A 57,671-nucleotide genomic window follows, 5' to 3' on the forward strand; every position below is an offset into this window, starting at 1 on the left:
TACGTGGAGCAACTAAAATCATACGGAATGGAATCAAGCATGAGCCGCCGAGGAAACTGTTATGATAACGCCTGTATTGAGTCATGGCACAGTATTTTAAAGAAGGAACTCATTTACTGCAACCCTCGTTTTAAGACGCCGGAAGAGGCGTATACTGCCATCTACCAGTACATTGAGTTCTATTACAACCGCAAGCGAATGCATGGCGCGCTAGGGTATCTTTCCCCTGCTCGTTTTGCGATGAAATTTACGGACAAATCCGCAGCGTAGTGTCTACTTTTTTGACATAGGTCCAGGAGGCGTCTTATTCAAGGATTTGAAGCGTCTACAGAAATCTGAGGAACCTGAGACACGCTATATTAGAATAAACAGCTGTTTTCGGCGGTTTTGTCAGGGCATTTAGGAAATAACGTGTCTGATGTTCCTTATCATTTAAAAAGAGGACCTGAATGCCAAATAAGACGTCCTGTGTTCTTTAGAAAATCATCTATCCATTCGCCGGAATTAGCGGGCTGGAACTTCAAGCTTTTTGGACACGGGCACCCATCATTCTAAAATCCATCATCGTATAGCTTGTTTGAATTGAAATGCACACATTAGTTTTATCCAGATTAAAACCGACAATTGTCCGCCCCGGACACGACTACATTCAGGCGTAATTCATCCCGTTTACCATCAGCGCGAGTGGGGAAAGGCGGTAAAATGGTATTATCGGATCAGCAGCAAGGAAGACACACCGACAGCTCATACGCTAACGTACAGCCGGCCAGGGGGCCGGTTTTTTAATTCGGTGATTGCATCCTTGCCCTGATCGGGTATTAAAGACTAAACAGATAACAGGAGGCTACGTGATATGAAAACAGTATTGTATGTTCCACTCGATGATCGTCCAGCGAATCTGGATGATGTGATTGTGCAAGGGAAAGCAGCCGGTATCCATATCGTTACACCGAACCTGAGTGATATTAAGAATCGTCTGGACTCGGAGAAAACCGTAGATGGCACAACGCTGCTCGGCACCTCCACGCCGGTTTATGGCAAACCGTCCAAGATTCACGACTTTATTCTGAAACATGCTGCCAAGGTCGACGGATTCATTATTTCATCCGATATGCTCGCTTATGGCGGTCTGATTGGCGGTCGTCAGCTCCGTGAAGATGGAGGAGGCGCATATCCAGAATACGATGATGAAACGACGCATTTGCTGGATGTGATTCGTGTGATCAAGCAGAAATACCCACGCAAACCCGTATTTGTAATGGACACCATCATGCGTTTGGCTACAACCTCGTTTGCAGATGGCTTGGCGCTTGATGCATATAATGAGTCCCGGGCATTGATGCAGCAACCACGTCAGACATCCACTGAGTTTGAGGATATTATCGAAGGTTATAACCTGTCCCCGGATGGAGTGGAATATGGGACAACAACCTATTTTGATAAAGAACAGTATTACAATACAAGACAGCATAAATTCAAAACAAATCTGTACATTTTGGATCAACTGGCTCGCACAGGTTATATCGATTTCCTTGCAGTTGGAGTCGACGATGCTAACACGCAGGGTGTTCAGATCAATGAAATCAAATATGTAGAAGCGCGGATCAATGAATGGCTGGGTGGAACCAATGGGCAAAATCCGGATCGAGCTATCGTCTTGCCGGATGCGGATGGTCTGGGGCACGCTTTGGTTGCTCGCATGGCTAACCAGTTGTTCCGAGGCGGGGCGAGGACACGTTACGCAGTGAAATATTTTGGTCCTCACGGCAATACCATCATTAACACGTATGAATACATGGATGTACACGAGAATGTGGTTCGTCATGTGGATATTGTAGGTGGTGTGCTTGTAGCGGATTCGGCATATCCTGAACCGGAGGTGGTGACGGATGTGGGTGCTGGCTTGGAAAATGAACAGCTAGTGGCTGTAGCAGCCGATCAAGTTGTCCCGTTTGACATGACCTCCGAACTGGATCGTATGACGAAGGGTCACCCAGGTAATCCCGGGGAGAACACGGGCATCGACATTGAGATTATCGCCATTACGGCTCTGGATCAGGTGCAGGCTGCGTTGGAGCAATTGACGCTGAATAGTGAGCAAGGTCTGCCTTCGGTGTTGATTGATTTTGTGGGTAAAGGACCAGCCAATGTTGATGTTGCCGAAGCATTGCTCAACAGTCCATATACCGGACGGGTTCTGGGTTATAGTGCATGGAATACACCAGGTAACAAGATCGGTATTGCTGTAGGTATGGGGCAGTCGAGGTACGCGTTGATCACAACAGAGAAGCATGAGCATAAGTTGCGAGATGCTATGAATGCGCATGGCTCACTGCTGTTTAAGCGTTTCCTGAAGGATTATTACTACAAAGCGGTGGCGATTGCGGACATCCGCACATATTCCCGAGCACATGCACTGTATACCAACGTGGCTACCCTTTCGGATCAAAATATGTTGCTGTTCAACTCAGAGGAAGACTATGCCCATTTGCAAACATTGCTCCGTGATTTGATGCAGACTTATACCACGGCGCTTGCGAATAAAACAGCCTTCCAGACAGGCAATGTGGCGATTAAGCAGATCTGTAATGACGAATTGTCCTATGCGACGTATAGCAATGCGCTGCTGGAATATACGAATCCTGATTTCATCTGGGGCCGTGCATTTGAGATTACGTTGAACCCCCAGGTAACGCTGAACTAAACTGTTATCTCACCATGGGCTCCTCATGTTTGGGATCATCACTGGTATGACTGTACTGCTTAATTTCGCCATTGTTAAAAATGATATATTGATACTTCGCTTCGAGTTCATCCGCGAATGTTACTGAGGCACCGTAAGGTGCTTCAGAGCTTTTTGAAGAGTAGGTACCTTGTACTTCGATAAGCTGTTCGGGGGAGTAACCTTTCTGTTCCAAATAAAAGAAAGCGAGCTGCCAGGTCAATGGTAGCTCGCTTTCTATCGTTTAATTTAAAATGATGGTAATTATTAAAAAAATTAATATAACAAAGGATACTAATAGAAATGATTTAGGATTTAAGCGCTTTTGCGCCACCCATATTCCATATGATGAAACAAGAGCTGCAATTAAAAAGAATAAATAAAATAAAAATCCTTCTTGAGTAAAAGGGAAACTGATATTAGCGAAATTAAAAAAACCAGAAAGGAATGGAATAATATAAACCGGAATAATTGCTACAATTGCAAATAAAATGGTTTGTGTCCAAAAAAAATACTTATTAATCAATTTCAAAAAGAAAATGGACAAAATAAATAATAACAAGTTTACTGTGAAAAAAGTCGGTGCAGTCCAATTAATTAGTTGTCCCCAATCACTAACTTCTTCATTATACAGAAGAAACATGCTTAAAGTGTAGGTAACTATTCCTGCACAGTAGCTAGAGATCAACACCCATATATAAATTAAATCCGATTTTTTCATTACTTCGCCTCCAATCATGATATAACGCTATCACTTTATTAAATAGTATATTTTTACATTTAATTTGTCTAGATAAATGAGAAAAAAATCACAATCTAGAATCGTCTTTTTTCCACCCGAACGGCTCCCTTAATCGCACCGAAGTCGTACGGAACACCATCCGCGCTAGGGATGAAAGGGTGTAAGATTATATTATCGGATCAATAACAAGGGACGCACCGAAAGCACATACGCTAATGTACAGACCGGCCAGGTGGCCGGTCTTTTTGATGCGGTGAATGTAGTCCCGTTACTGGTTCGGTCGGAATACGACTCTGAGTTAAAAGGGGGAGTCTACTGCTGCTGCATTGCCGCTGCACGGTGTGGGCAGGTCTCAAACTTGTAGCCAAAGGGGGCGAAATGAATGTGTCTATGAGAAATGAAATTAGCACTGTAATGAGCACCGGTAAAATGAGTAAGTTCATTAAAAAAACGCTGAAACAGAAGCTCGCAGTACTTGTTCCAGATTGGGACGGTCGTGTGCTAGATGTACCTGCGTCAGGAGAAGTGTTGGTTTGGCCTTGTGCCGTGGTTGCGTTTGCCGAAGAGGTGCCGAAGTCTACTTGGGCGGGATATCGAAGGATTATTAAAATCTCACCATACGCTCGTCCAGAAGATGGTGGCGCTGAAAAGGTAGAAGCTTGGTCAGCTGATCTAATCGAAGGGTTGCACCAGGTAAGGCTGGTGGATGAAGCAGGTGGGGCATTCACATGTATCTATCTGGGTTCTTCAGATAGTGATCGGGTGGATGCAGGGTCTGGCATGCTTACGCGCAGTCTGCGGTTCGGAGTGTATGTTCCCGAAGGCTCGGGAGCTGCTCTCGCTTTAACAGGAGACGTGTGGCTAGCTGCGCTTCAAGACTGGACACAGCAAGAGCTTGGCTCGAACTGGTCGGTATATGGGGATGTCTGGCCCGGTGGATACGATATGCCGTCTGTGTTATGGCGATTGGCTGGATGCAGCACTTCTGTGGCCGGCACTTCGGCATTGGAGGTTCGACAACAGTGGATTGGGCATGTGCTAACCGATCATCCAGTACTAACACGTCAGACCGTTACTCGGTTGGCCCGGCAACTTGCAGTGCAATCTCGTCTTGCCGTCACTGAAACGGATGGCGAAGAGCACGAAGGTAACACGCGATATATCACAGTGGATGAAGTCACGGCAGATTTACAGACGGATGCGTATTTGAATGGTCAGATTCGCCTGACGTTGCAACAGCGGATTCGTCGTCCGGGTACGAATGTACCTTTCATTCGTGAGATTCACCATAGCAAAGGGATGGAGTAAACGTTAGTCGAGAGGAACCTTCTATTAGAGGTTGTTCAAAAAGCCCGCTTTTGATTACAAAGGATGCCTAACGGCATCATCAGCATCGAATATGGAATTCAGCCGAATAAGCATAAGCTTACGAAGTATGTTTCCTTTGGAAACATTGTAGTTGCTCACGTAGTTTTCCCTACGCTCTGCTACTCCATTTCTAACTTCATCCCATCTTCTCGGTACTGAAAACCGATCTTTTTGAACATGCACTTTTAAGAGTGGTTCCAGATTATAGCTTTGAAATGATAGATGTAGCTTTAACATTATAGCTTCATATTCATAGGATCAAAAATTCATAGATCAAGCTTAAAGATCATCGTTTCACGAAATTAGTAGTCCAACAAATGAGGTGAGATGGCAATGGCAAGCTCGGTGAAAAAAAGCAAACAGACAGCCCCGCGGTATACACGGGCAGAACTGATGAATCATGCAGAAGCCCTCTTTGCCGTTAAGGCAGAGGTGCTGTACGGTGCGCTGTACGAAGCGGTGCAAGAAACGTTTTCCATTGAAGAAACGCAGGAACGAATTAACCAATTTATGAAAGCGAAGGTGAAGGGATAATGGCAGGTGGAACTTGGGAGCAAACAAATCGTCCGGTCCTTCCGGGCTTATATATGAATTTTCAGGCGGCAGCATCTTCGGCCATTCAAGCGGGTACGCGGGGAACCGTCGTTGTGCCGATCAAGGCCAACTGGGGTCCGGTGGGGACTTTTGTTGAAGTAGGGAGCGAAGCGGCGATTGAACGTATTTATGCGGCGAATGTGCTGGATAACGGTACGGCTTATACTTCCTTGAAGCTCGCCCTGTTGGGTGGGCCGAAGAAGTTGCTCGCTTATCGGGTAGCAAGTGCTGCGGCCAAAGTAGCCACGCTTACCTTGAAGGACAGCAGTGATGCCAATGTGCTGCAACTGGACGCGAAGTATCCGGGGGATCGTGCAAATGGATTCTACGTCACCATCCAGCCAGGTGTGATTGATAATACGAAACATGAAGTGCGTCTCTTCGAAGGTAACCGGATGTTGTATGCGCTCCTGACAGCGGATATTACAGCAGCTTCTCTGGCAAAAGAGATTAACGCGGATGAACAAAATGTCTGGGTAACGGCGCAGGCGATTGGCGATGGTGCAGGTGTAGTTGCAACAATTGCGGGTGCGGCATTCAAAGGTGGCGTAAGTGGCAACGATGACCTGACCAATGCAGAATACATTGCTGTACAGGGTGCGCTGGAAGGGGAGCAATTCGACGTCTTGGCTTTGGATCAGGCGGCTGATGCACCCCTGCTTGCGAGTTTTGCGGCATGGGTGAAACGTGTACGTAGTGAAGGTAAACCGGTGGTGGCTGTATTTGGCGGTTCCGCAGTGGATGACACTTCTGCTACAGCAGCACAAAAAGCAGCAGCACGTTCGCTTGCGCTCAACCATGAAGGTGTGATTAATGTTGGTACAGGCGTTCGCCTTGGAGATACATTTTACAGCTCGGCGGAAACGTCCGCCTATGTTGCAGGTCTGATCGCCGGACAACGTCTGAACCAATCCACTACCTATGCAGCTACTCCGTTCGATGATGTGACACGTCGCTGGACGCGTGCAGAACAGGAGCAGGCGGTACAGAATGGCGTATTTATTTTCTTCCATGATGGACGTCAGGTGAAAGCACTTCGCGGTGTAAACACCCTGGTAACTCCGGCCGCTGGACAGAATAATGCGTGGAAAAAAATCCGTTCCATTCGTGTTTTGGATGCGATCAACACGGATTTGCAACGCTCCGCGGAAGATACGTATATCGGTAAAGTGAACAATACCGAAGAGGGTCGTCAAGCACTGATTAGTGCCATGAAGGCCTATTTGGCGCTGCTTGCACAGAGTAATGTGATTGAAGCTGACGGTTATGATGTCATTCTTGACCCGGCATATTATGGTGCTGCACCAGTTCTCAAACCGGAAGCAGATCAGGTATTCCTGCAATGGAATGTGAAGCTGACGGATGTGATGGAGCAGTTGTTTGGTACATTTTACGTGCAATAAGGTTTCTAGAATAATTACTATATGTTGAACTGATGGTTTACACGATAACGGAGAGGGCAGAAAAAATCTGAAGAAGCGAAGCGCTCGCCTTTATCACCGGATTTTCCCTTTTTGAAAAGGAATCAAAAAAATCTGGGGATAACAGCGATTGGAAGATTGTTCTGACTGCGGAGTTATACCGTGTAATATTTATTAGTTCAACCAACCCAAGGAGGAAAATATATGTTGGATGCGTCAAGAGTAATTCTCGGTACCCATGGTCAGTTGCATATCGATGGTGTGTGGCAGACGAACATTAACAAGTTGGAAGCGAGTGTGGAGATTGAAAAGCGTGAGCTGAATCTGGTCGGTAACGACTGGAAAGTGCACAAAAACGGCGCAAAAAAAGGAACAGGCACGATGACCGGCTACAAAGTCACTTCGGATATGATCCAGCGCGGCTTCACCAAATTCGAGATTATTTCCAAGCTGAACGACCCTGAATCGTATGGACATGAGAGCGTTTTGCTTAAAGGTTGTATGGTGGATAAAATTCAGCTTGCCAACTGGACAGCTGGCGAAGAAGTACCGGAAGAAACAGGCTTTACGTTTGAAGGATTTGAATTGCTGAATCCGATTGTGGCGAACTAAAGATTGGAATAGGCACGTGTGATTGGGCTAGTTTGCTCCAGCGTGGTTGCATAGTTACTTCATATTAATATGGACACCAATGCGGGCCGAGATGATCTCGGTCTCTTTGTTGTCTCTACAGGCTTGGAAGCTGGCATAGATAAACCCATTTTTGAAATAAGAAGGAGATAACGCCCGATGAGTATGAATGAAAATATGTCCGAAGAACAGATTTTGGATCAGTTGTTTGAAGCAGCAGAACGTTTGCCAGAGGAGAATGTGCGCATTCAGCGTCTGGATCTGCTGTTGACCTTGCGTGGGCTGACTTCCTCCAAAGTGGATCACATTCGCGAACGCTGTACCATTCGAAAAACGACCAAAGGCCGCACCGAGGAAAAGGTGGACACCGAAACGTTTAACGCGCTGCTCATTTCTGAAGCAACGGTGAAATTAAAAGTCCGCAGCCTGGAGTTGTCCGGCTGGGGAGACACCCGCATTACAGGCCGCATGAAGTTGTCCGGTGGCGAACAGGCGGTACGTCGTATGTTGCTCGCTGGTGAATTGGATGCCGTAGGTGATAAAGTGCTGGAGCTGTCCGGCTTCGGTGTGGAGATTGAAGACCTAAAAAACTGATTCACTCCGGCGGGATGACCACGTTCCTGTATCACATGTGGGTGCGTCATCATCTCCGGCCCGGAGAGTTCTGGTCTTTGCCACGTGGGGAGCGCTCGCTGTTAATTGCGTTCTCGGAAGAGGAAATGTCAGCGATAACTTCGCAAATGAATCGATAACGAAATAGGGCAGGAGGTGAAAAAATGGCAGAAATGATTGTAGGTTTATCCAAATCGAATGCGGAAATGCGGACAACCCTTCGATACCTGGATCAGATCCAACGCTCGACGGAACGTCTGGGCAGAGTTCGTTATCAGAGTCTGATTAAGGTGAACAATGAACTGAGAACGACCGGACGCAGGTTGGAGCATATTTATAGTATGGCTGTGCGAATCAGCAGGCTGCGAATCACACCGACGATTGGGTTGATTGATAAGCTGAGTCCGGCACTGGATCGCGCATGGGTTAAACTGAATAGATTCAGGGACCAGATGGTTACGGCTTCGGGCACAGTATCGCTTGAGGTTCGGCAGAAGATCGAAGTGGCGATGGGTAAAGGAGGGGCTTCGGGTCCAACTATGGCTGTCGTGATTCAAAATAACAAAAATATCACTAATGCTACGAAGGAAGAAGATCCTAAGAGTTGGTGGGATAAATGGATTTTTGACCCTGCCGACAAGATTAATAGTTTGTTTGATGTATTTAATAACGTTAAGGGAATATTTGATAAATTCAAAAAGAAAAAAGAAGAAAGTCCTGCACCAGATCCAACCAGAAGTCCAGCATCCAAATGCTGCTGTTGCACAGGTGGAAAGATGGGCAAAAACCGCAGAGTGCGTTCACCGAATGCAGATGGCGGTGGCTCAGATCGTGGCAGACGAAATTATCGAAGTGGTAGAAGGTCAAGTAACCGTTCGAATCGAGGCCCATCTCCAGTACCCAATCCTGTACCTGATACTCCAACTCCTCCGCCCGATCGCAACCGTAATAGGGGAGGAGGAAGAAGAATACGAGGAAGCGGTCGTTTAGGATTTGCGGATGGTGGATTGGGATCTTTAACCGACATGCTGGCTGGTAATGGATTGATGGATAATTTAAGTAGTGGCTTTGCCAAAGGAGCAAAAAGGTTGCTCGGACCCATCAGCATGCTTGCTGATGTGGCAAATGTAGCGACAGCACCCCCGGAAGAGCGTGGCCGAGCGGTGGGTTCGATGATTGGCGGCACAGCAGGTACTGCGATTGGTAGCGCCATCGGTAGCGTTCTTTTGCCTGGCATCGGGACATGGGTTGGTGGTGCAGTAGGTGGTTGGGCCGGAAGTACAGCAGGCGGTTGGATTGGAGACAAAGCGAAGGATATTGGAAACTTTATGTCTAGTGCTACCGAAGGTGTAGGTGATGCATTGTCGGGTGCAGCCGATTACGTCTCTGAGAAAACAAAAAAAATCACCGATGGCATATCCAACTTCTTTGGATTTGGTTCCAAAAAAGAAGAGAAGACGGTCTCGGCAGCCACGGTGGCTGCACCGTCTCCAGTTGCAACAGGCCCCCAGATGGCACCTGCCTATATGCCACCGGCACTGACCATGACAGGCCCAGCCGCATATATGAACAGCAAGGTCGGTCAGCCTACCTCTGCTGGATTCATGGGAACAAGCATGATGCAAAACCAAGCAATGGCGCTTGGTAACGGTGCGCAGACGAATGGAAAATCGTCCACGATGACGGTACAGATATCCGAAGACCAGATGAGCAGTCTGTCCGGATACTTGAAGGATTTCAAAACCGAAACTACCAATCAGATTGCAATAAATATTCCACCAGGTGCGGTGCAGGTGACTGTGCGCGAAAATGCGATTGATTACGATGCTGTCACCAAGCAGGTCGGACAACGGATTACGGGCGAGTTCCGCCGCGCGATGGAAAACCGAAAAACGATTATGGCCTAAGCAGAAAGGAGGCCGTGTATGTCTGTACTTAAAGATGAAGTAGGTCCTAACAAAATGGCATTTACGCTGAAGGATGGCGGCACATCATTTCAATTCCCGGTGAACCCGGAAGAGGTGAGTATTTCCAGGTCCAAAGGGTATGAAACGATTAATATGCTGGAGCATGGCGAGTTTGATTTTGCGCAGGGGGAGAAGGTGAAGGAGATCACCTTCTCTTCTTTTTTTCCCAAAGAGTATGATGCCTTCTATTGCATGTACGAAGATTTGCCTGATCCGCGTGTAGCGATGAATGTCCTGAACACATTTCTGATCTCCAAAAAGCCGCTGCGCCTCATCATTTCAGAGACGGGCGTGAACGTGCCTGTTTTTATTGTTTCGCTTAATTCGAGCTTTCGTGGGGGGGAGACAGGAGATATTTACTTCGACCTGACCCTGCGCACATGGCGTGATTCCAAGGTGGAGAAGGTCGGTTCTGCGGCATCCGGGGGCAAGTCAGGTTCTCGTACCGATTTGAAAAAGAGTAGCAAGACCTACACCGTCAAATCTGGCGACTCCCTGTCCAAAATAGCAAAGCTTGAGCTGGGTAGCAGTTCCAAATGGAACGAGATCTACAAGCTCAACGCAAAGATCATCGGGAGTGATCCAAACCGGATCAAGCCCGGGCAAAAGCTGGTGATGCCATGACCTACAAGGTTATTGTCGACGACAAATATGACATCACCAAGCTGGTGGAGACAATTACGCTGAAGGACTCGCTCGACCAGATTGCCTATCAGGCTAACATCCGGCTGGCGGTGTCAGCATCTTCCGGTTTGCCTTCGATCTCACCGGGCATGGCGGTGCGGATTAGCGGGGTTCCTTTTGGCGAAAAATCCATGGTTCATCTGCTGCATCCTGCGGTCATCTGGGAGGTGGAAAGCTCGAACAGCGGCACTAAGCGGCTATCTCTCACGGTGTACGACCGAATGATATATCTGGAAAAATCAGAGGATGAGTTCCTGTTGCCTAAGGATCAGACCGCTACGCAACGACTCAAAACCTACGCCAAAGAGTGGAAGATTCCATACGCTACATTGCCAGAAACCAAGACAAAGCTGGGAAAAGCCGTGTATCGGTCACAGACGATCTTCTCGATGATGTTTGCCGATCTGAAAGAAACGGCGAAGTCCGGCGGGGAAATGTACCATCCACGGATGACGCCCGGTGGGTTGCAGCTCTTCCAGGTTGGAAGTAATGCAAAGGTGTATGAACTTGATCGACTAATTGATCTGACCCAGATGCGTACGCTCGAAGGGGCGGTTACCAAAGTTAAAGTCATGGCGGCGTCGGAGTCACCGAGTGGCAAAGAAGTTCCTTCCAAAGTGCTTGCGATTGAGCAGGATCGTGTGGAAGAATTGGGCACATTGCAAAAGCTGGTAGAGGACGATCAGGTGAAATCGACAACCGCCGCGAAAAAACTGGCGAAAAGTCATCTGACGGGTATTCAGGAGACCTTTACGATATCCGCACCGGATGTGAATACGATCCGCGCTGGGGACGCAGTGTTGTTAAAAGGACTGAAGCTAATCGTCATGTCGGTTAGCCGTGATCTGTCTGCCGGACATGGAATGATGACGTTGGAACTGGGGACAGCCGAGCTGGTGAAAAGGAGGTATTACCTTGAATAAAGATGATCCGTATGGGCATTTTGCCGACGTCATGCGGGGTGCGATGAGTACACATTCTCGTCAGGCCGTGAGCGGGCTGGGCGCGGTACTGGGTACGATGACCTCATCCGGCGTGAAGCTGGATGATTTCAAGCACGAAGTGCAGGATTATCTCGTGGCCGAGTTGCCGGGCACGCTTGGACTGCCGGAGCGCGAGGCTACTGGCGCGATCTCCGGTATACCTGACGTGGCAAACGGCGGAACGACGGGCACGGGACGGTTTCTTTTGCAAGAAGAGGAAGTGGAAGAAACGGTGTTGTCTCTTAGTAAGGGATTGAAAGCCGGAGATCGGGTACTGGCGATGCGGGTCAATGGCGGTAACGATATTGTGGTGCTGTGTAAGGTGGTGAGTGCGCATGCCTAGTTTGTTCCCGGAAACGGGCGTGGTCTGGGGAGATGAGGAGGATCTGTCGGGGGCGGATTCGGAAGAGGTACGCTTTGGGCGGAGCTGGCGATTTGATTACGATGTAGGGGATTTTGTATTGACCCCAAGTGGTAAAGTAGCCGCGGCGGGTGCACACGAAGCCTGGGTGCAGTGGTGCATTAAGGCCGTGAAAACGCCACGTTACAGACATGTGATCTATTCTAGAAACTATGGTTCGGAGCTGGAGGATCTGGTGGGGCAGGGTGACAGCCGGGGAGTGATGGAAAGTGAGATTAGCCGGATGGTGACGGAGACGTTGCTGGCTGATCCACGCACGGATTCAGTAGACCAGTTTACGTTTGATTGGAATCGGGAGCAGTGCATGTTCTCGTGTCGGGTGGCGAGTGTGCAGGAAGAGATGTTTATTCTGGAAAGTGAGGTGATCTGACGGGATGGCTGAGATTCCGCGTTATTTGGAGGACCAGACGGAGGAACAGATTATGCAGCGTATGCTGGATCGTCTGCCCGCGGATCTGGATAAGTCTGAAGGATCGTTCCTGTGGGATGCGGAGGCTCCGGTTGCGTTTATGCTGTCTGAGGCGGCGTTGTGGGCGCAGGAATTACTGCGGCGCGGGTTTGCGAGTACGGTTGCGAGTAGTGATCCGAATTTTCGTTCGGAAGAGCTGGATCTGCGGGCAGGAGAGCACGGCATTACTCGGCGGGCTGCGGTAGTTGCACAAGGTTCGGTTAGATTCGTGGGTACGCCGGGCAAGGTGATTCCTGCGGGTACGGTTGTGGCTACGCTCGCGGATGAAGTATCTGCTGAAGCTTCGCTCGAATATGAGACGGTGGGACGTGTGGAACTGGATGCAGAGGGCTCCGGGGTGGTAGGCGTGCGAGCGCTTGTTGCCGGAAAAGAAAGCAATGTGCCTGCGGGCACGGTAACTGTGCTGTCTACACCTGTAAGTGGCGTGACTTCTGTCACGAACGTTGAGGTGATAAAAGGCGGTGCGGATATTGAGGCCGATACGGCATTGTTGGAACGCTTTTATGCCAAAGTCCGCAACCAAGGGACAAGCGGCAACAAAGCACAATATGTGCAATGGGCCAGTGAAGTGCCAGGTGTTGGTGCAACGCGTGTTATTTCTTTATGGCAAGGGCCAGGCACGGTGGGATTGTATCTGTTAGACACGGAAAAGCGCGCTGCGGGCACCGATCTGGTGACGGCGGTACAGAAGTATGTTGACCCCACGCAGGATGGACAGGGTGAAGGCGTTGCACCGGCGGGGCCAGTGGTGTCCGTGATGCCAGCCGAGGAAGTGCCGATGAACATTCAGGTGAAACTGACGCTGGCAAGTGATGCGACACTCGCCGATGTACGAGCATTGATCGAACGCGGGGTGACCGCGTATTTGAAACAGTTGGCTTTTGCCGATCCACTCGTTCGTTACACTCGCATTGCCGCGATTCTGTTGGATATTCCGCCCATTATCGACTATTCGGAGCTTACCGTGAACGGTGTGAGCGACCAGAATATCGAGATGACCGCGAGTCAGGTGGCGGTGCTGGGGACGGTGGATGTGTATGAGTAGTGTTGGGCAGATGGTGGACGAGGAAGTAGTTTTGGAGTGTGGAGACCAAGAAAGATTGGGAGAGGTACGCCGATCTGAGTTGAAGCTGGTGAGCGAGACGCTCCATGTTGATGTGCAAGGAAGGGAGGGGACAGGGCATGAGTGCTCCTTCTATTGTAGATGTTGGACTGACGAGTGAGAAAGGACGGGAGTTGTTCTCGTATTTGCCCAGGTATTATGAGACTTCTCGTGTAATGCAGGCCGATATGCAGACCAAAGGCAGCGAAATGGATCTGCTGTACCAGGCGCTGGATGAGACGCTGGAGCAGTTTTTTGTCCGTACAGCGACGTGGGGGCTGGACTTTTGGGAGCAGGAGCTAGGTATTGAGACGGACCGTCTCAAACCTGTGGAGCAACGGCGTGCGGTGGTGGAGTCGAAGCTGCGCGGGGCAGGAAAGTTCTCGGGCAGGCAGGTTGCGAATGTGGCCGAGGCATATGCCGGGGGCAAGGTGGATGTAACTTTTCAGCCAGAAGCATGGAGTTTTACGGTGAGCTTTGTGGATACGATGGGCATCCCGCCCAATATCGATGATCTCAAACGTGCGATTGAAGAACTGAAACCGGCCCATATGGCCGTGGAATATGAATATCGCTATCTGGTCTGGGATGATCTGGACGACAAACAGATGACATGGGACGAACTCGATGCCGCGTCCTTGACGTGGAATGAACTGGAGGTGTGGGCGTAATGCCAAAAGAAACAGATCGACTAAAATTGCCTCTCCCCTTGGGGAACGAGAACGTGACCCGGGAGAGTATTAACGGGATTTTTGAAAAGATTGATGCAGGTGTTGCGACACGTGAATCCATCCTTATACCTGCGGAATCGGATCTTAATAGCTATATCACAGAAGGGGAATATTATTGCCCAACGAACGCCACTGTAGAAACCTTGCTTAATTCCCCAACTGGAGATGCGTTTCACTTGACTGTAGAGCCTCATGCGGGAGTGTTGCAAACCCTGACCACCTTCCAGCCTAGCAACTTAGAGGTTTTTCAAAGAAACTACTATTTTGGTTGGGGTCCATGGAAGAAAGTACCTACAAGAGACGAACTTGAAGAGATGCTGCCCCAGGCTGACGAGAATGCTCAGGCGGCTGTTAACGTCGCTGTTAAACCTATAATTGAAAGTTATTCGCCCAACCTTGTGAAGAACTCTTCCGCTAATTTAGGGATGTCAAATTGGAATTACCCAGAAGGGTCTTCTCTTTGGGCAGTTACCACAAGCGTGGACAGCAGGGTATCAAAATACTTCAGCATGTCTTACCCGCTAACTAGTGGTTTATACTCTATGTTGGATTCTGATTCTATAACTGTAAGTCCAGGCGATTACATGTTACAGGCTGTATTCTATACATGGGGAATGAATGAGGGGAATCTATATATAGAAGTATTAAACTCCGCTTCTAATGCGACTATAGCGTCATTGGTAGCAAACGGGAATACGGGTTGGCATCGAAAAACGAAGGTTGTAACAATTCCAGCAGGTGTTTCCGGTATTAAGTTACGTCTTGTTGTTTCCGGTCCTGTACCAACCACAACTAAAGCGATCACTAGAATCAAACTTTCGGAAGGTTCAGCCGATGTGCCTTACAGCGCCGAGGGTGATGATTTGGCACTGTATGAATTAAGCAAAAAAACTAGTCCATGGGGGGCGTTGTGAGTGGATGGAACTCCGATTTTGTTATACCGCGATACTTTGTCGACAACATCAAACACGGTTATATATACCGCTCCGAGTGATAAAGTTATTGTTTTGAAATCCATTTTAATTTGCAATTTTCAAGACACGCCACTCAAATTCAACATGCAAATTGAGGGTACACCGTTTGTAGGGAGTAGAACGTTGGGAGCTTACGAAACTTTGGTTATCCCTATTGCCGACTTAGTTTTAAGACCTAGCGCACAACTCAGAGCTTGGTGTAATACTGGTACTTGCTCCGTTCGAATCACTGGTAATGCACTAGTTGGAACGATGGCGCAAAACGGTTTGTTACGCTTTGGGACATCTGTTGGCACTAGCGGTAGTCCTAGGGATATCATCACCCCAACCGGAAGTTTGCAAGTAATTAAATCAGTTGTATTTTGCAACTCTAGCAGTCAAGATGTCACCATCAACATGAGGATCGGTCCTTCTACTGCGGATAATTACACCCTAATCAAATCTTATAAACTAGCGGCTACTGACACGATACACATTCCTTTTGTGGACACTTTGTTGCTAGGTAGCGACACGGTAACAGCATGGATTGCTGAATCCACGGGACTTGTTTATTGCCACATTGTCACAAAGGCGGTGACCTAATGCCGACACTTGATAATTATTCACTGAGAAATTACGGGTTGGGTGGTTCTTCGTTTAAATTTACTCCAGGTCTTTTCATGCTTATCAACCTTCAAGGAACTCAATTCTTACAATACCAAGCTGCTACAAAAAAATGCGTAACCTTCACAGTGAATTATGCAGGAACGTACACAGTTGTTTTCAGCTTAACGTCTCCCAACAGCACTGCTACAGCTAACGGACTAATATATGTGAATGGAAATCCGGTTGGAACTCATCGCTCTACTTCTGTGACACAAGTTACATTTGCTGAAGATATTACAGTGAATGCCGGAGATAAAATTGAGTTGATGTTGTGGCTTACAGGCACAATAAATGGAACGAATTACGCATCGCTCTACAATCCTATTATACGTTGTCAAGAATTAGTAAGTTGGGCGCTTAATTAGGTGATAATTAAGTTTCAACTGATATAGAGAGATAGCAGGGGGAAAGGGTGTGACGTTGTGAGCCGGGAAAGCTTATACTGTTGTCTGTTAAAACCCGAATAAATATATTCAGGAAAGGAAGTGAAAATACAATACAAACAGGAATGAGAATTATATATACGATCAATACGGTGAAATTGTAGCTTCTATTTGGCAAGGTGACGGCTCGACACGAAACGAGATTACGAAATTGGAACACATTGATCTGGAATATGATGAGACGCCTTAACATTTATAGAATTGTGAAAATTGATCCTTAAACAAAACTGCCGGTGCTGGAAAGGATTCATACCGAACTGACGGTGGAAGAGAACATAAAAGAATTGGAAGACCAAATTTTGCTCATGGCTAATGAAAATACAGTAGCGATTTTGTAATGGTTAACCAAGTGGTTGTAAGGAATGCAACGGAAAAAATCTTGGACAAAGGACTTTATCCAAAAACGGGTCAGGTGTACTTGTTGGATGACATCACCAATGCTGATTATCGGCAAGCAGTCGAGGATTACATTTTAGAACAAACTGAAGGGATTTAATGAGCGTACCTAAGTGGTGCGCTATTTTTATGCTCTAGAGCCGTCAGGGGCTTTCATATTGAATTCAGGGGGAGTTGATTTGGAGACAAGTAGGTAAATGTATTTTGGCAGCAGGTAGCTCAGCGGCTTCATATTATAGGACACGAAAAATCGGATGCCAGTCCGGTGTCATATAGAAACGATACCTTTTGTAAAAATATTCAACCCCAAAGGAGGTGAACCATGAGCATAAACCACCTAATCGACTCTATCTCTACAACACTAACTCAGCACTTCCCGAACATCCCGATCCTCCCGCAAACGGGCACTAGTTCCACCCCGGGCATCTCCTACCGCCTGCTGTCCGCCCAACTTACCCGGGAACGTAGCGATCGCTTCGTGCAATCTCACGCGTTTGAAATCCGCTGGCTTGAAAAAGACAACATCCCGGCAACTCTACCGGACGAGTTGTTCGAAGCGCTGGAGACCATCGACGTGGAGGGCACACCCTATCGCGCAACGGAACTGCGTTGGGAGACGGAGAACGATACTCCGCGAATGCTAGTGTACTATACCATGCGAACCACCAAAGTGTCGGAGTCCGCCGCTACCATGCAACAACTGGAACAGCGACCTACCGCACTTAAAGCTACGAGAGAATAACTAAACAAATGAGGGGATCAGTATGAAAGGAATAGGAGGCGCATTGGCGATGTTTACGAAAAAAGAACCAGACCTTAAAAAACCGGAAGCTCAACAGAAAAACAACCAGAAATACAGCAAAGCACAGTTCGCTGAATCCCGGCAACTTAGCCGGATCGAGAAAGACATTTTGGTAGCGGTGCTGCTGGAACAAGAAACATACACCTTGCAAGAAGCGCAAGAACACATCCAACAATTCATGAATGGGGAGGCACAATAATGGCTGGAGGAACATGGACGACACAAAACAAGGTACGCCCCGGCGTATATATGAATTTTGCATCAGAGGACTCATTGCCGGGTACGGTAGGGGAGCGGGGAACGGTGGCATTGGCACTTCCATTGTCATGGGGGCAAACAGGCTCAATCCTGACGGTACAAGCAGGTGAAGATGTACAAGCCAAATTGGGCTATGACTGGACAGCACCTCAATTACTGCTGATTCGTGAAGCTTTGAAACGTGCGCAAACATTGCTTCTGTATCGACTCAATGCAGGTACCAAAGCCAAGGCAACCTTGGACAAGCTAACTGTGACAGCCCAACACGGCGGCGTACGTGGTAATGATCTGGCTGTTGTAGTCTCCGCGAATATTAATGATCCGGACCAATTGGATGTCTCCACTTTGCTTGCGGGTAAAGAAGTGGACAAACAAACCGCGTCTACCATCGAAGCTCTGGAATCCAACGAATACGTCACATTCACTGGTGAAGGTGCACTCACAGCTACAGCGTCACTTCCACTAACGGGTGGATTAGATGGTACAGCAACGAACCAAGAGCATGCTGATTTCCTGACCAAGCTGGAAGTACTGGATTTTAACACGGTCGGTCTGGTCTCAGATGATGCCACAGTCAAGTCAGTCTACACAGCTTACATCAAGCGTTTGCGTGATACCGAGGGCAAGAAAGTGCAACTCGTTCTGTCCGATTATCCTGCTGCAGATCATGAAGGCATTATCAGTGTCAAAAATGGTGTTGTGCTCGCAGATGGTACGGTCCTGTCACCAAAACAAACCGTAGCATGGACAGCTGGCGCAACAGCTGGAGCCAACCTGAATGAATCCCTGACGTTCCGTGCGTATGACGATGCCGTGGATGTGAACGGACGATTGACACATACCGAGACAGAAGCGGCATTGCGTAATGGCGAGTTTGTATTCACAGCGAGCAGCAACCGCGCGGTGGTGGAGCAGGATGTAAATACGTTCCGTTCTATTACACCGGATAAGGCACGTCATTTTGCCAAAAACCGTGTTGTCCGTGTACTTGATGGTATCGCTAACGATATGAAACGGATTTTCGAGTCCTATTATATCGGCAAAGTGAACAACAACGAAGATGGGCGCAGCCTGTTCCGTTCCCAATGTGTCACTTATCTGAAGCAACTTCAGGATATTGGGGCGATTCAAAATTTCGATTCCAAAACAGATATCACTGTTGCTCCGGGCAATGAAACCGACAGCATTCTGATCGAGATTCAGCTCCAACCTGTGGATTCCGTTGAAAAAGTATATATGAAAGTGAAGGTGGTTTAAGATGGCATTTTTGAAAGCAAGCGACACAATCTCCGGCCAGGAAGGCCGCGCATACGCAACGATTAACGGACAGACGGAAGAAATGTTCTATGTGAAGACGCTGGAAGCAACAGTGGAGAAACAAAAAGCAGAGGTCAAAACGTTGGGCCGTCGCGGTGTACAGCACAAAGCAACCGGTTGGTCTGGCTCGGGTTCCATGACAATCTTTTATACAACTTCCCGTTTCCGCGAGCTGATGCTCCAGTACATGCAGAATGGTGTGGACACGTACTTCGACATTGAAGTGACCAACGAAGATCCTTCGTCCACGATTGGTAAACAGACTGTAACCCTTAAAGGTGTCAATCTCGACAGTGTGATCATGGCATCTCTGGATACCGAGGCTGAGGCGTTGGAGGAAGAAGTGAGCTTTACCTTTGAAGATGTCGATATGCCTGTATCGTTTAATCTGCCGAAGTAATGTAGCCTGAAAATTATTTGAGATTTATAAAGAGTATAAATTTACAGCGGGTTTGTAAAAGAAACCTGTTCAACTTGCCTGTGTTACGGGCTATTTGGCGTGTCAAAATACTGTTCTTCGCCGCTTCGTGCGGCGGGGGACCTAACTTTAGAGGAGGAACAATACATGAGTGGATTGAGTATGTTTTTTGCCCAAAATGCAGCAACAGATACAACGGAGGAGTTTATCGTATCCCCCCGTTTCAAAGATGAGAAAGGCGAGCCAGTTGCCTGGAAACTGCGCAGTATGACCGAGGACGAAAACCAGGAATGCCGCAAGGCAGCTACCCGCAAAATCAAGGGTAAGAACGGTGTTTACACACCCGACATCGATGCGAATGATTACATGGCTCGCCTGATGAGCGCAAGTGTCGTGTATCCCGATTTGAAAAATGCTGAACTCCAACGTTCGTATGGCGTGATGGGGGCGGAATCGCTTTTGCGGAAAATGCTGTTGCCTGGGGAATTTGCTTCGCTCGGTGAGCAGGTCCAGAAGCTGAACGGTTTCAATCAGGACATGAACGAACTGGTGGATGACGTAAAAAACTAATTAAAGAGGGCGATTCCGAAGCCAATCTGGCTTATTACGCTCTCCATGAATTAAGCATTTTGCCGCATCAGCTAATGGCCTTCTCCATGCGAGAACGAGCAGCGATCTATGCAATGATCTCCATCCGGGTGGAGGAAGAGAAGAAAGAGCGGTCCAAGAGCCGCGCCCGGAAGAAATAAAAAGGAAAGGAGGGAGAAATGAATGTATGCCATGTTTGCAAGACTATACCTTACTTCAACACGTATAGTAACGCAATTTCAACAATTACCTGCTGCTATAAGTACCATGTTTAATTCTGCTCGACTGAACAGTATTGCAATGGCATCCAAATTGCTACAGGGCGTATCCGAGGAACAAGCAAAAGTAAACGCGGCTTTTGCAGAAGGAGCTGGGCGTGTAAGAGCCTGGATCAGCATGATGAAATCAGCAGGACAAGCGGTTCTTGTTCCAGCAGCACAAGAAGAGGATTTGAAGCATCGCTATATGGCTGCTACGGGTGATGATGCTCAGGGGGAGACGATCTTCAATCGCTACCGTGCAGAAGCTTTCAAGAGCGGACAGAATGTTACGGATGCTTTGAAAGGTGCACTATCTCTCATCCCGTATGCACAGAATAAGGACCAGGTTGATCAGCTGAGAGACATGACTAAACGGTTAAGCATGCTTTCTCCAGACGGGAAAAGTATCTCGGCTGCATCAGGTGCTTTGGTGGCCGCAATGAATGGTGATAACGGTGAACTGGCAAGCTCTTTTAATATTCCAGAAGAGATTTTGAATGGAGCAGGTCTGCAGCAAACTATCGATTCATCCAATCTGGATGAGTTTATCACAAAGCTTGATGTCATTTTGCAAAAACAAGGCTATACCCAACAGGCTTTTGACACCATGCTGGATTCACCACTACAGAAGTGGAACATGCTTGTGAATCAGTTTAATGGGGTTCTCAGTCAGATTGGACAGGTAGCTCTTGTTGCCTTGACGCCTTTATTAGATCGATTAAATGAGGCTTTTGCTAATGGTGAATTCACTGGCATCATTGAATGGATTAGTAATGCATTTACGGTTGCAGCTAACGCGCTGACGATGTTGGTAGACGGGATTTTGTATATCACGAGTGTGATCCAACAAAACTGGGATATTATTCAGCCGATCCTTATGGCGCTTGCGCTTGTGGCTCTGGCTTTGGTCATTATCCAAGTTTACAGTCTGGTTGCAGCCTGGTTATTACTGAATTGGCCTATTCTGCTCGTCATTGCTGCCATCGTAGCTGTTATCGGTATTTTAAGTATGATGGGAATATCGGGAACTGAGATTTTGGGAGTGATTATCGGTACATTTATGCTGCTTGGGGAGATGGTACGAGTTGTAATCGCTACAATGTGGAATTATTTTGCCATCTTCGCAGAGTTCATAGCCAATGTCTTCAAAGACCCATTCTATGCATTTCAAAAATTGCTTTACGATTTGGGAATGTTCGGGATGCAGATGTTTTACAATCTTATTGTAGGAATTGAGGACTTTCTGGGCAAAGCGATGGGGGCAATTGGAAAGGTAGCTTCCTTTATTAATGATATCTTTGGTACAAATTTTGCTGTCGTATCCGAATCCGATATTAACATTGCTAGTAAAAACGTCCAGGGTTGGATGGATACATTGAAATCATTTGAGCCACAGAGTGACAAAGATGTTTTCCACATGAATCGAATGGACGGAGAATTCGATCCAACGGTTGCTGACAAGGGACAAGATGTAGCTAAACAACTATTATCAAAAATACCTTCTCTGCCTGATCCAAATTCCAAAGAAACAAAATTACCCGGAAACTTCGGCGGCTCAACTCCAAAAACACCTCCTATGCCATCGATGCCAATTGCACCTGCTCCCACCGTTGTTCCCAACAACAATATGAGTAACATCAACAAAATCAATAATATTGGGCAGGTGGACAAGATCGGTGACGTGGATGGCACAGTGGATGTAACCAACGAGGACTTGAAACTGATGCGTGAGCTTGCAGAGATGCAGGCGATTCAGCGATTCGTCAGCCTTACGCCAACCGTTCAGGTCACCACGGGTGATATCAACAGCGGACATGATGTGGACAGCATCATCAGCAAAATCACCGATGGACTGAACAGTCAGATCGTCTCCAGTGCCCAGGGGGTGTATGGATAAGTGGAATATTATATTCAACTAAGCTTCAATAACCGCTCTGAATACATGTTTTTCCCGGTGACACCAGAGAGCATTGAATTTTCGGATTCGGGAGACGGCAGTACGTTTAACGTGAGCGCTTTGGGTGAAATTAACGTGATTAAGTCGCCGAAGTTGCGCGAAGTCAGTTTCAGCGGGATTTTTCCGGCAGACTACAGCCCGTATCATCTGAACTACGATGCAAGACATCCGGCAATTCAGAAGCAGTTTTACCGTGATCCCTATGAATATGTGAAAAAGATCATCCGTTGGATGCAGACGGGCAGACCCGTCAGACTGTTCTTTTCTAGTGCAAGGTACACTATTAATATGGCGGTTTCCATTGAGAGCTTCGACTGGAAGGAGACAGCGGGTACGGTGGGGGATATCCAGTATGATATCAAGCTGAAACAGTTCATTTTCTATGCGGCCAAAAAAGTAGTGCCACTCAAGGACAGCAAGGCTACGGCTGCTTCGAAAACAAAAACCAAAGCCTCCCGGCCCAATGAAAAAATCCAGCCCAAAACTGTCACTCTCAAAGCCGGAGACTCCTTGTGGTCTGTAGCTAAAGCCCATCTGGGAGATGGATCTCGCTGGAAAGAATTGCAGAAGCTGAATGGCATCAAAGATGCACAACTGAAGAAGCTGCCGATTGGACTTGTGATCAAGCTTCCGTGAAAGGAGAGGGAATATGCAAGAGCAGATCAGGCTGGATGATAAGCTGGCCAACATGAAGGAACGGTTATTACTGGATGACAAGCAGGGCAACATCTGGGACATTAGCGAAATTGCCGGTGATATTACGTACAAAACCTCCCGTATCGGCAAGCCTTCCTCTCTGGAATTCACGTTGACCAAGGGCAGTCTGTACCAGAATAAGAAATTCACATATGAGAATGGATATGTCGTGAAATATATCAGCAACGAGGTAGGTATATTTTACGGATATATCTTCTCGGTGGATAGCGGCAAGGACGAAAGTGTCCAAATCAAAGCCTACGACCAGACTCGTTATCTAACCGCGAATCAGACGTACAAGTTCGTTAACGCAACCGCTTCGGATGTGATCAAACGAATTGCTACTGACTTTCAGTTGAAGGTGGGCGAGCTGATCCAGCCGAAATATGTTATTCCGCGTATGTTATTTGATAATAAAAAGCTGATTGACATGATCTGTGAGGCGTTGGACCGAACGTTGATCTATGGCGGCAAAAACTACATCTTCTACGATGATTTCGGCAAGCTTGTGCTTCGGGATGTGGAAGAGATGCCTTACGGCTTTGTCATTGGGGATAATAGTCTGCTCACGGATTACAGTTATACGCGGTCAATTGACGACCAGACGTATAACAAGATCAAGCTGTACCGGGATAACAAGGATACGGGAAAAAGAGAAACGTTTGTTCATCAGGATTCAGGCAGCATCCGTCAATGGGGGCTGCTTTTTTTGTACCAAAAAGCGGATGACGGCCTGAACGAAGGTCAGATTGATGCCATGCTGAAGACCCTGATGACCCTCCGTAACCGCGAGACGCAGACGATGAAAGTGGACGCGCTTGGCGATTTCAAGGTAAGGGCAGGCAGTTTTGTCAACATCCAGATCAATGAACTCAAGATTAATCAATATTTTCTGGTAGACGAATGTACGCATAAGGTACAGGGGGGCGTGCATATGATGTCACTGGATTTGAAGGGGGTGTAACGATAAATGATGCTGGACGTGATTAAAAAGGCGGCGGTGGCCGCTGTAGATGCCAAGTCTCCCGTTCAGGTAATGTACGGAAGTGTGACAAACACCCAGCCTCTGGAGATCACCGTTGAACAACGGCTGGCATTGGCTGAACCTTTTCTGGTACTGCCGGAATCCGTAGTGAACAAAGCTTGGACCGTGGGTGACCATGTCTTGTTGTTACGTGTTCAAGGTGGAGACAGCTTTGTTGTGCTGGATCGGCTGGTGAATCCATGATTCCACAGGGTGCGCAGATTAGCGCAGAAGATCAGGAAGAATCTGCTGTGCTTCCAAGTCTTACGTATGTATTTCAAGCTTCGGGACAACGAATTGGAAGGCTGCAATTGGATGGAAAAGATGCGGTAAAACAGGCGGTGTATAAAGCGTTGTCTACACGCCGCTACGAGCATCTAATTTATTCCTCGGATTACGGCATGGAATGGTCCTGGGAAGGAATGGCCGGGAGATCCATGGTTGAATCTGAACTGGAACGCTGGATTCGTGAAGCGTTGCTTCCAGATGATCGCATTTCGGATGTAACCGAGTTCGATTTTGTCCACGAGGACGATGGAGTAAGGGTTTCGTTTACCGTCGAAACAGATTTTGGCAGCTTCAGGGAAGAGACGGAGGTGAACATGAATGTATGAAGAGCAGACGTTTGAAGTTATTTTAAACCGAATGCTGGATAGGGTACCGGATGGTGTGGATAAACGTGAAGGCAGCATTATCTATGATGCGCTTGCGCCAGCGGCTGTGGAAATGGCTCAGATGTATATCGAGTTGGATGTGAACGCCAATTTGAAGTTTGCAGATACAGCTTCTGGGGAGTATCTGGATCGCGCGGTGGCTTGGTCTGGCATTAGTCGGAAAGCGGCCACGAAGGCACGTTGGGTTGGTAGTTTTCGGGATAACGAAGGTAAGCCGGTTGAGGTTCCTTTGGAAAGTCGTTTCTCCACGGGGGATCGGGTATACGTTATTGTGGAGCGCATCGCGGCAGGACAATATGTGTTGGAGTGTGAAGTCGCGGGAGCGGAAGGTAATGAATATACGGGGGCACTGCTGCCCATCGATTATATTGCTGGCTTGACGACAGCTGAATTGACACGGTTGCTGGTTCCTGGCGAAGACGAGGAAACGGATCAGGCCTTATATGATCGTTATCAGGACAAAGTTTCCCGTCCGGTCACGAGTGCGAACAAATATCAATATGAGCTATGGGCACGGGAAAACTCCGGTGTGGGCAAAGCAAAGGCTTTTCCACTGTGGGACGGGCCAGGTACAGTCAAAGTGGCGTTGTTGAATAATGAAATGCAAACACCTGCTAAGGCGGTTATCGAGGCGGTGCAGGAATATATCGATCCATCCCAGGATGGAATGGGCGAAGGTGCTGCTCCAATCGGACCCGTGGTCACAGTGGTGGGGGCAGAAGAAGTACCCATTGATGTGGAGGTACAGGTCACACTTGCTTCCGGTTCAACGTACGAGGGAGTGAAGACACTGATTGAAACGGGAGTTACGGCGTATCTGAAAGAACTGGCTTTTGCCGATCCGTTGGTGCGTTGGACACGTATTGCCAATGTCATTCTGGATATCCCACCCGTGATCGATTATAGCGATCTGCTAGTGAATGGTGGTATGTCCAATCTGGAGATCGCCCCCGGCGCAGTAGCTGTTCTTGGGACGGTGAAGGTGACATGAGTAAAGCAGAGGTGTTAATGACTCTTTTGCCCCCATTGTATGAAAATGTGCTTGAGATGCAGCTTCTTACAGAGTCCGAAGGTGTTGAGCTGGACAAGCTTACGTTAGGTTTGGAAAGTGTACTGGACCAATTCTACCCGGAGTCTGCGACCTGGGCATTGGAACGTTATGAGCGGGATTTGCAGATTCCTACCAATCAAGCCAAGCCGGATGACCAGCGGAGATCCGTAATCATTTCCAAAATGCGCGGAAGTGGTAAGGTTTCCGGTTCGATGCTCAAGAACGTGGCGCAGGCGTACGAAAGTGGCGGGATTGATGTATCCGTGTCACCTGAGGAATACTTGATCCGAATTCGCTTTATCGACACATGGGGCTTACCGCCCAATCTGGACGATCTGAAGGCCGCGATTGAGGATATAAAACCGGCACATATGACCGTGGACTACCGTCTACGGTATTTGACGATTGCGGAGGTTGAAAGCATGACGCGGGATGAGATTGAACAGACTCGGCAGGATAAATTTGCAGGAGGTGGAGCTTAAATGAATGAACCAAAAACACAAAATTTGGGGTTGAATAAGATTGATCGTTCCTCACCATCGACAACCTATTTTGATCTGGATAAGTATTTGGATCAGAACTGGGAGAAGGTTGATGAGGGTGTAGCGACTAAGCAAGATTTAGAGGAACTTCTTGAAGCGGTGGGTGAGATAGATGTTCCCGATGCGTCTTTGACGCAGAAGGGAAAGGTACAATTGTCTAGTAAGACGGACGGATTGTCCGAAACAGTGGCTGCGACGGAGAAGGCGGTAAGGGATGTTAGTATGGAGATAATATCAAATTATGTACGCCAACCAGGTTACGCTAGGACAACTGGTACGAGCTCAGCTTATGCGGCAAAGCTAATCCCTATTCCTACAAATTTTGCTGATGGGTTTGGCATCACCATTGTACCACATGTAACAAATGGAGTTGCTCCTACGCTAAATGTGAATGGATTAGGTGCTATACCGCTAAAAAAACAAGATGGTACAGCATACTCTGCAGGTGATCTTTTGGCTGGGAAGCCTTACAGTTTTAGACGTGTAGGATCAGATTTTTTAGCAGTTAGTGGGGAACGGGAGGTGATAAAAGGATCAATTAAGTCTACAGCATTATTTACAGAGAACATATCTAAAGGTGAAATGGTCTCAATTGTTGATTACATGCGGTTTGTCGAGGTAACTGAAATCGCAGTTGGTTCGCATATTGAAATCAGTCAAGATGGTAGATTCTTGGTGGGGTATGGTGGTAATAGAGCAACAATTTATTTGATCAATTCCAATGGAACTCCAGCTTTTAAACAACTAATCTCCGTAGCTTCAGGTAGTGAGAGTATACTTTCCGTGTCGATATATGGTGATTTCATTGCGATAGGTACAAGTGCTAGTGGTTCTTTTCTTCGTATTTTTAAATGGGATGGAATATCATTTAATAGATTACCAGATCCGCAAATAAAACCATCAACTATCGTACATGGTGTGACGTTTTCTCCAGACGGAAAATTCCTAGTTGTCACTCAGCAGGCAACGTCATGGTTGGTGTATAGACGTAGCGGAGATACATTCACTAAACTTAACAATTTTACAGGAATACCCAGAGAATCTACAGATGTGCATGTTGCGTTTACCCCCGACGGCAAGTATGTATTTATGCCAACGGTGACGACAGCAGGAGTCTCTGTATTTAAAATTAGCGGAGAAATATTCACTAAACTATCAGCAACATTTGAACCGTTATCAATACAGCAGCGCGAAATGTGTATCACCCCCGACTCAAGGTATATTGTATTTTCAAGTCTTTCCCTTAAGAGTGGTCCGCTTGTTTGGAAAATTAATGGGGATGATACTTTCACTCCAACTGGCAAGGTTAAATACGCGAAGGGGCTGTCAGTACCTTCCGACATATACTACAGTGCTCACATGTCACCGGATGGAAAAATAATTGCCTTCACTGACTGGGGGGTAACGTTTAACAACTCGTACCTAATGAGTATTTTTGATGATGGTGCTTCTATCGTTTCATACATTAACATACCAGATATTCATGCACGTTACATTCATGATGTGAAATTTAGCCCTGATGGTAAATATATATATTTATTAGATGGTAATAGACGAACTATTGAACAATTTGATCGCATTAATACCAATAGTAAGGTATCGTTATTGAGAAGCGTCTCTGATATGAAAGGTGACGAAATGGGTATAGGGTATGCAGTTGAAGATGGTAAACAAAATGAAATAAAACAAATTATGAGACTGTTATAGCAATAGTGTAAACCTTTTAGTCATGGCTTTTGTTTACTTTCAAGGTGAAATTAAACATCCTACAATTCAAGAATTCTATTATAAAATAAGAGGAGGTGAAACCATGGAACGATGGGACAACCTATGGAAATGGCTCCTTGCCCTAATAACCAGTTCAGCAACCTACTTCTTCGGCGGCTGGTCAGGCGTGCTCGGTGTACTACTCGTGTTTGTCATCCTCGATTACCTAACGGGTATCGCGGCGGCGGGTATGAGTGGCAAGCTAGAAAGCAACATCGGCATGTTCGGCATCGCACGAAAGGTATTTATATTTGCAATGGTATCGGTGGCTCATCTGGTGGACGGTGTTCTGGGAGACGGACATTTGTTCAGGGATGCGGTCGCCTTTTTTTATATCGCAAATGAGTTGTTGTCCATTATCGAAAATGGGGGTAAGTTGGGCGCTCCAATTCCGCCAGTGATTCGGCAATCTATTGAAGTGCTCAAGGGCAAAGCGGGAACCGTGGAACTTCCCGGTAACTTCTCCCCGAAGGGCAAAGATTCTTTTTCCAATCTAGAAACAGAGGATGTTGAACCTTCTGAAACTCAAGATAACGTTAAATAGTTTGAAATATTTTTAGTGTCTTCTTTACTATACCGTTGCTGAACATCGCAAGTGTAGTTTTTTTGAACTATACATCTATACAGATTGAACTTAACATTTTCACACAATAACGGAGAGGACAGAAAAAACCTGAAAAAGCGAAGCTAAAAGCTTTCTGAAAGAAAGCTACTTCGTAAGCATAATCTCGCCTTTATCCTCCGGATTTTCCCCTTTATAAAGAGAATCAAAAAAATCCGGGGATAACAGCGATTGGAAGGTTATTCTGTCATCGGAGTGTCCGTGTGAATAAGGCTCAGTTCATTTCCAACACATCAGGGACACGCACACAAGCAACCCCTAATCCAACCGCATTAACTATAGGAGCATTTTGCATCAATCCAGAGAGTGACATCCAGTCAGCAATGTATAGATCAGAATGCTCTAATCTGTCTATACTTGTACCCGGGAACGCTTGAATCGAATGATGTAAAATGCTGATACAAACGGCAATTTGCCGCATAAAGGGTGTGAGAAACATGCAAACGAGGAGTTCAGGCAACACACAGGGCATTGACGTCTCTCGTTACCAGGGCAATATTGACTGGGCGAAGGTGAAGGCGAGTGGCATAACATTTGTATTCATCAAGGCAACTGAGGGACAGACATATACCGATCCCAATTATCAGAAAAATGTAACAGGCGCACTGGCGGCGGGTATGCTGGTCGGAACGTATCACTTCTTCCGCGCGACCTCTACCGATGGTGCCAAGGCAGAAGCGGCGCATTATGCCAATACACTTAACAAAGTTGGAGGGGCCAAAGCGTTACAACTTCCACCCGTCATGGACTACGAGAACAATCCCGGCAACCTGAGCAAAGTGCAGATGAATACAGTTGCCAAAGCTTTTTTAACCGAATTACAACGTCTGACAGGTGTGAAACCGATCATATACACGGGCAATTCATTTGCCGGGAATTTTGACACATCACTCAGCTCATACGATCTGTGGATCGCACGTTACAGCAACACCCGTGTACCGGATGACCAGCCGGCATGGAAGCGTTGGACGTTCTGGCAGTATACGGATTCAGGCAAGGTGAATGGCATTAGTGGCAATGTGGATATGAATGAATTCGAGGGAACAGCGGCACAGCTTAGAGCAAGATACGCAGCAGCCACTCCGAAACCACCGGAGCCATCCAATCCAACGAATCCAAGTCATCCGAATCCACCAACTGAACCACCGAAAGGGGGCGAACCGATGACAGCCGAAGAGAAAGCAGCGTTTGATGCGCTCAAATCCCAGGTCGACAAACTACAGGCGCGTCAGCAAATGGAAGTTCCAGTATGGGCAAAGGCAGCTGTGGATGCAGCACTGGCATATGACACCAAAAATCCATTGTTCAGCATCGATAATGGGGCGAGTTATGATTTTTACCGTTTTATTACCGTGATGCATCGCAGAGGTTTGTTTAAAAAGTGAGCTGATTCTTAGCAAATTTAAATGTGGATTTTATCTGAATGTGGATTGAGTGGAGAAGGAACACGAGACGCTTTTTGTCGAACTGTGTTCCTTTTTTGTGTTTTATGTAAGTAATATTAACGCATATAATAAAGTTAAAGACTTATGTCTGTAAATCTCTTGTCTAATTGATTAATGTGATGTAAAGTAAGTTACACGAAATTGTTTTTCACCACAGTTTATTTACACAATCCTCCTCATCATGACAAAACCATAACACATGAAGTTATTGTAATGTCTCCCTGTTGTACAATCCAACATCTCAAGATGACTCGCTCATACATTTTACACATCCAATCTGCAAGAGAAAGCCACCGATTTAACAACTTACACATCCAAACAACCTAGCCTATGTTGAGTTTCTTTCATCCGTATTGCTAACGAACGATAACGATACCTAATCCGGTCTCCACACTCCATGCTCAAAACGACACGCTCAAGGAACAGACTTTATTGCGTAGCCAGCAGCGTAGTATCCACATGCCCATCTGTATTTCTAATCTACTGACTTGAACTTGCTCTTACGGGTCCGTAACCATGTGCTGTTGCTAATTGACCTTAGTTCAAATAAAACGCAACAATCTTATTCAATATCATAGATTCATCTCACAAGATCCGTTGTTGAACCTTTTTTTTCTATAAAAGTAATCAAACGACGTCCTCAATCCATGTGCACGGTCTGATATTTACCTGTATTCCATACGTATCCCATGCTGTTTTTACATTTTATACACATGTCTTACTTTTCCCAAAACTTTAATTCAGGTATCGCAGGCATCTAAAGCCTTTTATATGATACATAGCACCAAACCGATTGCCAACATTGGAGATCTTTCATGCCAGCATCACACACATTATGAGACAGGGAAGGGTGTTGTACGTATGCGAATGAGAAAAAAATGGATGTCCGGTGTTCTAACGATGGCCTTAAGTACCGTATTGGTGTTGTCTGGTTGCTCCAGTAACGAGAGTGGAGAGGCTACACCTGCTCCGGCGGAAGGAACCGACCCTCCAACCGAAACGGTAGCACAGGATACGATGATTATGGGACGTGGTGGGGATTCCGTAGCACTCGACCCGGCGATTGTGACCGATGGGGAGTCGCTGAAGATTGGGCATCAGGTGTTTGATTCATTGCTGGACTACAAGGAAGGCGGAACAGAGGTCATTCCTGGACTAGCAGAGAGCTGGGAGATTTCGGCGGATGGGCTCAAGTATGTGTTTAAGCTGAAGTCCGGTGTGAAATTCCATGATGGAACTGATTTTAATGCCGAGGCTGTTGTGTTCAACTTCAACCGCTGGGGTGATCCGGCGAGTGAATATAAATTCGAGGGAGATTCCTTCGATTATTACGACTCCATGTTTGGTCCAGAGGACGGACGTGTGATCAAGGAAGTGAAGGCGACGGACGAGACTACGGTGGAGTTCACATTGAACCAGCCACAAGCCCCTTTCCTGCAAAATATTGCGATGACGCCATTTGGCATTGCCAGCCCAACCGCGATTCAGGAGAAAAAAGAAAACTTCAAGAGCGAGCCTGTGGGCACCGGCCCATTTGTATTCAAAGAGTGGAAGCGTAACGACTCCATCACCCTGGAGAAAAACGCGGATTACTGGAAAGAAGGACTGCCAAAGCTGAACAAAGTGATCGTGCGTTCCATTCCGGATAATACCGCTCGCTTCAATGCCCTGCAAAACGGCGAGATTGATGTCATGGAAGACCTGAACCCGGACGATCTGTCCATCCTTGAAGGCAACAGCGAGTTGCAGAAGATCGAGCGTCCACCGTTCAACGTGGCCTATATCGGTTTTAACTTCAAGAAGAAACCATTTGATAATGTCAAAGTCAGACAAGCTCTCAATCATGCGGTGAACAAGCAGGCCCTTATTGATGCATTCTTTGCTGGACAAGCTGAGCCTGCCGTGAACCCAATGCCGCCAACGCTTTGGGGGTACAACGATACCATTGAAGATTACCCATATGATTTGGAAAAAGCAAAAGCTTTACTGGCCGAAGCTGGCTTCCCTGACGGATTGCCTGATCCGGTAACCTTCTATGCGATGCCGGTATCCCGCCCGTATATGCCTGATGGCAAGAAGGTAGCGGAAGCAATCCAGGCCGATTTTGAGAAAATCGGAGTGACCGTCACCATCGAATCACCGGAGTGGGCAACGTATCTCGAAGATACAAAGGCCGGGGAGAAGGACGACATTTACATGCTCGGCTGGACAGGTGACAATGGTGACCCGGATAATTTCCTGTATACACTGCTGGATAAAGATGCCATTCCAAGCAACAACCGCAGTTATTATGTAAACGAAGAGTTACACACATTGCTGATGGGTGCACAGAAAGAAACCGATCAGGACAAGCGTGCTGAACTGTACAAACAAGCGCAGGCGATGATCAAGGAAGACGCACCATGGATTCCTCTGGTACACACGACGCCAATTCTGGCGGGTAAAGCAAACCTGAAAGGTTTCGTCCCTTCTCCACTGGGCACCGAATCCTATGCCGGTGCGTATTTCGAGTAAGCTGTAAGCTGAACTTATCCATTTCAGGATAAATGCGATCTGAAGATGGCACTACAGTTCGGAGTGATTACGTTTTAATTCTTTCTTTCAAAGCGCTGGTGAGACGCAATGCTTGGCAGAACCCACATCCGGACGTAACTATCCAAAGCATGCGTTTTTGCCGGCGCTTTTTATTTTGCACGATATGTCGAAGGCAGGTGAACAGGATTGAACAGCTATATTGTCAAACGTGTGCTTGTGTTGCTGCCCGTACTGCTGGGCATGACCCTGATTGTCTTTTCCATCATCCACGCCATCCCGGGTGACCCGGCCGAGACCATACTTGGGCAAAAGGCAACCGAACAATCCAAGCAGGCCCTTCGTGACCAACTGGGTCTGGATAAACCCTGGTTCCAGCAGTATTTCGCCTACTTGGACGATTTGCTCAAAGGTGATCTGGGAACATCCATCCGCACCAAGGTGCCTATTGCCCAGGAAATTGTGCCTTATCTGACAGCAACCCTTGAATTAACGATGGCCAGTATGTTGTTTGCTGTCATTATTGGGGTGAATGCCGGGATTGTCAGTGCATGGAAGCACAACTCCTGGTTTGATTATTGCTGTATGGTCATTGCTTTGGTGGGTGTATCGATGCCTATCTTCTGGTTAGGTCTGATGGAACAATGGTTGTTCGCGAACAAGTTGCAGTGGCTGCCATCCATTGGACGCATGAATGCGCGTGATCCGGTGGAAGCCATTACGGGCTTGTATGTGCTGGATACGATGATTGCTGGACAATGGAATCAGTTGTGGACCGTAACGAAACATTTGATTCTGCCAAGTGTTGCACTGGGAACGATTCCAATGGCTGTTATTGCCCGGATGACCCGTTCCAGCATGCTGGAAGTGATGAGTTCCGATTACATTCGTACAGCAAAGGCGAAGGGACTGGGTCCGTTTTTTGTCGTATATGGACATGCGCTCAAAAATGCGTTTATACCCGTGCTTACGGTTATCGGCATCCAGACCGGATCGTTGCTCGGGGGTGCGGTGTTGACCGAGACGATCTTTGCTTGGCCTGGCGTGGGACGTTATATATATGAAGCAATTAGTTCACGGGACTATCCGGTGATCCAGAGTGGCATTCTGATCGTGGCGTTCTTTTTCGTGGTGATCAACCTGATTGTGGACTTGCTCTACGCCGTGTTCGATCCGCGGATTAGTTATAAATAGGAACTCCATCAAGAACCAATCTGCAGAATCGAAGCTAAAAACTTTCTAAAAGAAAGCTACATCGGAAGCATAGGCTACGCATGAATCACCATATTTTCACCTTTAAATAGGTGGATCAATATAATCTGGGGATAACAGCGATCAGAAGATGATACTGTAATCGTAGGGCTTGAGTGTAATAGAACGCGTTGATCTTTTGTTATATTCATGTTCAAGAAAGGAGACACCGCATGGCCAAATTATCGACCAATACCGGACCATCCATTGACGCTGCGTCGGCGAGCACATCCGGTCCATGGCGGGAAGCGTGGAGAACGTTTCGGAGAAATCGGCTTGCGCTTGCGGGTTTGATCATTATCGTATTTTTTATACTCTTGGCCTTCCTCGCGCCATATATTACACCTTACGATTACAAGGAACAGGTGCTGGTGGATCGGCTTCAGGCCCCTTCGGCAGAGCATTGGTTTGGTACCGATGATCTGGGGCGTGACGTGTTTTCCAGAGTGCTGCACGGGGCGCGTATTTCCTTGTGGGTGGGGTTCTTCTCCGTCATTGGTTCCATTATCGCGGGTACGCTGCTGGGGCTGATTGCCGGATTTTATGGAAAATGGGCGGATATGCTTATCTCGCGTCTTTTTGATATCTTGCTCGCCTTTCCGGGGATTTTGCTGGCCATCGCCATTGTGGCGATATTGGGCCCGTCTTTGCAAAATGCACTGCTCGCCATTGCCATCGTGAACATCCCGACCTACGGAAGATTGGTGCGTTCACGGGTACTCAGCTTGAGACAGGAGGAATTCATTACGTCGGCGCGGACACTTGGAGCGGGCAACGGGCGAATCTTGTTTCGTCACATCTTGCCCAATAGCCTTACTCCTCTGATCGTGCAAGGTACACTCGGAATTGGGACGGCGATCATCGAAGCTGCTGCACTCGGATTTCTAGGCATGGGTGCACAACCACCCGACCCGGAATGGGGTAAAATGCTGTCAGACTCCCGTCAGTTTATACAAAAAGCACCGTGGACACTGATCTTCCCCGGCGTTTCCATTATGTTGACCGTTCTCGGCTTCAACCTAATGGGCGATGGCCTGCGTGATACCCTTGATCCGAAAATGGCTAAAAAATAGAATTATCAAACTCAAACTCAAACTCAAACTCAAACTCAAACCGTAACCGTAACCGTAACCGTAACCGTAACCGTAACCGTAACCGTAACCGTAACCGTAACCGTAACTTGTAACTTGTAACCCAAGCTCGAACTCAAACTGCAACTTTGATTGAAACCCTAACTCTGCAAGCCTAACTTTTTCTGTAACGCAGCATGCGTGCCAAAGGCAACGTTAACACTAACCGTAAGCACTAACTTTTATCACAATCCTATCTGAAGCTGTAACGCCAACCTCTGCTCCAACTCTAACGAACCCGGGAGACCTTATTTTACGAGTTCCAGCCGATTTCCCATTCTTACGAACCTCAAACGCGCTATTTTGTGAAAAACCTGCCGAAAGTCTCGAAAGGTTGGCTAAAGTGGAGAAGTAGCGTGTCTACGATTCGTTAGCTTACAAAAGCCTCCCAAAAAGGCCAATTAACGCCTCTGAGATTCGTTAGCGCGTGACTGTCATACTGCTCAAGACATCCAAGCAACCACAATACCAAGATACCAACATACCTACCAAAGTACCCATACAACATACATCAGTCTCAACACAGTAAGGTCGAAGATACTCCAAGGTACATTAGATGAAATATGTTTTAACGCTATCTACTATATCAACAGGCACATTATAATCTTTCCCCATGCCGGTTCGAACTTTGGTTCGAGGCGGCTTTTGTTTTACCTGCGGGATTACTGTAAAATGATTGGTGATGTGCAAAAGTTGAAGGGTTATTCGATCTTTTAGTTAAAATAACCGCCTACGTATTGACACCCAATTTTCCCATATGTTATATAAAAGGAAGGGTTTAGCACTCCGATCATCAGAGTGCTAACAGATGATGTTTTTACTATAAGCTTACATATGGAATGATTCTGTTTTTGAAAATAGATATTGAACCTGAGTAGAACATGCGAAGCCAAGGTATGCAACAGACTTGAAGCTGCATTCCACGTCTAAGAAATATCACTTCATTGATATTCTCTATCCTAAAAAATCAGTCGCTGATCAAATGCAAAAGTAGTTCAGGGGACGAAATCGATTTGGAGGAAGCAGAGCGTTCGCCTAAAAGCTTTCTGAAAGAAAGCTGCTACGGAAGCATATGCTATCACCGGATTTCTCCCTTTTAAAAAGGGAATCAAAGAAATACGGGGATAACAGCGATCCGAAAAACGATTCGTAACCGGAACGGCTACATTGCAGAACGTCGTGCACTTATTTTTACAGTGAGCCAGTTAGAAGTGAAGCACAATATCTGTGGACTAGAGCGATCAAAGGTTTTTGAGTCTACTAATGGCCGCAGGATTATCTCAGTTACTTTCTATTTTCAATCAAATCATTCGATATCCCAATTTGAAAGGAGTCCAACCACTCATGGCTAAAAAAGAATTCCAGGCAGAATCCAAACGTTTGCTGGATATGATGATCAACTCCATTTACACCCAAAGAGAAATCTTTTTGAGAGAATTGATCTCCAACTCCAGTGACGCCATTGATAAAATTTATTACAGAGCACTTACGGACGATGCGCTCGTTTTCAACAAAGAGGACTACTTCATCAAGCTCACGATTGACAAAGAAAACCGCACGCTCACACTGACGGATACCGGAATCGGGATGACGCAGGAAGAGCTGGAGAACAACCTGGGGGTTATCGCGAAGAGTGGTTCCTTGGCGTTCAAGAAGGAAAATGAAGCTAAAGATGGCCACAACATCATCGGACAATTCGGGGTTGGTTTCTACTCGGCATTTATGGTGGCGGACAAGCTCACCGTAACAAGTAAAACGCTGGGCAGCGACGAGGCTTGGAAATGGGAATCCGAAGGCGCGGATGGTTACACAATCACACCAGCTGAGAAAGATTCCGTAGGTACAGAGATCGTCCTGACGATCAAAGAGAATACCGAAGAAGATTCGTATGACGAATTTTTGGAAGAGTACCGCCTGAGATCCATCATCAAGAAATACTCCGATTTCATTCGCTACCCGATCAAGATGGATGTGACGGGTCAACGTCCAAAAGAGGGCACGGAGAACGAGTTCGAGGAATACCAAGAAGAACAAACCGTGAACAGCATGGTGCCGATCTGGCGTAAAAATAAAAGCGAACTGACCGAAGAAGACTACAATAACTTCTATATGGAAAAACGCTACGGTTTTGACAAACCGCTTAAACACCTGCACATCAGCGCAGATGGCGCTGTGGTGTACAATGCAATCCTGTTTATTCCGGAGAACACACCGTTTGACTACTATACAAAAGAGTATGAAAAAGGCCTCGAGCTTTACTCCAACGGTGTATTGATCATGGATAAATGCGGGGATCTGTTGCCAGATTACTTTGGATTTGTTAAAGGTATGGTGGATTCGGAAGACCTGTCCCTGAACATTTCCCGTGAGATGTTGCAACATGACCGTCAGCTTAGCCTGATCGCGAAGAACATTAAGAACAAAATCAAGAGCCAACTGCAAAGCCTGCTGAAGGACGAGCGAGAGAACTACGAGAAGTTCTACCAAGCGTTTGGTCGTCAATTGAAATATGGTGTATACAGCGACTATGGTGTGAACAAGGATACATTGCAGGATCTGCTGTTGTTCACGTCTTCCAAAGAGAGCAAACTCGTGAGCCTGGACGAATACGTCTCCAGAATGCCGGAAGATCAGAAGTACATCTACTATGCATCTGGTGAGTCCATTAGCCGTATTGAGAAGCTGCCACAGATCGAGGGTGTTCTTGAGAAAGGGTACGAAGTATTGTACTTTACTGATGACATCGACGAGTTTGCAATCAAGATGATCACGAACTACAAGGAGAAAGAATTCAAATCCATCTCCAGTGGTGACCTGGGTATCGAAGATAGCGCAGACAAAGAAGAAACGGACGCTCAAGACAACGACAACAAAGAGTTGTTTGAAGCGATGCAAGCTCAATTAGCGGGTAAAGTCAAAGCCGTTAAAGCTTCCAAACGTCTGAGAAGTCACCCGGTATGTTTGTCCACCGAAGGTGAATTGACGATTGAAATGGAGAAAATCCTGAAAGCTATGCCGAACAGCGAAAACGTACAGGCTGATAAAGTGTTGGAAATCAACGTGAATCACGATGTCTTCAAATCGTTGAAAGACGCTTTCGCGCAGGATCAGGAAAAACTGAACCTCTACACTAGCCTGCTGTACCATCAGGCATTGCTAATTGAGGGACTGCCAATTCAAGATCCAGTAGAGTTCACCAACGATATCTGTAAGGTGATGGTGTAATACCGTTACACCCACCATCTCCACCCCGACAGGGCGTTTCAGTCCTGTCGGTTTTTTTGTTTTTTACCCACAACGGGTAGGAGCGGGGGAGGCAGACCATCATTGCAGCGATCGATGAACATCGTAATGAAATTCTTTAGCCTTTCAAAGTTTTGAAGAATTCTCCCTTTATAGAGAATAGGGAATGTAATGACTTTGGGAGTGAATCAAACAGCAAAAGTAGTGAAGGGGACGGAATCGATTCTGAAGAAGCGAAGCGCTCGCCTTTGTCTCCGGGTTTTTCCCTTAATAAAGGGAATTCAGAAAACCTGGAGACAACAGCGATCATAAGAACGATCCGTCACCGGAACGGCCACGCAAACTGTATAAGTCACTTTTTTTGTCATAAGTCACGATAGTGTGAGTTCAATATGAATCATTGTCATTTAGATGCACGGATGATAGTCTGGCAGGGTATAATAAGAGAAGATGACTGTTCATTACAAGTTGATGTAAGAAGAGATGACAATCGCAGACAGGTTTTACTTTTCGAAACCACAGATGTTGTGTATAATCACTCAAAATAGAGACAGTCGGCTAGGAGTGATCCCCATGCAATGGAACGATCTGAGAGAACATAGACAATATCCTGAATTAACCAAATTGGATGGATCTCGTGCAGCGTATGAACGGGACTATTCGAGACTCATTCATTCACCGACCTTCCGTCGGTTACAGGGCAAATCGCAGGTGTTTGGCGCAGGAACGGGTGATTATTATCGTACTCGCTTGACCCATTCACTGGAGGTGGCACAGATTGCACGAGAGGCTGCCCGAAGTTTGATTCGCCGTTTTCCCGAGGTAGACTGGGACCGCGCGGACAACCCCGGCCTTATTATTGATTCAGAAGTGGTGGAGTGCGCTGCAATCGCACATGACTTCGGTCACCCGCCTTTTGGACATAAAGGTGAAGAAGTATTGGATGGTATTCTGGATGACCTCATCAACACCGAGGCTAAGAAAATCATGAAAAAAAGCCGCAGCGCCAAAGTTCCCAAGGTCGAGTCTGAAGTACGTGCTGAGTTAAAACGGAAATACGAACATTTTGAAGGCAATGCGCACAACTTCCGTCTCATTATGCACTTGGAGAAACGTGAAGATATCGACGGACTGAATCTGTCTGATGCGGTGTTACTAGGAATCAACAAATATCCGTACCCTGGGACAGAGAGCAAAAAAGGCATGTATCATCATGAGTGGCAATATATTCGGGAGATCCGTGATCGCTGGAACGTGCCGGCAGGCAAGAAGACGCTGGAAGCACAGTTGATGGACCTTTGCGACGATATTGCGTACTCCTCACATGACCTGGAGGATGGCATCAAAGCAGGCAAAATTGAAGTACATGAGCATTTCCTGCAAGATCCGCATGTGAATCGACTGATTGTGGATAAAATTACAACGCTTGAGGATCTGTTCTGGAACGGATGGACCCGAGAAGCGATTGGGCAAAAGGTAGAAGAGGTTCTCGCTTCGTTCCTGCGCATCTGGAATGAAAAGATGCCGTTCTGCGAGCACGATTACTCGCGTACCCGTCGTGAGGTGAAGGCCTATTGGGTGAGCTTTTTTGTAGGCAGCCTGGGCGTTATTGACGACGGTGACTGGAAGAAGGTAACTTTTGTCCGTGAAGGTGCTGAAGACCTTGATATGCTGCGTACGGTGAGTGTGCTCAAGAGTTTTGCCTGGGTGACCATGATTCGTGATCTACGTGTACAGCGGCTACAAAAGCGCAGTGAGTGGATGATTAAGCGATTATGGGATGCTTTCCTCGATCCGGAGACGTCCAAATCCATTATTCCATCCGACTGGCTGCAGCGGTATGAGAAGGATCAAGCCAAAGCCCAGCCGATCTGGACTTGGGAACACATGGTGATCGATTATATCGCAGGAATGACGGATGCATTTGCCGAGAAAATATATAATGAACTCTACGGTCTGAAGGTGGGTTCGATCTACGATCTGGATTAAAATTAACCGATATAAAGGGAGATGAGACGCGTGGCTAAGCGAATGAGTGAGACGTTCAGTCTGGGCGTACTTGACCTTGTTCCAAGGTTAGACGATGCCACAGCGGAACAGGCGCTTCAACAATCGGTGACACTTGCGCAACATGCCGAGGCTTGGGGATACGCCCGATACTGGACGTCAGAGCATCATGATATGGCTGAACTGGCATCGGCCTCTCCTGAAGTTCTGTTATCGCACATCGGAGCAAGGACAACAACGATCCAACTTGGCTCTGGTGCGGTCTTGTTGCCGCATTATAGCCCGCTCAAGGTTGCGGAGTCGTTCCGCCTGCTGGCTGCGCTCTATCCGGGGCGCATTGAGCTTGGGCTCGGACGTGCTCCTGGCGGTGGAACTCATGCCACGATGGCACTCAGTGGCAATTATTTGCAGCATGTGTCCAAGCTGCCTGAATCGCTCGCAGCACTCACAGAACTGCTCGAAGACCGCTACATGTATGAGGATCATCCCGTGACAGCTCGTCCGATTCCCAAGCTTCCGTTATCACTCTGGATGCTGGGAACTAACGTGAAGAGTGCAGAATTTGCGGCACGGTTTGGCATGGGATATGTCTTTGGCCAATTCATGAGTGATGCCGATGGTACAGAGGCTGTAAGGCGATACCGAGAAGGATTTATGCCTAGTGCAACGATGAAGGAGCCTGAGGTTATGGTGGCAGTCAGCGTATTGTGTGCTGAGTCAGAGACGGATGCTATGGCCTGGAGTCGTGACATGGCGGAGAGGCGCAAGCTGGATGGGAAAGAACATTCAACCGAGCTGAATTCAAGCGGTATCGCGGGCTCTGACACGAATGATGAGGCCGTTAGTGATCAAAATGAATCGGTACGGCACTATGCAGGTACAACTGAGCAGGTATGGGCGCGATTGCAACAGGTGAGTCGCAGGCTGGATACGGAGAGGTTGCTTCTGGTTACGGCAGGACCAGATTATGAGCGCAGGTTGGATTCATATCGATTGCTGGCTGAGCATAAGACGGCAATACTGAACTAGGCTGATCATTTTATGATGTTAGCCGTTGAAATCCGAACAAACCGAAGAGCTGCAGATCGGGACTTTACCGAATGCTGCAGCTCTTCGGTTTGGACTTTGTCAAGATTCAACAATCTTTTACAAAACCAAGCATCTTAATGACAAAATAATGTTATAATACTTTACGTCTATTTTCCTATCGATATAATATAGAGAAGTTCTTTTGACAAGAGGTCAAAAGAAGGGAAAACAATGACATAAGCACCTGAATTCGGGATGACCGAAGAGGTCAAGGGGGAAATCATATGTTCAGCAGATTCAAGATCAAGAGTATCGGTCTGCGTATCAGCATCGCGTTCTACTTGTTAATCCTCTGTTTAATTATTTTGAGTGTCACGATTGTCACCCGGATGAATTCAATTGAAACCAACACTAATGAAATTACGAACAATTGGATGCCATCAATCCAGCAAATTAACCGGTTAAATTATACCACAGAGCATGTCCTGTCACTGAGTTATCGTCACTTTGACGCGGATGAAACAGACAAGGCATTTTTGTCAGAAGAGCGTACCAAGTATATTCGTGAAACGACGCAGGCGATTAAAATCTATGATCAGCAGGAGAAGTCTGCGGAAGAGCTCGAACACTGGAATGCGTTCAAGAACAAATGGGAAGCGTATCTCAAGATTAATACGCAATCGATCAAGCTGAGTGATGAGGGTCAGACACAGCTGGCGAAGGAAGTAGCTGATAAAGGTGCTGATTCCTTTGACACCATGCAAGTCGATCTTGATTATCTTGTGGAATACAATCAGGAACAGTCCAATCTTGCGGCGGCCCAAACGATCAGATCGGTACAGGATGGTAGATTAATCATCATTATCGGTGTTCTTGTCATGATTGCCATTACAGCGATCAGCATTCCGATTATTCGTTCACAGGTCGTGAAACCACTGCTACGTGTCATTAGTGCGGTGAAACTGATTGCAGAAGGCCAATTGAATGTTCAGGACATACATACCAAACATGAGGATGAAGTTGGTGTTCTGGCCAAAGCGGTGAATGACATGAAAGGTAACCTGACTTCCATGGTTCTGAGCGTCAGACGAATTGCGGAAGCTGTTAATCTACAAAGTGGGGAACTGGCAATATCCTCAGAAGAGGTTAAGATTGGTAGTCGCCAGATTGCTGTGACCATGGAAGAGTCAGCCAAGGCCGCAGAGAGCCAGGCAGAGACAGCCGTGGAATCAGCTCGTACGGTTGAAGTGTTGAATGATCACATTCAGAGTCATACGGAACAAGGCAGCCAGTTGCGCGTCATGTCGGATCGTGTACTGGAACAAGGGCTGAATGGTCGCAAGGTGATGGAACAGTCGGTGCAGCAGATGCAACAGATTTCCGGCTCGGTCTCGGCTTCCATGGACAAAATGGAACGGTTGAATCGTAAAAATGAAGATATTTCCAAGCTGGTTCAAGTCATTCATGACATTGCACGCCAAACCAATCTGCTGGCATTAAATGCCTCCATTGAGGCAGCGCGTGCGGGAGAGAGTGGACGCGGATTCGCCGTAGTGGCATCAGAAGTGAGGAAGTTATCTGAGGCTGTGCAGACTTCGGTTGAAGAGATCACGGCGATCACCGAGGATATTCAGCAGGAGTCACAAGGGGTGGTTGCGGAATTACGTACGAACGTTCAGGAGACCGAACTGGGTCAGGAACATGTGCTTACTTCAGGTCAACTCTTCCGTACAATTAATGAATCGGTGGAAGGCATGGTTGGTGTCATCGGCACTATGACAGATGGTCTCGCAGGCATGCAGGAAGCGAGCGGACGAATGAATGATTTCAGTCAGCAGATTTCCGCTGTTTCGGAACAATCGGCAGCGAGTGTGGAAGAAGTTTCTGCATCGGCGGAAGAGCAAGTAAGTTCCATGGAAACGATTAGCGGCAACATTCAAAGCCTGAAAGAATTATCCGAAGATTTGCTTACATCCATTGAAAAATTAAAAATATAATCTTCTTATAATAGAAGAAGCTGGAATCACGCAGGCGGCTAATGGTGAGAAATCAGTATGATATATGAGCTATTGGCCTACAACGTTTACTGGCAAGAACGATTAGATTTCCAATGTTATAATCTCAAAAAAAAGTAAGGCGTTCCTAAACAATGGGAACACCTTACTTTTTTTTGTCCAAATAGATACGTGCAAGGAAATGGATAGTTGTCTAGGAGCCTAACATTGTATACAATGACTACCTGAAAGCAAACGTATGAGTCGTATTTGATATGTCTTCAATGAGCTTACTATTTATATAGAAGAAACATGATTAATGAAGGAAGGAGAGGGGAATTTTGCCTGATGAGACACTTGGTATGTACGCTACTTCTGGGAAACACCTCTACACCTTTGCTTGCCACGAGAACGAGCAAGGATTATGCATGCTGGAGCTGACTACGCTGCTTGAACCGAGTTCGGAGATCCGTATGGATATGGGGTCGTATGTGTGGTCTGAACGATGTATTCCACCTGGACGCAGTCCTTTTATCCACGGCAGACTAGACGTGATCGGCGAAGGGGAGACTGTGATGGATCTGCTTCCTCTTGCCAAAAATATTCACCTGTTGCCAGATGAGACATTCAAGGTAGTTTGTCTAAAAGAAGGGGATCAAGCCCCTGATTATGCACAGTCTCGTCAACTGGAAAAAGAAGTTGGCATGTGCATTAAAGGCAAGGCACAGATGAAACAACCTAAGGTGACTTTCGGCCTAATCCGAACAGGAGAAAAATGGATCTTGGGCCAGTGGACAGAAGCGGATCGATCATGGCAGATTCATCGGCAGAAGCCGCAAAATTACTCAACTGGATTTGGCATCACGCTTGCGAGAGCGCTGGTTAATATTGCTGTTCCGAGAGTAGAAAATCATCGATTTCTTGATCCATGCTGTGGTATGGGAACGGTTGTGATTGAGGCTTTATCCATGGGAATTGATGCAAAAGGTAACGATCTCAATCCTCTGGCTGTCCGAGGTGCGCGAATCAATCTGCCGCATTATGGATATGATTCAGATCGAATCACACTGGGGGATATGAATGAACTGCAAGATTTGTATGATGCGGCAATTCTGGACATGCCCTATAATCTCTGCTCTGTACTTCCGGATGCTGAGCAACGAGCCATGCTGGAGAGTTTGCGCAGTTTGGCAAAACGGGCAGTGATTGTTTCCACAGAGTGGGTAGAAGAGCACTTGTTGGAAGCGGGATGGACTGTAAAAGAGTACAGAACAGTACACAAAGGCACGTTTATACGTCACATTTGGCTGTGTATGTAAGCGTAAAAAAACAAAAACGCTACCTCTAAGGGAATTTAGATTTCCCAGAGGTAGCGTTTTTTATTGCGTACATATCCATTGATATCGTTGATCTGATTTGCACAATATTGCATGGGAACGGGTGTTTGTGTTAATATTTATGACTATAATCCACAAGGTTCACCGGCAGGGTATCGCCAGCGACGTAAGCTTCCAGATTTTTGACGAAAATATCAACTGCTCGATCCGCGTATTGCTCTGTACTTCCTGCGATATGGGGCGTAATTAACACGTTATCCATGCTCCATAGCGGGTGGTCTGCAGGAAGAGGTTCTTCTTCGAACACGTCCAGTGCGGCGAAGGCAACTTGGCCGTTTTGGAGTGCATTCAGCAACGCTTCCGTTTTCACACTGGGGCCACGGCCCACATTGACGAAGCAGGCACCGGATCGGAACTGCTCAAATGCAGTTTGATCATATATATGTTTGGTTTCATCAGTTAGCGGTAAAATGTTAATTACATAATCGCCTTGGCTCAAGGCTTCATGTAAACCGGTCATGTCGTACATTTGGTCCACATTGGGGACATCCTTACCTGAGCGACGAACTCCGATTGTGTGCATGCCGAGTGCTTTGAGAATACGGGCTGTTTCCGTACCGATCTCACCTACACCAACGATGACCGCTGTTTTGCCATGCAGTTCCGGCAGTGGTTTGGCAGGAGCTTTCCATTCGGACTGCTGTTGATGCAGCATAGCTTGTCTCAGCCAGCGACTGTGGGATAACATCATGCCCAGAATAATTTCGGTGATTGGAATCGCGTGAACTCCATTTGCACTGGTGACCTGGACGTTCTTTTGTTGCAAATCTGCGAAGGGGAGATTGTCCACACCAGCAGACCAGACCTGAACCCACTTCAACAGGCTGTCCTGTTTCAATGCATGTTCTGTGACGAGTGGGGACCAGCCGAGAATAATCTCAGCTTCTTTCAACTCAGCGGGGTCCAATTCCTTGGCTTTTCCGAATTTCAGGGTGTATTCTGGTGCAGCATTCTGAATGCGTTGTTGCTGTTCTTCAGATAGAGATGGAAAACATACAATTTTACCCATAATGTGTGGTCCTCCTGAGATAAATAGTTTGATGAGTGTGATGATCAAAGTGTATCAGATTTGGTGTTGGATGTGCATTAAGGTGGGAAATGCAGGAATCTAGCCTTATTTGCAAATGGTTATATTTGTGTCACTCTATACTTACCCAACTTGAAACGATATGTATAGTTATGAAATAATAGAGCGAACTTTAGAGAGGTGTATGCAATGAATAACCAATCACATCAGGATCATTCATCCCGACGGGAAAGATTGTTTGTAGCCATTCGTCTTCCTGTTGCTGTTCAGCAGTCTCTTCAGATGGATGCGAGGCTTGTACAGAACAAGCTAGATTTTCGTAAATGGACAGATCATAGAGATTATCATATAACCTTGCAATTTCTGGGGGATACATTAGTTAGTGACATCGGGCACCTGCGAAAAGCATTGCGCTCAGCAGCAAGCGGATTTCAGCCGTTTGAACTTCAGCTTTCCGACTGGGGTACATTTGGACTTGAAGAAGCACCTAAGGTGCTTTGGAAAGGTGTTAGCGGAGAGATAGAGCACTTGTTTTCATTGCAAAAACAAATCGTGCAGGCGACTTCGCCCCTGGGGTATGAAGCTGAATTAAGACCTTATGCTCCCCACATTACCATTGCCAGAAAATATCTGGGACAGCTTCCAGGTAATGAAAATAAAGGGATATCTGGAGTGCTTCCGGAACATTCCACAGGTGTTAATTCATGGATGGTGGAGGACATTGTACTTTATGTGACAAGGCTGGGACAATTGCCAATGTATGAGGTCGTGGATACGTTCACTTTTTCCTGATAATCATTTTTATGCCATAAAATCACATTGACATAACGTTTATCCCTATGTAATATTAGCCATCGTTATTCAAATTCTTTTTTTTGGGTTACTTAGTTAAGGGAATTGTTTCGACAGGAGGAATCTTCGAATGAACATTATAAGCAAAAATCGTTGGGTAGCACCGATGTTATCAGTGCTGCTTGTATGTATAGTGGGGGTAAATGTCGTTCAGGCGACGGGGAAGTGGAATGAAGCTAGTGATAGTAAACAGATGACCGAACTTACGGCTTCTGTGCAAAATAACCAAACATCTACGCAAGAAGAGAGGCGCATGATGGAAGATGGGACAAGTCTGTCCTCTAATCTGTCTGCCCAAACCGTAGCGTGGACTGAATCTTTGCCAGCGAAGAACTGGCTTACGACTGCTCAAGAAGAGCAGGAACTGCAAGAAGCCAAGGCCAAGAACAAAGCTAGAGCGGTAGCTGCGGCCAAAGCCAAAAAAGAAGCTGCACTGAAATTGGCCAAAGTGAAACGTGCCAAAGAAGTCGCTGCTGTAACAACTCCCCCCCAAAAACTATACTTTACACGGACCAAACTTCTGAACCAGGAAGACTCGAAACTTGCAACCTGGTCATACAGTGTGTCCGATAAAGAACTGCATCTGCTGCAAAAAATCGTCATGGCAGAAGCGGAAGGTGAACCGTACGAAGGCAAAGTGGCAGTTGCCAATGTTGTCTTAAACCGGCTGCGGTCAGCCAATTTTCCCGATACCATTTACAAGGTCATCTATCAGAAATCCCAGTTTAGTCCTGTAGCGAACGGACGTATGAAACGTGTGGTTCCCAACGAGGACAGCATCAAAGCAGTGAATGCTGCGTTGAACGGGAAGAAGGAAGTTGCCGATGATACGTATTATTTCTTATCATTGACGCTTGCCGACGATCTGACAGTTGCCCGCTCGCAGAAAAAAGTAAAAACGATCGGTCATCATACTTTTTACAAGTAATCGACCCGTAAATTCTGCAAACAGGCAGGGTAGTTAACTGTGTGTGCATCACACGGCCCTTGAAAAAGCCTGAATCGTAGTTTTATTTCGTTATTAAAAAATATCGTTATACTCTAAATTACCCTTTTTTCTGCCAAATCATACGGTGGAATTAGTGAAAATAAAAGAAGGTTCCCTTCCAAAAATTCGGAAGGGAACCTTCTTTGTATATCGTGAGCAATTGTCTTGTCCCCTATAACACCTCGTGAGAGCTGTTCTATAGGTCCGTAGAGGCGTTAGAATGGTATTCTGGTACCTGACAAGGACGTGGCAGTAATTCCGGCTGTGAAGCGCTCCAAGGAGGTTGTTGTGACTTCGGCTGTCGTCGGAAACAATAAGTCATGAACAGCTTGAGCACAGCACTTCGGATCATAGACCGAATGGTTACCTGAATGATGCGCTACGTTCAGCGGGCTTTCAGTTTGAGTAGATGCCTGCTCCACTAGTTGTCTGAAACGATTGGTGATCACGTCGGCAGAGTGAATGACGTGGCCGTATCCGGCTTGTACAAAGTATTCACAGTTCTCTTCCTCTTGACCTGCAATCGGAGGAATAAACAACATCGGTAGACCCTTGGCCAGCGCTTCAGTGCATGTCATTCCACCTGGTTTCGTAATGAGCACATCGGATACATCCATCAGTTTGCTTACTTCCCGTGTATATCCAAGAATACGAATATTCGGATGCTGGAAGCAAGGCATTTCCTTCATTTTTGCGATCATTTTTTCATTGCTTCCTAGACAGAAGACCAATTGAACACGATCTGCCCAAGACGTGAGAGCTTTCATATGATCCTCATCAAACGAAAGTCCCCATCCACCACCCATAAGTAGCGCTGTAGGCATGTTCTGAAGCCCCATCTCTTCACGTAGCTTCACCTTATCTCCAGCTTCCCAGAAGTCTGGATGCACAGGGATTCCCGTGATCTGAATATGGGAGGGATCGACACCCCGGATCTCAAGCAATGCTTTGACCTGAGGGGTAGAGACCAGATATTTGTTCACTTCCGGATTAATCCATGTTCCGTGCACGTCATAATCCGTCACAACCGTATAGAGCGGGATATTCAGACCTTGGCGTTTGAGCCGGGAGATCACAGCATTCGGAAAAGGATGGGTACAGATCACCGCATCCGGTTTCAGTTGGGATACGACCTGTGCCGTCTGTGTATAGAAAATTCGGTGCAACGCCAGCTTGGTAAAACCATTTAATGATTTATTGTACTGTGTGCGGTACAACAGGCTGACCAGTTTGGGTTGGACCGATAGTGTCTTTCGATATGCAGAGAAAATTAGTGGAGCTACCGTTGGGTTCAAAAATTTGCCTAGTTCAATGACACGACTGTGAACATGTGGACTGACTTTTTTGATGCCATGTGCCAGCGCATGAGCGGCCTGAGTGTGACCGGTACCGAAACCTTCCGATAATAAGAGCACTCTTGGTTTTCGCATTAGTTCACCTTTATTCATAAGTTTTAATTCAAAATGAAGATATTCATTGTTTATTCTAGCTATGGAATGCGTTACTACATGAATATACATTGAAGCACAAAATCATGTTTCTTCTATGAATATTTACACCATATATCTTACAATGAGACAACCTAAACTTCATTATATACACGTATTATCTGAGTCATCTTACACTATAGACGACGACAGAAGGAGTTTCCACTGCATTTAGGTTAAAAAATATTAACACAATTTTTAAAATGTTAGGGTTGCAATCTGTTTTCGAAGGTGGTATTGTAGTTTTTGACCGAATGACCGAATTGTATTTCTGGTCATTTATGTAGAGCGATTGAACAATGAATGTGATTAAAGGAGGGATTAGATGGCTCCGATTGACAGGAGACAGCAGGTTATTCATGCAGCAGCCCAGTCGTTTGCCATGTTTGGATACAAAGCAACGACGATGGATCAGGTCGCCAAGATTGCGAACGTTGGCAAAGGAACGATCTATACGTTTTTCACCAATAAGGAACAATTGTTTGATCAGATCCTGGTAGAAGTGATACAGGAAATGAAGAACATCGCGCATCGTGAAGTACATCAGGAAAGTGCATTTTTCGATAATCTGTTTCGGGTACTGGATGCCTTGTTAGAGTTTCGTCGTGATCACGATCTGCTTGTTAAGTTATCTCAGGAGCTGAAGGACTTTGGAACACTGCAGGCCAAGGAAGGCTTGGACAAGGTGGAGAAAGTAATCTCCGACTTTCTGGCTAAGGAGCTTGAGAAAGCAAAAGACAATGGAGAGATTCGAGATTGTGATCCGCAAGTCGTCGCATTTATGATGATTCGCCTGTATATTGCACTCACCTCAGACTGGAGCAAACAACATCAACCGCTGAGCAAAGAGGAAATTAAGACTTACTTTCGCCTTTTCTTAATGGAAGGAATTGCTGCTGTAACGTAATCCAAATTTAATCTACTATAATATAAGGATTTTCACGCGTATCAAGCAGGGAGGCTTGTCGGAAGACAGGTTGTTTTTTTGTCCTAAAGTGACCGTTTGAGGAAAGTGGTCACTCCGTGTTTCAGTATGTTTTCTGGAATGCGACATTGTATTTCATTATGGTTATTCCTGCTCATGGAGCAGAGAGATTAAGGGGAGAAAATGACATGAAATCTTTATCCGTGTTTTTCAAGGATGTGGGATCGGCCGTGAGAAACCCGAAGGTGTTGATCCCTGTTATTGCAATTATGTTTATACCGATCCTGTATAGTGGCATCTATCTGGCAGCCTATTGGGACCCGTATGGTCATGTGGATGAGATGCCGGTTGCCGTTGTCAATCTGGATAAAGGTGCTGAGCTGGAGGGCAAATCCCTCCATGTAGGTAGTGATCTGGTGGATGAGCTGAAGAAAAATGGCGATTTTAAATGGGACTTTGTCAGTGCCAGTCAAGCCAAAGAAGGCATGAGTAATGACAAATATTATATGCAAATTACGATTCCGGAGAACTTCTCATCTCAGGCAACAACATTGCTGGATGACAAGCCGGAGCCGGCTGATCTGATCTATGAACCGAATGGCAATTACAGTTTTGTTGGTGCACAGATCGGTAAGACCGCTATTAAGGACCTGAAAGCAAAAGTCTCAGCCAAAGTAACGGAATCCTATGCAGAGACATTGCTCGACAAGTTCTCCGAAGTATCGGATGGCTTGGCTGAGGCAGGCGATGGGGCGGGTGAACTGAATACCGGTGCAGGCAAACTGGATGATGGTGCTGTTAAGCTCAAGGATAACCTGGCGAAGCTTGCATCCGGAACGCTTGAACTTCAGGAAGGACTTTCTCCATTAAGTGATGGTGTTAACGCGTTGCACACAGGGGCAACCAAGCTTGAAAGTGGAACATCAAATCTTGTATCCGGTCTGCAACAGCTTCAGGCAGCTGCTTCGAGCCAGCTTCAGAGCGGAGCAGATCAGTTGAAGGATGGCAGCGCCAAGTTGGAAACTGGACTCCAGTCTTCACTGGATGGCACAAGTAAGTTGCAGGCTGGTCTGAAATCATCAGAACAGGGCAGTGCGAAGCTGTCGGATGGTCTGCAAAGTGCTGTTCAGGGCAGTGGTACACTGGCAACAGGCCTGCAATCGGCTGTAGATGGCAGTTCCAAGGTTGCTGATGGTGCACAGGGCGTAGCCGCCGGATTGAAACAGCTTGCTGCATCGAACCCCGAACTGGCCGAAAATGCGGATGTACAGAAACTGCTTGCGGCAAGTGAGGCTGTTGCTGACGGCAGTGCACAACTGCATGAGAGTGAGCAGAAGCTGGCACAAGGTGCAGATCAGCTACATCAGGGCAACCAGCAACTGGCTGCGGGTGCAACTGAGCTTCATGGAGGTCAGGAGCAACTTCTTGCTGGTGCGAACCAGCTGGTGGATGGTCAGAAACAATTGCTGGCTGGTGCAGGGCAGCTTAGTCAAGGAGGAGCGAAACTCTCCGATGGTCTGAAGCAGTTCAGCGGCAAATTGGGTGATGCTGCAAGTGGCGGTACATTGCTTGCAGATGGTGCCAAGCAACTGGGCTCAGGAACAACAGCTTTGCAAACGGGTGTAGGTAAACTCAGTGGTGGCGTTAGTTCACTAACCGATGGTTCCAAGCAATTGGGTGATGGCGCGGGCAAACTGGCTGACGGCCTTACTGAGCTAAAAGATGGCTCGAGTGAATTGGAAACCAAGCTGAATGATGCCGCACAGAAAACATCCGAAGTTAAGAAAACGGATGATGTAGTGAACATGTTCGCTGAACCGGTAAACTCCTCGGAGAATACAGCAGAGAACGTGAGCAATTATGGTACAGGATTGACACCGTTCTTCCTGTCAATCGGTCTGTTTGTGGGATCGTTGATTTCCACGATTGTATTGAAAATGCGGGAAACGTCCGTACCTGGTGCAACAGGCTGGAATCGTTTTGTCAGCCGGACACTGGTATTTGGGTCCGTAAGTATTTTCCAATCAGTTATCGTGGCAAGTTTCATGTTATATGGTCTTGGACTGGAGACGCACAGCGTAGGGCTGTTCTATCTGTTTACCATTATTACGGGGCTGACCTTCATGTTGATCGTTCAGGCACTTGTAACCTGGCTGGATCTGCCTGGACGTTATGTTGTCATTCTGCTTCTGGTCTTCCAGCTTGCGGCTAGTGCAGGAACCTTCCCGGTAGAACTGATTCCATCATGGCTTCAGGCATTTAGCCCTTGGTTGCCAATGACACACAGCATTATGGGCTTCAAAGCCGTAGTATCGAGTGGTAATCTGGATGTGATGTGGCATCAGGCAGGTATTCTTAGCATCTATGCAGGTGTATCCATTCTGCTGACGCTTGCTTACTTCCTCTGGAATGGCAGACGTCCGAAAAAAGAAGTCGAACAGGCTGATTCTGGTCAAGTTGTGACGGCATAAGTCGAACCTGATCTTCAGCAGGGTCATATTTTTGAAAAAAAACTTTATTTTCTTGTAGTGAAATTATGCAATATAGTAGTCAAATAGTGCAAATAGCCTGTGACCCTAAAAAGGGGTTGCAGGCTATTTTGTATACAAATGCATAGAGAAGTAAAGTTTCGCTGGCTTAAGCAGTGAAAATTTGGTGGAATTATGGATAAACGTAGGCGGCACATGGAACGATTTTCTTCTGTCAGCAATTTAATTCAGTTGTACTCTGGCTTAAAAAGTGTATAATTATTCGAAAAAGAGATGAATTTAAACGTCACTACTGTAAAGCTGTACTGCAAAACATTTCTTATCAGAGGTATTAAAAAGTTTAAATTGCGCTGATGTTAGGTCGGTGTTAAAATAATAGAACTATATCAAAAAAACGTCGCTCCATTTCAGTAGCCGTGCCAGCGGCTGCGTGTTGATTTATACAGGCTGTTTGCCGGATCGTCCGGATCAGCTCATCTCATTTAATGGCTTCTGCCCAATAGCAGGCATTATTTTTGACAGTCTCATGCTGTCACCTCTTCTATCTAGCAGGCTCTATCGCAAGCGAAAGGCCAGCTCCTCCCGTTTCATTGTTGCCTGTTGCCTATGTTCTTGATCTTTCCGAAATACTTCATTATAGAAAGGTTGCGTTCCATGAGACACATCGGATTACCTCCAAAACAGGGTCTGTATGACCCGCAGTTCGAAAAAGACGCATGCGGAATGGGTTTTGTTGCCAACATCAAAGGAGTACCTTCACACGATATCGTTAGTCAGGCACTGACCATGCTTAGTAACATGGAACACCGTGGAGGACAGGGAAGTGAGCCGAATTCCGGTGACGGAGCAGGTATCCTGATTCAGATTCCACATCGCTTCTTTGCACAGGAAGCGGAACGTCTTGGTTTTGCATTGCCTGAACAGGGATTCTATGGCGTAGGAATGTTGTTCCTTTCCCAGGACCCTGCCATTCGCAGTGCGCATGAAGAGAGCCTTAAGAAGATTATTGAAGAAGAAGGTCAGACGTTCCTGGGTTTCCGGGATGTTCCTACTTTTGATGAAATGCTTGGCCGTTCTGCGCTTGCAGCAAAACCTTATGTACGTCAGGTGTTTATTGGAAGATCCGCAGATGTGAAGGATGAGCTTGGATTCGAGCGTAAGCTGTATGTTATTCGCAGATGCGCTGAGCTGGCTATTCGTTATTCGGCAGATGAAGCAGAAGGTGGTTCGTTCTACCTTCCGAGCATGTCTTGTCGCAAAATTGTATATAAAGGCATGCTGACAACTGAACAAGTTGGCGGGTTCTATCTGGATCTGCAGGAAGAACTCGTGGAATCGGCCATTGGACTTGTGCATTCCCGTTTCAGTACCAACACCTTCCCCAGCTGGGAACGTGCCCACCCGTATCGTTTCATGATCCACAACGGTGAGATCAATACGATGCGTGGTAACGTGAACTGGATGCATGCACGGCAATCCTTGTTCGAGAGCGAGTTGTTTGGTAACGACATCGCGAAAGTAAAACCGGTTATCAATCCGGACGGTTCGGATACAGCCATGTTTGATAACACGCTGGAGTTCCTGTATCTGAGTGGTCGTTCCCTGCCACACGTGGCGATGATGATGGTTCCTGAACCTTGGAGCACAGATGAGGACATGGACCCTGCCAAAAAAGCATTTTATGAATATCACAGCACGATGATGGAGCCTTGGGATGGACCAGCAGCAATGGCCTTTACAGATGGTTTGCAAATTGGTGCAACACTTGACCGTAATGGATTGCGTCCAGCTCGTTATTATGTAACCAAGGATGACCGTATTATCCTGTCCTCCGAAGTTGGGGTACTTGATATTGCGCCGGAAGAGATCCTGTACAAAGATCGTCTGCGTCCAGGTCGGATGTTGCTTGTGGATACACAAGAAGGCCGCATCATCGCGGATGAGGAAGTAAAAGCAATCATTGCAGCCGAGAATCCGTATCAGGATTGGCTTGATGAGCATTTGATGGATCTGAGCGAGTTGCCGGACGCACCGGAACTTCCTGATCCAAAACATGATAACGTGACCCAGCTTCAGCTCGCTTATGGTTATACATTTGAAGAACTACGTAAAATCCTGGAGCCGATGGCAACAACAGGTATGGAAGCTACGGGTTCGATGGGTTATGATGCACCGCTGGCTGTGCTGTCCGATCGTCCACAGCGTCTGTACAACTACTTTAAACAGATGTTCGCCCAGGTAACCAACCCGCCAATCGATGCAATCCGTGAAGAGATTGTAACGTCTACGGCAACAACCATTGGTCCTGAGCGCAACTTGCTGAACCCTGAACCGGAGAGTTGTCGCCAGATCCGTCTGGATACACCGGTATTGTCTAATGAAGACTTTGCGAAGATTCGCCATGTGCGTCGCCCAGGCTTCCGCTCCATGACGATTCCAATCTTCTTCACCGCTGCGGAAGGGGCAGAAGGACTTCGCAAAGCGATGGATTTGCTCTTCGAAGCTGCAGATCGTGTCATCGGCAAAGGTCATAACATTCTGATCCTGTCTGACCGCGGTGTGGACGCAGAGAATGCTGCCATTCCTGCATTGCTTGCTGTAGCAGGTCTGCATCACCATCTGATTCGCCAGGGAACCAGAACCAAAGTCAGCATTATGCTTGAATCGGCAGAACCGCGTGATATTCACCACTACGCGTTGCTGCTGGGTTATGGTGTAAGTGCGGTGAACCCTTATCTGGCCTTTGAAACGCTGGATGACATGATTCAGCAAGGATTGCTGCGTGGTATCTCGCATGAGAAAGCAGTGAAAAACTACATTAAAGCAGCTACCAAAGGCGTTACTAAAGTGTTGTCCAAAATGGGGATTTCTACGATTCAATCGTATCGTGGAGCTCAAATCTTCGAAGCGGTAGGTCTGAAATCAGACTTCGTTGACCGTTACTTTACCTGGACACCTTCCCGTATCGGTGGAATTGGGTTGGAAGAAGTGGCAGCCGAAGCGTTGACACATCATAACCGTGCCTTTACGGAAAAAGACGGTAACGATAAAGTATTGGATTCCGGTGGGGATTATCAATGGCGTAACGACGGAGAAGAGCATCTGTTCAATCCGCAAACCATTCATACCCTGCAACATGCGGTACGCACTGGGGATTACAAGCTGTATAAAAAATATTCCAAACTTGTGCAAGGTGAGAATGATCAATTGTTGACCATTCGCTCCATGCTGAAGCTGAAACCGGTAGGAGCTTCCATTCCACTCGAAGAAGTTGAATCCGTAGAAGATATCATGCGTCGATTCAAAACAGGTGCAATGTCCTTCGGTTCGATCAGTAAAGAGGCGCATGAAGATCTTGCCATCGCTATGAACCGTGTTGGAGGTAAATCCAATACCGGTGAGGGTGGAGAAGACCCGGCTCGCTTCATTAAAGATAGCAACGGGGATTCCCGTCGTAGTGCGATTAAACAGGTAGCATCCGGACGTTTTGGTGTTACATCCAACTACTTGGTTAATGCCGACGAGATTCAGATTAAAATGGCTCAGGGAGCTAAACCAGGTGAAGGCGGACAGCTGCCAGGACGTAAAGTGTATCCTTGGGTTGCTGAAGTTCGTGGATCTACACCGGGTGTAGGTCTGATCTCGCCACCACCGCATCACGATATCTACTCAATCGAAGATCTGGCAGAGTTGATCTATGACTTGAAAAATGCCAATCCGCGTGCTGAGATTAACGTGAAGCTGGTATCGGAAGTGGGTGTGGGTACCATCGCAGCTGGTGTAGCCAAAGGCCGTGCCGATATTATCCTTGTCAGCGGTTATGACGGTGGTACAGGTGCATCGCCGCAAGGTTCGATTCGCCACGCAGGTATGCCTTGGGAACTAGGTCTTGCAGAGACACATCAAACGTTGATGTTGAACAATCTGCGTGACCGTGTTGTCCTCGAAACAGATGGCAAAATGCTTAACGGCCGTGACCTGGCGATTGCTGCCTTGCTAGGAGCAGAAGAGTATGGATTCTCTACGGCACCGCTCGTTGCACTTGGCTGTATCATGATGCGTGTCTGTCAGATGGATACCTGTCCGGTTGGTGTAGCGACACAGAATCCGGAATTGCGTAAAAATTATATGGGTGATCCAGCTCATGTGGTTAACTTCATGCGATTTGTTGCTGAAGATGTGCGTGAGATCATGGCTGATCTTGGTTTCCGTACTATTCAGGAGATGGTCGGACGTACAGATTGCCTCGAAACGGTAGAAGCCGTAGATCACTGGAAGAAAAAAGGTGTGGATCTGTCTGTATTGCTGCACGTGCCTGAAATGCCGGAAGGTTCTGCACGTTACCGTACACAGCATCAGAATCACCAATTGGAAGAAACGCTGGATATGCAACAATTGTTGCCACTGGCACAGGCTGCTATTGAATCCAGTCAACCGGTTGAAGCGGTGCTTCCAATTACAAACGTTAACCGTGCAGTAGGTACCATTTTGGGTAGTGAGATCACACGCAAATATGGACTCGCAGGATTGCCTGAAGATACGGTTAAATTTAAGTTTGTCGGCTCTGCCGGACAAAGCTTTGGGGCCTTTGTACCTAAAGGTATGACCTTGACCGTTGAAGGGGATTCCAATGACTACGTAGGTAAAGGACTGTCCGGAGGTAAACTGATCGTGATGCCTTCTCCGAAAGCAACGTTTGAGGCGGAAGATAACATCATTATTGGTAATACGGCTCTCTACGGAGCAACAAGCGGTGAAGCGTATATCCGTGGTATTGCGGGTGAGCGATTTGCTGTACGTAACTCGGGCGCCAAAGTAGTTGTTGAAGGTGTAGGCGACCATGGTTGTGAGTATATGACAGGTGGACGTGTCGTTGTACTGGGCGATACAGGTCGTAACTTTGCAGCAGGGATGTCCGGAGGTATTGCCTATGTGTATGATCCGGAAGGCACATTCCTGAAACGTTGTAATCTGGAAATGGTTCTTTTGGAGCGT

The 57,671-nt window shown here is 46.8% G+C and carries 50 protein-coding genes (1 of these 50 running past the window's edge); 46 read left to right on the plus strand and 4 right to left on the minus strand.

What is annotated here, in order from left to right; genetic code table 11:
- Together AC1DE7_RS26890 and AC1DE7_RS26895 are read left to right on the plus strand one after the other, a co-directional pair.
- On the plus strand, positions 1-270 hold a 270-nt coding region (locus AC1DE7_RS26890), incomplete at its 5' end, for an integrase core domain-containing protein (RefSeq protein ID WP_477533895.1).
- 583 nt (positions 271-853) lie between these two features.
- The gene (locus tag AC1DE7_RS26895; RefSeq protein ID WP_477535569.1) at positions 854-2,704 is read left to right on the plus strand and encodes a DUF4127 family protein; all 1,851 of its coding nucleotides are present in this window, start codon (positions 854-856) and stop codon (positions 2,702-2,704) included.
- A gap of 4 nt (positions 2,705-2,708) precedes the next feature.
- Here the strand turns inward: AC1DE7_RS26895 and AC1DE7_RS26900 are convergent, their stop codons facing one another.
- Positions 2,709-2,918 (minus strand): hypothetical protein, encoded by a 210-nt coding sequence (locus tag AC1DE7_RS26900; protein WP_477535570.1) that lies wholly within the window; start codon positions 2,916-2,918, stop codon positions 2,709-2,711.
- A 48-nt stretch (positions 2,919-2,966) separates the two neighbouring features.
- Positions 2,967-3,443: a hypothetical protein gene (locus AC1DE7_RS26905; protein ID WP_477535571.1), complete on the minus strand. Its 477-nt coding sequence runs from the start codon at positions 3,441-3,443 to the stop codon at positions 2,967-2,969.
- A 405-nt stretch (positions 3,444-3,848) separates the two neighbouring features.
- Here AC1DE7_RS26905 and AC1DE7_RS26910 point away from each other — a divergent pair, with 405 nt between their 5' ends.
- The 39 genes from AC1DE7_RS26910 to AC1DE7_RS27100 all read left to right on the plus strand — a co-directional run bounded on the left by AC1DE7_RS26910 (position 3,849) and on the right by AC1DE7_RS27100 (position 44,830).
- Positions 3,849-4,772, plus strand: a complete 924-nt coding sequence (locus AC1DE7_RS26910; protein WP_477535572.1) for a hypothetical protein — start codon at positions 3,849-3,851, stop codon at positions 4,770-4,772.
- Between the two features lie 393 nt (positions 4,773-5,165).
- Complete coding sequence (locus AC1DE7_RS26915) at positions 5,166-5,366, plus strand: YqzN/YkzM domain-containing protein (protein WP_340400837.1); 201 nt, start codon at positions 5,166-5,168, stop codon at positions 5,364-5,366.
- Entirely contained in the window at positions 5,366-6,829 is a 1,464-nt protein-coding gene (locus AC1DE7_RS26920; protein WP_477535573.1) for a phage tail sheath subtilisin-like domain-containing protein, read from the plus strand. Before AC1DE7_RS26915 ends, AC1DE7_RS26920 begins: the two co-directional genes overlap by 1 nt.
- A gap of 222 nt (positions 6,830-7,051) precedes the next feature.
- Positions 7,052-7,459 carry a phage tail tube protein gene (locus AC1DE7_RS26925; protein WP_124117078.1) on the plus strand — a complete coding sequence of 136 codons (408 nt, stop codon included), beginning with the start codon at positions 7,052-7,054 and terminating at the stop codon, positions 7,457-7,459.
- Positions 7,460-7,636: 177 nt separating this feature from the next.
- Positions 7,637-8,071, plus strand: coding sequence for a phage tail assembly chaperone (locus AC1DE7_RS26930; protein WP_017690174.1), 435 nt, complete (start codon positions 7,637-7,639; stop codon positions 8,069-8,071).
- 35 nt (positions 8,072-8,106) lie between these two features.
- A complete protein-coding gene (locus AC1DE7_RS26935) occupies positions 8,107-8,229 on the plus strand; it encodes a hypothetical protein (RefSeq protein WP_255319811.1) in 123 nt (40 codons plus the stop codon).
- Positions 8,230-8,253: 24 nt separating this feature from the next.
- On the plus strand, positions 8,254-9,996 hold the full coding sequence (locus tag AC1DE7_RS26940) for a hypothetical protein (protein WP_477535574.1): 1,743 nt from the start codon (positions 8,254-8,256) through the stop codon (positions 9,994-9,996).
- Positions 9,997-10,050: 54 nt separating this feature from the next.
- Positions 10,051-10,680: a LysM peptidoglycan-binding domain-containing protein gene (locus AC1DE7_RS26945; RefSeq protein WP_127547967.1), complete on the plus strand. Its 630-nt coding sequence runs from the start codon at positions 10,051-10,053 to the stop codon at positions 10,678-10,680.
- Complete coding sequence (locus tag AC1DE7_RS26950) at positions 10,677-11,663, plus strand: XkdQ/YqbQ family protein (protein ID WP_477535575.1); 987 nt, start codon at positions 10,677-10,679, stop codon at positions 11,661-11,663. The genes AC1DE7_RS26945 and AC1DE7_RS26950 overlap by 4 nt, the downstream gene beginning before the upstream one ends.
- Entirely contained in the window at positions 11,656-12,066 is a 411-nt protein-coding gene (locus AC1DE7_RS26955) for a hypothetical protein (protein WP_340983219.1), read from the plus strand. Before AC1DE7_RS26950 ends, AC1DE7_RS26955 begins: the two co-directional genes overlap by 8 nt.
- Complete coding sequence (locus tag AC1DE7_RS26960) at positions 12,059-12,514, plus strand: DUF2634 domain-containing protein (RefSeq protein WP_477535576.1); 456 nt, start codon at positions 12,059-12,061, stop codon at positions 12,512-12,514. Before AC1DE7_RS26955 ends, AC1DE7_RS26960 begins: the two co-directional genes overlap by 8 nt.
- A 4-nt stretch (positions 12,515-12,518) precedes the next feature.
- On the plus strand, positions 12,519-13,658 hold the full coding sequence (locus tag AC1DE7_RS26965) for a baseplate J/gp47 family protein (RefSeq protein ID WP_340983217.1): 1,140 nt from the start codon (positions 12,519-12,521) through the stop codon (positions 13,656-13,658).
- 137 nt (positions 13,659-13,795) lie between these two features.
- Positions 13,796-14,386, plus strand: a complete 591-nt coding sequence (locus AC1DE7_RS26970) for a YmfQ family protein (protein WP_477535577.1) — start codon at positions 13,796-13,798, stop codon at positions 14,384-14,386.
- Entirely contained in the window at positions 14,386-15,360 is a 975-nt protein-coding gene (locus AC1DE7_RS26975) for a pyocin knob domain-containing protein (protein WP_477535578.1), read from the plus strand. The genes AC1DE7_RS26970 and AC1DE7_RS26975 overlap by 1 nt, the downstream gene beginning before the upstream one ends.
- Positions 15,361-16,002, plus strand: a complete 642-nt coding sequence (locus AC1DE7_RS26980) for a hypothetical protein (RefSeq protein WP_477535579.1) — start codon at positions 15,361-15,363, stop codon at positions 16,000-16,002.
- Positions 16,002-16,430: a hypothetical protein gene (locus AC1DE7_RS26985; protein ID WP_477535580.1), complete on the plus strand. Its 429-nt coding sequence runs from the start codon at positions 16,002-16,004 to the stop codon at positions 16,428-16,430. The genes AC1DE7_RS26980 and AC1DE7_RS26985 overlap by 1 nt, the downstream gene beginning before the upstream one ends.
- 796 nt (positions 16,431-17,226) lie before the next feature.
- Complete coding sequence (locus tag AC1DE7_RS26990; RefSeq protein ID WP_477535581.1) at positions 17,227-17,646, plus strand: phage tail terminator family protein; 420 nt, start codon at positions 17,227-17,229, stop codon at positions 17,644-17,646.
- A 49-nt stretch (positions 17,647-17,695) separates the two neighbouring features.
- Complete coding sequence (locus AC1DE7_RS26995; protein ID WP_477535582.1) at positions 17,696-17,905, plus strand: YqzN/YkzM domain-containing protein; 210 nt, start codon at positions 17,696-17,698, stop codon at positions 17,903-17,905.
- Positions 17,905-19,221, plus strand: a complete 1,317-nt coding sequence (locus AC1DE7_RS27000; RefSeq protein ID WP_477535583.1) for a phage tail sheath family protein — start codon at positions 17,905-17,907, stop codon at positions 19,219-19,221. Before AC1DE7_RS26995 ends, AC1DE7_RS27000 begins: the two co-directional genes overlap by 1 nt.
- 1 nt (position 19,222) lies before the next feature.
- Positions 19,223-19,681, plus strand: a complete 459-nt coding sequence (locus AC1DE7_RS27005; RefSeq protein ID WP_017690162.1) for a phage tail tube protein — start codon at positions 19,223-19,225, stop codon at positions 19,679-19,681.
- Positions 19,682-19,846: 165 nt separating this feature from the next.
- Positions 19,847-20,269, plus strand: a complete 423-nt coding sequence (locus AC1DE7_RS27010) for a phage tail assembly chaperone (protein WP_036611390.1) — start codon at positions 19,847-19,849, stop codon at positions 20,267-20,269.
- Positions 20,270-20,470: 201 nt separating this feature from the next.
- Positions 20,471-22,444: a hypothetical protein gene (locus AC1DE7_RS27015; RefSeq protein WP_477535584.1), complete on the plus strand. Its 1,974-nt coding sequence runs from the start codon at positions 20,471-20,473 to the stop codon at positions 22,442-22,444.
- Positions 22,445-23,140, plus strand: coding sequence for a LysM peptidoglycan-binding domain-containing protein (locus AC1DE7_RS27020; protein ID WP_477535585.1), 696 nt, complete (start codon positions 22,445-22,447; stop codon positions 23,138-23,140). It begins immediately after the preceding gene.
- A gap of 13 nt (positions 23,141-23,153) precedes the next feature.
- A complete protein-coding gene (locus AC1DE7_RS27025) occupies positions 23,154-24,164 on the plus strand; it encodes an XkdQ/YqbQ family protein (protein ID WP_477535586.1) in 1,011 nt (336 codons plus the stop codon).
- 6 nt (positions 24,165-24,170) lie between these two features.
- Entirely contained in the window at positions 24,171-24,428 is a 258-nt protein-coding gene (locus AC1DE7_RS27030) for a DUF2577 family protein (protein ID WP_175383663.1), read from the plus strand.
- Positions 24,425-24,838, plus strand: a complete 414-nt coding sequence (locus AC1DE7_RS27035) for a DUF2634 domain-containing protein (protein ID WP_477535587.1) — start codon at positions 24,425-24,427, stop codon at positions 24,836-24,838. The genes AC1DE7_RS27030 and AC1DE7_RS27035 overlap by 4 nt, the downstream gene beginning before the upstream one ends.
- Positions 24,831-25,889, plus strand: a complete 1,059-nt coding sequence (locus AC1DE7_RS27040; protein ID WP_477535588.1) for a baseplate J/gp47 family protein — start codon at positions 24,831-24,833, stop codon at positions 25,887-25,889. Before AC1DE7_RS27035 ends, AC1DE7_RS27040 begins: the two co-directional genes overlap by 8 nt.
- Complete coding sequence (locus AC1DE7_RS27045) at positions 25,886-26,431, plus strand: putative phage tail protein (protein ID WP_036668870.1); 546 nt, start codon at positions 25,886-25,888, stop codon at positions 26,429-26,431. The genes AC1DE7_RS27040 and AC1DE7_RS27045 overlap by 4 nt, the downstream gene beginning before the upstream one ends.
- Positions 26,432-28,198 carry a WD40 repeat domain-containing protein gene (locus AC1DE7_RS27050; protein WP_477535589.1) on the plus strand — a complete coding sequence of 589 codons (1,767 nt, stop codon included), beginning with the start codon at positions 26,432-26,434 and terminating at the stop codon, positions 28,196-28,198.
- A gap of 103 nt (positions 28,199-28,301) precedes the next feature.
- Positions 28,302-28,802, plus strand: a complete 501-nt coding sequence (locus AC1DE7_RS27055) for a phage holin family protein (protein ID WP_477535590.1) — start codon at positions 28,302-28,304, stop codon at positions 28,800-28,802.
- 515 nt (positions 28,803-29,317) lie between these two features.
- Positions 29,318-30,265, plus strand: a complete 948-nt coding sequence (locus AC1DE7_RS27060) for a glycoside hydrolase family 25 protein (protein WP_477535591.1) — start codon at positions 29,318-29,320, stop codon at positions 30,263-30,265.
- A gap of 927 nt (positions 30,266-31,192) precedes the next feature.
- Positions 31,193-32,839 carry an ABC transporter substrate-binding protein gene (locus AC1DE7_RS27065; protein ID WP_477535603.1) on the plus strand — a complete coding sequence of 549 codons (1,647 nt, stop codon included), beginning with the start codon at positions 31,193-31,195 and terminating at the stop codon, positions 32,837-32,839.
- A 207-nt stretch (positions 32,840-33,046) separates the two neighbouring features.
- Positions 33,047-34,051 (plus strand): ABC transporter permease, encoded by a 1,005-nt coding sequence (locus AC1DE7_RS27070; protein WP_315371528.1) that lies wholly within the window; start codon positions 33,047-33,049, stop codon positions 34,049-34,051.
- A 230-nt stretch (positions 34,052-34,281) separates the two neighbouring features.
- Positions 34,282-35,181, plus strand: a complete 900-nt coding sequence (nikC, locus tag AC1DE7_RS27075; RefSeq protein ID WP_477535592.1) for a nickel transporter permease — start codon at positions 34,282-34,284, stop codon at positions 35,179-35,181.
- A gap of 1,401 nt (positions 35,182-36,582) precedes the next feature.
- The gene (gene htpG, locus AC1DE7_RS27080; RefSeq protein ID WP_237176603.1) at positions 36,583-38,463 is read left to right on the plus strand and encodes a molecular chaperone HtpG; all 1,881 of its coding nucleotides are present in this window, start codon (positions 36,583-36,585) and stop codon (positions 38,461-38,463) included.
- A gap of 591 nt (positions 38,464-39,054) precedes the next feature.
- Positions 39,055-40,470, plus strand: coding sequence for a deoxyguanosinetriphosphate triphosphohydrolase family protein (locus AC1DE7_RS27085; protein WP_076209597.1), 1,416 nt, complete (start codon positions 39,055-39,057; stop codon positions 40,468-40,470).
- A gap of 21 nt (positions 40,471-40,491) precedes the next feature.
- Positions 40,492-41,517, plus strand: a complete 1,026-nt coding sequence (locus AC1DE7_RS27090) for an MsnO8 family LLM class oxidoreductase (RefSeq protein WP_477535593.1) — start codon at positions 40,492-40,494, stop codon at positions 41,515-41,517.
- A 284-nt stretch (positions 41,518-41,801) separates the two neighbouring features.
- Positions 41,802-43,514 carry a methyl-accepting chemotaxis protein gene (locus AC1DE7_RS27095; protein ID WP_051449613.1) on the plus strand — a complete coding sequence of 571 codons (1,713 nt, stop codon included), beginning with the start codon at positions 41,802-41,804 and terminating at the stop codon, positions 43,512-43,514.
- A gap of 338 nt (positions 43,515-43,852) precedes the next feature.
- A complete protein-coding gene (locus AC1DE7_RS27100; RefSeq protein WP_477535594.1) occupies positions 43,853-44,830 on the plus strand; it encodes a TRM11 family SAM-dependent methyltransferase in 978 nt (325 codons plus the stop codon).
- A gap of 130 nt (positions 44,831-44,960) precedes the next feature.
- Here AC1DE7_RS27100 and AC1DE7_RS27105 read toward each other — a convergent pair whose 3' ends face one another.
- Positions 44,961-45,917 (minus strand): D-2-hydroxyacid dehydrogenase, encoded by a 957-nt coding sequence (locus tag AC1DE7_RS27105; protein WP_477535595.1) that lies wholly within the window; start codon positions 45,915-45,917, stop codon positions 44,961-44,963.
- Positions 45,918-46,124: 207 nt separating this feature from the next.
- On the opposite strand from AC1DE7_RS27105, the gene thpR reads away from it, so the two are divergent.
- Both thpR and AC1DE7_RS27115 read left to right on the plus strand, forming a co-directional pair.
- The gene (gene thpR / locus AC1DE7_RS27110; RefSeq protein WP_051447214.1) at positions 46,125-46,727 is read left to right on the plus strand and encodes an RNA 2',3'-cyclic phosphodiesterase; all 603 of its coding nucleotides are present in this window, start codon (positions 46,125-46,127) and stop codon (positions 46,725-46,727) included.
- A 130-nt stretch (positions 46,728-46,857) separates the two neighbouring features.
- A complete protein-coding gene (locus tag AC1DE7_RS27115; RefSeq protein ID WP_036611353.1) occupies positions 46,858-47,715 on the plus strand; it encodes a cell wall hydrolase in 858 nt (285 codons plus the stop codon).
- Positions 47,716-47,990: 275 nt separating this feature from the next.
- Here the strand turns inward: AC1DE7_RS27115 and AC1DE7_RS27120 are convergent, their stop codons facing one another.
- Positions 47,991-49,205 (minus strand): UDP-N-acetylglucosamine--LPS N-acetylglucosamine transferase, encoded by a 1,215-nt coding sequence (locus AC1DE7_RS27120; protein WP_047841963.1) that lies wholly within the window; start codon positions 49,203-49,205, stop codon positions 47,991-47,993.
- Between the two features lie 382 nt (positions 49,206-49,587).
- On the opposite strand from AC1DE7_RS27120, the gene AC1DE7_RS27125 reads away from it, so the two are divergent.
- The 3 genes from AC1DE7_RS27125 to gltB all read left to right on the plus strand — a co-directional run.
- Complete coding sequence (locus AC1DE7_RS27125; RefSeq protein WP_036611349.1) at positions 49,588-50,169, plus strand: TetR/AcrR family transcriptional regulator; 582 nt, start codon at positions 49,588-49,590, stop codon at positions 50,167-50,169.
- Positions 50,170-50,375: 206 nt separating this feature from the next.
- Positions 50,376-52,658, plus strand: coding sequence for a YhgE/Pip domain-containing protein (locus AC1DE7_RS27130; protein ID WP_127551241.1), 2,283 nt, complete (start codon positions 50,376-50,378; stop codon positions 52,656-52,658).
- A gap of 672 nt (positions 52,659-53,330) precedes the next feature.
- A protein-coding gene (gltB, locus tag AC1DE7_RS27135; protein ID WP_127551239.1) for a glutamate synthase large subunit crosses the window boundary here: on the plus strand, positions 53,331-57,671 show its 5' portion. 258 nt of this gene lie beyond the right edge of the window; the window shows 4,341 of its 4,599 coding nt (coding positions 1-4,341); the start codon lies at positions 53,331-53,333; the stop codon falls past the right edge of the window.

It is taken from the genome of Paenibacillus sp. 10L310 (genome assembly GCF_056395745.1).

Excerpts from the sequence above, each read along its gene's own strand:
- AC1DE7_RS26895 (WP_477535569.1), top strand. The coding sequence starts at position 854 with ATGAAAACAGTATTGTATGTTCCACTCGATGATCGTCCAGCGAATCTG.
- AC1DE7_RS26905 (WP_477535571.1), bottom strand. The coding sequence starts at position 3,443 with ATGAAAAAATCGGATTTAATTTATATATGGGTGTTGATCTCTAGCTAC.
- AC1DE7_RS26915 (WP_340400837.1), top strand. The coding sequence starts at position 5,166 with ATGGCAAGCTCGGTGAAAAAAAGCAAACAGACAGCCCCGCGGTATACA.
- AC1DE7_RS26920 (WP_477535573.1), top strand. The coding sequence starts at position 5,366 with ATGGCAGGTGGAACTTGGGAGCAAACAAATCGTCCGGTCCTTCCGGGC.
- AC1DE7_RS26925 (WP_124117078.1), top strand. The coding sequence starts at position 7,052 with ATGTTGGATGCGTCAAGAGTAATTCTCGGTACCCATGGTCAGTTGCAT.
- AC1DE7_RS26930 (WP_017690174.1), top strand. The coding sequence starts at position 7,637 with ATGAGTATGAATGAAAATATGTCCGAAGAACAGATTTTGGATCAGTTG.
- AC1DE7_RS26935 (WP_255319811.1), top strand. The coding sequence starts at position 8,107 with ATGTGGGTGCGTCATCATCTCCGGCCCGGAGAGTTCTGGTCTTTGCCA.
- AC1DE7_RS26940 (WP_477535574.1), top strand. The coding sequence starts at position 8,254 with ATGGCAGAAATGATTGTAGGTTTATCCAAATCGAATGCGGAAATGCGG.
- AC1DE7_RS26945 (WP_127547967.1), top strand. The coding sequence starts at position 10,051 with ATGGCATTTACGCTGAAGGATGGCGGCACATCATTTCAATTCCCGGTG.
- AC1DE7_RS26950 (WP_477535575.1), top strand. The coding sequence starts at position 10,677 with ATGACCTACAAGGTTATTGTCGACGACAAATATGACATCACCAAGCTG.
- AC1DE7_RS26960 (WP_477535576.1), top strand. The coding sequence starts at position 12,059 with ATGCCTAGTTTGTTCCCGGAAACGGGCGTGGTCTGGGGAGATGAGGAG.
- AC1DE7_RS26965 (WP_340983217.1), top strand. The coding sequence starts at position 12,519 with ATGGCTGAGATTCCGCGTTATTTGGAGGACCAGACGGAGGAACAGATT.
- AC1DE7_RS26970 (WP_477535577.1), top strand. The coding sequence starts at position 13,796 with ATGAGTGCTCCTTCTATTGTAGATGTTGGACTGACGAGTGAGAAAGGA.
- AC1DE7_RS26975 (WP_477535578.1), top strand. The coding sequence starts at position 14,386 with ATGCCAAAAGAAACAGATCGACTAAAATTGCCTCTCCCCTTGGGGAAC.
- AC1DE7_RS26985 (WP_477535580.1), top strand. The coding sequence starts at position 16,002 with ATGCCGACACTTGATAATTATTCACTGAGAAATTACGGGTTGGGTGGT.
- AC1DE7_RS26990 (WP_477535581.1), top strand. The coding sequence starts at position 17,227 with ATGAGCATAAACCACCTAATCGACTCTATCTCTACAACACTAACTCAG.
- AC1DE7_RS26995 (WP_477535582.1), top strand. The coding sequence starts at position 17,696 with ATGTTTACGAAAAAAGAACCAGACCTTAAAAAACCGGAAGCTCAACAG.
- AC1DE7_RS27000 (WP_477535583.1), top strand. The coding sequence starts at position 17,905 with ATGGCTGGAGGAACATGGACGACACAAAACAAGGTACGCCCCGGCGTA.
- AC1DE7_RS27005 (WP_017690162.1), top strand. The coding sequence starts at position 19,223 with ATGGCATTTTTGAAAGCAAGCGACACAATCTCCGGCCAGGAAGGCCGC.
- AC1DE7_RS27010 (WP_036611390.1), top strand. The coding sequence starts at position 19,847 with ATGAGTGGATTGAGTATGTTTTTTGCCCAAAATGCAGCAACAGATACA.
- AC1DE7_RS27015 (WP_477535584.1), top strand. The coding sequence starts at position 20,471 with ATGTATGCCATGTTTGCAAGACTATACCTTACTTCAACACGTATAGTA.
- AC1DE7_RS27025 (WP_477535586.1), top strand. The coding sequence starts at position 23,154 with ATGCAAGAGCAGATCAGGCTGGATGATAAGCTGGCCAACATGAAGGAA.
- AC1DE7_RS27030 (WP_175383663.1), top strand. The coding sequence starts at position 24,171 with ATGATGCTGGACGTGATTAAAAAGGCGGCGGTGGCCGCTGTAGATGCC.
- AC1DE7_RS27035 (WP_477535587.1), top strand. The coding sequence starts at position 24,425 with ATGATTCCACAGGGTGCGCAGATTAGCGCAGAAGATCAGGAAGAATCT.
- AC1DE7_RS27040 (WP_477535588.1), top strand. The coding sequence starts at position 24,831 with ATGTATGAAGAGCAGACGTTTGAAGTTATTTTAAACCGAATGCTGGAT.
- AC1DE7_RS27045 (WP_036668870.1), top strand. The coding sequence starts at position 25,886 with ATGAGTAAAGCAGAGGTGTTAATGACTCTTTTGCCCCCATTGTATGAA.
- AC1DE7_RS27050 (WP_477535589.1), top strand. The coding sequence starts at position 26,432 with ATGAATGAACCAAAAACACAAAATTTGGGGTTGAATAAGATTGATCGT.
- AC1DE7_RS27055 (WP_477535590.1), top strand. The coding sequence starts at position 28,302 with ATGGAACGATGGGACAACCTATGGAAATGGCTCCTTGCCCTAATAACC.
- AC1DE7_RS27060 (WP_477535591.1), top strand. The coding sequence starts at position 29,318 with ATGCAAACGAGGAGTTCAGGCAACACACAGGGCATTGACGTCTCTCGT.
- AC1DE7_RS27065 (WP_477535603.1), top strand. The coding sequence starts at position 31,193 with ATGAGAAAAAAATGGATGTCCGGTGTTCTAACGATGGCCTTAAGTACC.
- nikC (WP_477535592.1), top strand. The coding sequence starts at position 34,282 with ATGGCCAAATTATCGACCAATACCGGACCATCCATTGACGCTGCGTCG.
- htpG (WP_237176603.1), top strand. The coding sequence starts at position 36,583 with ATGGCTAAAAAAGAATTCCAGGCAGAATCCAAACGTTTGCTGGATATG.
- AC1DE7_RS27085 (WP_076209597.1), top strand. The coding sequence starts at position 39,055 with ATGCAATGGAACGATCTGAGAGAACATAGACAATATCCTGAATTAACC.
- AC1DE7_RS27090 (WP_477535593.1), top strand. The coding sequence starts at position 40,492 with ATGAGACGCGTGGCTAAGCGAATGAGTGAGACGTTCAGTCTGGGCGTA.
- AC1DE7_RS27095 (WP_051449613.1), top strand. The coding sequence starts at position 41,802 with ATGTTCAGCAGATTCAAGATCAAGAGTATCGGTCTGCGTATCAGCATC.
- AC1DE7_RS27105 (WP_477535595.1), bottom strand. The coding sequence starts at position 45,917 with ATGGGTAAAATTGTATGTTTTCCATCTCTATCTGAAGAACAGCAACAA.
- thpR (WP_051447214.1), top strand. The coding sequence starts at position 46,125 with ATGAATAACCAATCACATCAGGATCATTCATCCCGACGGGAAAGATTG.
- AC1DE7_RS27115 (WP_036611353.1), top strand. The coding sequence starts at position 46,858 with ATGAACATTATAAGCAAAAATCGTTGGGTAGCACCGATGTTATCAGTG.
- AC1DE7_RS27120 (WP_047841963.1), bottom strand. The coding sequence starts at position 49,205 with ATGCGAAAACCAAGAGTGCTCTTATTATCGGAAGGTTTCGGTACCGGT.
- AC1DE7_RS27125 (WP_036611349.1), top strand. The coding sequence starts at position 49,588 with ATGGCTCCGATTGACAGGAGACAGCAGGTTATTCATGCAGCAGCCCAG.
- AC1DE7_RS27130 (WP_127551241.1), top strand. The coding sequence starts at position 50,376 with ATGAAATCTTTATCCGTGTTTTTCAAGGATGTGGGATCGGCCGTGAGA.